Origin of the sequence: Streptomyces sp. NPDC058470 (genome assembly GCF_042721055.1) — a bacterium.
Lineage (GTDB): Bacteria > Actinomycetota > Actinomycetes > Streptomycetales > Streptomycetaceae > Streptomyces.
Genome location: NZ_JBHXMF010000063.1, coordinates 1 through 53,206, shown reverse-complemented (window position 1 = coordinate 53,206; position 53,206 = coordinate 1). Strand labels below are relative to the sequence as shown.

General features: G+C 69.5%; 51 protein-coding genes, 1 tRNA gene and 1 pseudogene. 19 read left to right on the top strand and 34 right to left on the bottom strand.

Annotated elements, in window-relative coordinates; all coding sequences use genetic code 11:
- Nucleotides 1–49 precede the first annotated feature (49 nt).
- A complete protein-coding gene (locus ACFWP7_RS34900) occupies nucleotides 50–658 on the bottom strand; it encodes a DUF1349 domain-containing protein (protein ID WP_384390030.1) in 609 nt (202 codons plus the stop codon).
- 48 nt (nucleotides 659–706) lie between these two features.
- Nucleotides 707–2,236, bottom strand: a complete 1,530-nt coding sequence (locus ACFWP7_RS34895) for an aldehyde dehydrogenase (NADP(+)) (RefSeq protein ID WP_384390021.1) — start codon at nucleotides 2,234–2,236, stop codon at nucleotides 707–709.
- Nucleotides 2,237–2,368: 132 nt separating this feature from the next.
- Here ACFWP7_RS34895 and ACFWP7_RS34890 point away from each other — a divergent pair, with 132 nt between their 5' ends.
- Together ACFWP7_RS34890 and ACFWP7_RS34885 are read left to right on the top strand one after the other, a co-directional pair.
- Entirely contained in the window at nucleotides 2,369–3,142 is a 774-nt protein-coding gene (locus ACFWP7_RS34890) for an IclR family transcriptional regulator (protein WP_365428249.1), read from the top strand.
- 110 nt (nucleotides 3,143–3,252) lie between these two features.
- A complete protein-coding gene (locus ACFWP7_RS34885; RefSeq protein WP_384390017.1) occupies nucleotides 3,253–4,704 on the top strand; it encodes a peptidoglycan D,D-transpeptidase FtsI family protein in 1,452 nt (483 codons plus the stop codon).
- 78 nt (nucleotides 4,705–4,782) lie between these two features.
- Here ACFWP7_RS34885 and ACFWP7_RS34880 read toward each other — a convergent pair whose 3' ends face one another.
- From ACFWP7_RS34880 to ACFWP7_RS34865, 4 genes are all read right to left on the bottom strand, one after another.
- Nucleotides 4,783–6,234: an NCS2 family permease gene (locus ACFWP7_RS34880; protein WP_384390014.1), complete on the bottom strand. Its 1,452-nt coding sequence runs from the start codon at nucleotides 6,232–6,234 to the stop codon at nucleotides 4,783–4,785.
- 369 nt (nucleotides 6,235–6,603) lie between these two features.
- Nucleotides 6,604–7,398, bottom strand: coding sequence for an HAD family acid phosphatase (locus ACFWP7_RS34875; RefSeq protein WP_384390012.1), 795 nt, complete (start codon nucleotides 7,396–7,398; stop codon nucleotides 6,604–6,606).
- Nucleotides 7,399–7,516: 118 nt separating this feature from the next.
- On the bottom strand, nucleotides 7,517–8,269 hold the full coding sequence (locus ACFWP7_RS34870; RefSeq protein WP_384390009.1) for an MBL fold metallo-hydrolase: 753 nt from the start codon (nucleotides 8,267–8,269) through the stop codon (nucleotides 7,517–7,519).
- Between the two features lie 126 nt (nucleotides 8,270–8,395).
- Nucleotides 8,396–8,980: a TIGR03086 family metal-binding protein gene (locus ACFWP7_RS34865; RefSeq protein WP_384390007.1), complete on the bottom strand. Its 585-nt coding sequence runs from the start codon at nucleotides 8,978–8,980 to the stop codon at nucleotides 8,396–8,398.
- A 254-nt stretch (nucleotides 8,981–9,234) separates the two neighbouring features.
- Between ACFWP7_RS34865 and ACFWP7_RS34860 the strand changes: the two genes are divergently transcribed.
- Nucleotides 9,235–10,431, top strand: a complete 1,197-nt coding sequence (locus ACFWP7_RS34860; protein ID WP_384390005.1) for an MFS transporter — start codon at nucleotides 9,235–9,237, stop codon at nucleotides 10,429–10,431.
- Nucleotides 10,432–10,476: 45 nt separating this feature from the next.
- Here ACFWP7_RS34860 and ACFWP7_RS34855 read toward each other — a convergent pair whose 3' ends face one another.
- A complete protein-coding gene (locus ACFWP7_RS34855; RefSeq protein ID WP_384390002.1) occupies nucleotides 10,477–11,643 on the bottom strand; it encodes a hypothetical protein in 1,167 nt (388 codons plus the stop codon).
- A 31-nt stretch (nucleotides 11,644–11,674) separates the two neighbouring features.
- Nucleotides 11,675–12,619 carry a 5-dehydro-4-deoxyglucarate dehydratase gene (locus tag ACFWP7_RS34850; RefSeq protein WP_384390000.1) on the bottom strand — a complete coding sequence of 315 codons (945 nt, stop codon included), beginning with the start codon at nucleotides 12,617–12,619 and terminating at the stop codon, nucleotides 11,675–11,677.
- Nucleotides 12,620–12,880: 261 nt separating this feature from the next.
- On the opposite strand from ACFWP7_RS34850, the gene ACFWP7_RS34845 reads away from it, so the two are divergent.
- The 7 genes from ACFWP7_RS34845 to ACFWP7_RS34815 all read left to right on the top strand — a co-directional run bounded on the left by ACFWP7_RS34845 (nucleotide 12,881) and on the right by ACFWP7_RS34815 (nucleotide 20,319).
- Nucleotides 12,881–13,690 (top strand): NAD-dependent epimerase/dehydratase family protein, encoded by an 810-nt coding sequence (locus tag ACFWP7_RS34845; RefSeq protein ID WP_384389997.1) that lies wholly within the window; start codon nucleotides 12,881–12,883, stop codon nucleotides 13,688–13,690.
- A 273-nt stretch (nucleotides 13,691–13,963) separates the two neighbouring features.
- The gene (locus ACFWP7_RS34840; protein WP_384389994.1) at nucleotides 13,964–14,725 is read left to right on the top strand and encodes a DeoR/GlpR family DNA-binding transcription regulator; all 762 of its coding nucleotides are present in this window, start codon (nucleotides 13,964–13,966) and stop codon (nucleotides 14,723–14,725) included.
- Nucleotides 14,726–14,858: 133 nt separating this feature from the next.
- Nucleotides 14,859–16,229 (top strand): ABC transporter substrate-binding protein, encoded by a 1,371-nt coding sequence (locus tag ACFWP7_RS34835; protein WP_384389992.1) that lies wholly within the window; start codon nucleotides 14,859–14,861, stop codon nucleotides 16,227–16,229.
- A complete protein-coding gene (locus ACFWP7_RS34830) occupies nucleotides 16,226–17,176 on the top strand; it encodes a carbohydrate ABC transporter permease (protein ID WP_384389989.1) in 951 nt (316 codons plus the stop codon). The genes ACFWP7_RS34835 and ACFWP7_RS34830 overlap by 4 nt, the downstream gene beginning before the upstream one ends.
- Complete coding sequence (locus ACFWP7_RS34825; RefSeq protein WP_384389986.1) at nucleotides 17,173–18,051, top strand: carbohydrate ABC transporter permease; 879 nt, start codon at nucleotides 17,173–17,175, stop codon at nucleotides 18,049–18,051. Before ACFWP7_RS34830 ends, ACFWP7_RS34825 begins: the two co-directional genes overlap by 4 nt.
- Complete coding sequence (locus ACFWP7_RS34820) at nucleotides 18,048–19,037, top strand: zinc-dependent alcohol dehydrogenase family protein (RefSeq protein WP_384389984.1); 990 nt, start codon at nucleotides 18,048–18,050, stop codon at nucleotides 19,035–19,037. Before ACFWP7_RS34825 ends, ACFWP7_RS34820 begins: the two co-directional genes overlap by 4 nt.
- 85 nt (nucleotides 19,038–19,122) lie before the next feature.
- On the top strand, nucleotides 19,123–20,319 hold the full coding sequence (locus ACFWP7_RS34815; protein ID WP_384390027.1) for a TerD family protein: 1,197 nt from the start codon (nucleotides 19,123–19,125) through the stop codon (nucleotides 20,317–20,319).
- 324 nt (nucleotides 20,320–20,643) lie between these two features.
- On the opposite strand, the gene ACFWP7_RS34810 is transcribed toward ACFWP7_RS34815, so the two are convergent.
- On the bottom strand, nucleotides 20,644–21,210 hold the full coding sequence (locus ACFWP7_RS34810; protein WP_384389981.1) for a TetR/AcrR family transcriptional regulator: 567 nt from the start codon (nucleotides 21,208–21,210) through the stop codon (nucleotides 20,644–20,646).
- 133 nt (nucleotides 21,211–21,343) lie between these two features.
- On the opposite strand from ACFWP7_RS34810, the gene ACFWP7_RS34805 reads away from it, so the two are divergent.
- Nucleotides 21,344–22,807 carry an MFS transporter gene (locus ACFWP7_RS34805; protein ID WP_384389979.1) on the top strand — a complete coding sequence of 488 codons (1,464 nt, stop codon included), beginning with the start codon at nucleotides 21,344–21,346 and terminating at the stop codon, nucleotides 22,805–22,807.
- A gap of 41 nt (nucleotides 22,808–22,848) precedes the next feature.
- On the opposite strand, the pseudogene ACFWP7_RS34800 reads toward ACFWP7_RS34805, so the two are convergent.
- The 6 genes and pseudogenes from ACFWP7_RS34800 to ACFWP7_RS34775 all read right to left on the bottom strand — a co-directional run.
- Nucleotides 22,849–23,637: pseudogene (locus tag ACFWP7_RS34800) on the bottom strand (1-aminocyclopropane-1-carboxylate deaminase); the annotation flags it as partial.
- A gap of 9 nt (nucleotides 23,638–23,646) precedes the next feature.
- Entirely contained in the window at nucleotides 23,647–24,303 is a 657-nt protein-coding gene (locus ACFWP7_RS34795) for a GntR family transcriptional regulator (protein ID WP_384389976.1), read from the bottom strand.
- Nucleotides 24,304–24,383: 80 nt separating this feature from the next.
- Nucleotides 24,384–25,967 (bottom strand): TROVE domain-containing protein, encoded by a 1,584-nt coding sequence (locus ACFWP7_RS34790; protein ID WP_384389973.1) that lies wholly within the window; start codon nucleotides 25,965–25,967, stop codon nucleotides 24,384–24,386.
- Between the two features lie 365 nt (nucleotides 25,968–26,332).
- A tRNA-Ile gene (locus tag ACFWP7_RS34785) sits at nucleotides 26,333–26,402 on the bottom strand.
- A 45-nt stretch (nucleotides 26,403–26,447) separates the two neighbouring features.
- Entirely contained in the window at nucleotides 26,448–27,893 is a 1,446-nt protein-coding gene (locus ACFWP7_RS34780; RefSeq protein ID WP_384389971.1) for an alkaline phosphatase PhoX, read from the bottom strand.
- A gap of 177 nt (nucleotides 27,894–28,070) precedes the next feature.
- Nucleotides 28,071–29,507 (bottom strand): hypothetical protein, encoded by a 1,437-nt coding sequence (locus ACFWP7_RS34775; protein WP_384389969.1) that lies wholly within the window; start codon nucleotides 29,505–29,507, stop codon nucleotides 28,071–28,073.
- A 348-nt stretch (nucleotides 29,508–29,855) separates the two neighbouring features.
- On the opposite strand from ACFWP7_RS34775, the gene ACFWP7_RS34770 reads away from it, so the two are divergent.
- A complete protein-coding gene (locus tag ACFWP7_RS34770) occupies nucleotides 29,856–31,679 on the top strand; it encodes an endonuclease/exonuclease/phosphatase family protein (protein WP_384389967.1) in 1,824 nt (607 codons plus the stop codon).
- Between the two features lie 62 nt (nucleotides 31,680–31,741).
- On the opposite strand, the gene ACFWP7_RS34765 is transcribed toward ACFWP7_RS34770, so the two are convergent.
- The 4 genes from ACFWP7_RS34765 to ACFWP7_RS34750 form a co-directional block, all read right to left on the bottom strand.
- Nucleotides 31,742–32,479 carry an SRPBCC domain-containing protein gene (locus ACFWP7_RS34765; protein ID WP_384389965.1) on the bottom strand — a complete coding sequence of 246 codons (738 nt, stop codon included), beginning with the start codon at nucleotides 32,477–32,479 and terminating at the stop codon, nucleotides 31,742–31,744.
- Between the two features lie 5 nt (nucleotides 32,480–32,484).
- A complete protein-coding gene (locus ACFWP7_RS34760; RefSeq protein ID WP_384389962.1) occupies nucleotides 32,485–33,108 on the bottom strand; it encodes an ArsR/SmtB family transcription factor in 624 nt (207 codons plus the stop codon).
- Nucleotides 33,109–33,240: 132 nt separating this feature from the next.
- Nucleotides 33,241–33,948 (bottom strand): hypothetical protein, encoded by a 708-nt coding sequence (locus ACFWP7_RS34755; protein WP_384389960.1) that lies wholly within the window; start codon nucleotides 33,946–33,948, stop codon nucleotides 33,241–33,243.
- The gene (locus tag ACFWP7_RS34750; protein WP_384389957.1) at nucleotides 33,945–34,079 is read right to left on the bottom strand and encodes a hypothetical protein; all 135 of its coding nucleotides are present in this window, start codon (nucleotides 34,077–34,079) and stop codon (nucleotides 33,945–33,947) included. The genes ACFWP7_RS34755 and ACFWP7_RS34750 overlap by 4 nt, the downstream gene beginning before the upstream one ends.
- 172 nt (nucleotides 34,080–34,251) lie before the next feature.
- Between ACFWP7_RS34750 and dapA the strand changes: the two genes are divergently transcribed.
- Both dapA and ACFWP7_RS34740 read left to right on the top strand, forming a co-directional pair.
- Nucleotides 34,252–35,157 carry a 4-hydroxy-tetrahydrodipicolinate synthase gene (gene dapA / locus ACFWP7_RS34745; RefSeq protein WP_384389954.1) on the top strand — a complete coding sequence of 302 codons (906 nt, stop codon included), beginning with the start codon at nucleotides 34,252–34,254 and terminating at the stop codon, nucleotides 35,155–35,157.
- A 49-nt stretch (nucleotides 35,158–35,206) separates the two neighbouring features.
- On the top strand, nucleotides 35,207–35,710 hold the full coding sequence (locus tag ACFWP7_RS34740) for a hypothetical protein (protein ID WP_384389952.1): 504 nt from the start codon (nucleotides 35,207–35,209) through the stop codon (nucleotides 35,708–35,710).
- A 59-nt stretch (nucleotides 35,711–35,769) separates the two neighbouring features.
- On the opposite strand, the gene dapD is transcribed toward ACFWP7_RS34740, so the two are convergent.
- The 4 genes from dapD to ACFWP7_RS34720 form a co-directional block, all read right to left on the bottom strand.
- Nucleotides 35,770–36,759, bottom strand: coding sequence for a 2,3,4,5-tetrahydropyridine-2,6-dicarboxylate N-succinyltransferase (gene dapD, locus ACFWP7_RS34735; protein WP_384389950.1), 990 nt, complete (start codon nucleotides 36,757–36,759; stop codon nucleotides 35,770–35,772).
- Between the two features lie 104 nt (nucleotides 36,760–36,863).
- Nucleotides 36,864–37,400 (bottom strand): TetR/AcrR family transcriptional regulator, encoded by a 537-nt coding sequence (locus tag ACFWP7_RS34730; RefSeq protein ID WP_384389947.1) that lies wholly within the window; start codon nucleotides 37,398–37,400, stop codon nucleotides 36,864–36,866.
- Entirely contained in the window at nucleotides 37,400–37,720 is a 321-nt protein-coding gene (locus ACFWP7_RS34725; RefSeq protein ID WP_384389945.1) for a DMT family transporter, read from the bottom strand. The genes ACFWP7_RS34730 and ACFWP7_RS34725 overlap by 1 nt, the downstream gene beginning before the upstream one ends.
- A gap of 103 nt (nucleotides 37,721–37,823) precedes the next feature.
- Nucleotides 37,824–38,810 (bottom strand): sulfotransferase family protein, encoded by a 987-nt coding sequence (locus ACFWP7_RS34720; RefSeq protein WP_384389942.1) that lies wholly within the window; start codon nucleotides 38,808–38,810, stop codon nucleotides 37,824–37,826.
- Nucleotides 38,811–39,118: 308 nt separating this feature from the next.
- Between ACFWP7_RS34720 and ACFWP7_RS34715 the strand changes: the two genes are divergently transcribed.
- On the top strand, nucleotides 39,119–40,075 hold the full coding sequence (locus ACFWP7_RS34715; RefSeq protein ID WP_384389939.1) for an AbfB domain-containing protein: 957 nt from the start codon (nucleotides 39,119–39,121) through the stop codon (nucleotides 40,073–40,075).
- A gap of 135 nt (nucleotides 40,076–40,210) precedes the next feature.
- Here ACFWP7_RS34715 and ACFWP7_RS34710 read toward each other — a convergent pair whose 3' ends face one another.
- The 8 genes from ACFWP7_RS34710 to ACFWP7_RS34675 are packed head-to-tail and all read right to left on the bottom strand — an operon-like array spanning nucleotide 40,211 to nucleotide 46,814.
- On the bottom strand, nucleotides 40,211–40,543 hold the full coding sequence (locus ACFWP7_RS34710) for a metal-sulfur cluster assembly factor (protein ID WP_055610947.1): 333 nt from the start codon (nucleotides 40,541–40,543) through the stop codon (nucleotides 40,211–40,213).
- Nucleotides 40,540–41,007, bottom strand: a complete 468-nt coding sequence (gene sufU / locus ACFWP7_RS34705; RefSeq protein WP_384389936.1) for a Fe-S cluster assembly sulfur transfer protein SufU — start codon at nucleotides 41,005–41,007, stop codon at nucleotides 40,540–40,542. The genes ACFWP7_RS34710 and sufU overlap by 4 nt, the downstream gene beginning before the upstream one ends.
- A 15-nt stretch (nucleotides 41,008–41,022) precedes the next feature.
- Nucleotides 41,023–42,291: a cysteine desulfurase gene (locus ACFWP7_RS34700; RefSeq protein ID WP_384389934.1), complete on the bottom strand. Its 1,269-nt coding sequence runs from the start codon at nucleotides 42,289–42,291 to the stop codon at nucleotides 41,023–41,025.
- The gene (sufC, locus tag ACFWP7_RS34695; protein ID WP_384389931.1) at nucleotides 42,288–43,073 is read right to left on the bottom strand and encodes a Fe-S cluster assembly ATPase SufC; all 786 of its coding nucleotides are present in this window, start codon (nucleotides 43,071–43,073) and stop codon (nucleotides 42,288–42,290) included. The genes ACFWP7_RS34700 and sufC overlap by 4 nt, the downstream gene beginning before the upstream one ends.
- Nucleotides 43,074–43,080: 7 nt before the next feature.
- Complete coding sequence (locus ACFWP7_RS34690) at nucleotides 43,081–43,422, bottom strand: bifunctional 3-phenylpropionate/cinnamic acid dioxygenase ferredoxin subunit (RefSeq protein ID WP_384389928.1); 342 nt, start codon at nucleotides 43,420–43,422, stop codon at nucleotides 43,081–43,083.
- Nucleotides 43,422–44,603: a Fe-S cluster assembly protein SufD gene (gene sufD / locus ACFWP7_RS34685; protein ID WP_384389925.1), complete on the bottom strand. Its 1,182-nt coding sequence runs from the start codon at nucleotides 44,601–44,603 to the stop codon at nucleotides 43,422–43,424. Before sufD ends, ACFWP7_RS34690 begins: the two co-directional genes overlap by 1 nt.
- A 58-nt stretch (nucleotides 44,604–44,661) precedes the next feature.
- Nucleotides 44,662–46,086 carry a Fe-S cluster assembly protein SufB gene (gene sufB / locus ACFWP7_RS34680; protein WP_384389922.1) on the bottom strand — a complete coding sequence of 475 codons (1,425 nt, stop codon included), beginning with the start codon at nucleotides 46,084–46,086 and terminating at the stop codon, nucleotides 44,662–44,664.
- Nucleotides 46,083–46,814 (bottom strand): helix-turn-helix transcriptional regulator, encoded by a 732-nt coding sequence (locus tag ACFWP7_RS34675; RefSeq protein ID WP_384389919.1) that lies wholly within the window; start codon nucleotides 46,812–46,814, stop codon nucleotides 46,083–46,085. Before ACFWP7_RS34675 ends, sufB begins: the two co-directional genes overlap by 4 nt.
- A 160-nt stretch (nucleotides 46,815–46,974) precedes the next feature.
- Here ACFWP7_RS34675 and ACFWP7_RS34670 point away from each other — a divergent pair, with 160 nt between their 5' ends.
- From ACFWP7_RS34670 to ACFWP7_RS34655, 4 genes are all read left to right on the top strand, one after another.
- Nucleotides 46,975–47,811 carry an aminoglycoside N(3)-acetyltransferase gene (locus ACFWP7_RS34670; RefSeq protein WP_384389916.1) on the top strand — a complete coding sequence of 279 codons (837 nt, stop codon included), beginning with the start codon at nucleotides 46,975–46,977 and terminating at the stop codon, nucleotides 47,809–47,811.
- Between the two features lie 11 nt (nucleotides 47,812–47,822).
- Nucleotides 47,823–48,746: an ABC transporter ATP-binding protein gene (locus ACFWP7_RS34665; protein ID WP_384389914.1), complete on the top strand. Its 924-nt coding sequence runs from the start codon at nucleotides 47,823–47,825 to the stop codon at nucleotides 48,744–48,746.
- Nucleotides 48,747–48,918: 172 nt separating this feature from the next.
- Nucleotides 48,919–49,635, top strand: coding sequence for an ABC transporter permease (locus tag ACFWP7_RS34660; RefSeq protein WP_384390024.1), 717 nt, complete (start codon nucleotides 48,919–48,921; stop codon nucleotides 49,633–49,635).
- Nucleotides 49,636–49,677: 42 nt separating this feature from the next.
- On the top strand, nucleotides 49,678–50,685 hold the full coding sequence (locus tag ACFWP7_RS34655; protein ID WP_384389911.1) for a heme A synthase: 1,008 nt from the start codon (nucleotides 49,678–49,680) through the stop codon (nucleotides 50,683–50,685).
- Here ACFWP7_RS34655 and ACFWP7_RS34650 read toward each other — a convergent pair.
- The 3 genes from ACFWP7_RS34650 to ACFWP7_RS34640 form a co-directional block, all read right to left on the bottom strand.
- Complete coding sequence (locus ACFWP7_RS34650; RefSeq protein WP_384389908.1) at nucleotides 50,672–51,442, bottom strand: nucleotidyltransferase domain-containing protein; 771 nt, start codon at nucleotides 51,440–51,442, stop codon at nucleotides 50,672–50,674. The genes ACFWP7_RS34655 and ACFWP7_RS34650 overlap by 14 nt on opposite strands.
- A gap of 20 nt (nucleotides 51,443–51,462) precedes the next feature.
- Nucleotides 51,463–52,569 carry an amidohydrolase family protein gene (locus tag ACFWP7_RS34645; protein ID WP_365428112.1) on the bottom strand — a complete coding sequence of 369 codons (1,107 nt, stop codon included), beginning with the start codon at nucleotides 52,567–52,569 and terminating at the stop codon, nucleotides 51,463–51,465.
- Between the two features lie 214 nt (nucleotides 52,570–52,783).
- Nucleotides 52,784–53,140 (bottom strand): hypothetical protein, encoded by a 357-nt coding sequence (locus ACFWP7_RS34640; protein WP_384389905.1) that lies wholly within the window; start codon nucleotides 53,138–53,140, stop codon nucleotides 52,784–52,786.
- Nucleotides 53,141–53,206: the final 66 nt, after the last annotated feature.

The following is a 53,206-nucleotide window of genomic DNA, read 5'->3' as shown; positions in this document are numbered from 1 at the left end:
GGGCGGCAGCCCCCAGGTACGGGACGGGTAGGGGCGGAGGGGGCGAAAATCAGCTTCCGTCTCTCAAGTCCCGCGGCCAGCTGGGCCGGAACTCGATCCCGTCGTACGTCACCACGCACCCCTCCCCCAAAGGGGATTGGGTCATGAAGCCGACCAGCGCCGCCGAGGTCTCCTTCTCGTCACCGAGGGTGAAGAGACGGACGAAAGTCCAGCGGACCCCGTCACGGGAGGCGTGGAAGGCGAAGGCCCGGTCGGTGCGGCTGACCCGGAGCCAGACCGAACTGCCGTCGACGGTGAAGGCGTTGGCGTCGTCGGAGTGCCCCCGGGTGACCACCGTGCAGACGGTGGCGACATCCGGGGAGTACTCCAGGCAGAGCTTCGCCCAGGCCCGCTCCCCCACGTGGACATAGAGGACACCCGCGTCGAAGGAGCCCGCGAAGCCGACGGTGACCCTGGCGATCAACTGGAAGTCGCCCTCCGGCTCACCGAGCAGCCGGGGCGCGTCGGAGGCGGCGTCCAGGCCCTCCCCGGTGGGCGGCACGAAGCGATCCTGCCGGGCGCCCGCCCAGCCGGCGAGCACCCCGTCCTCGTACGACCAGTGACCATCAGGCCCGTACGTGCGAAGCCGGAACGGGAGTTCGGGGAGTTCGACGTCCATCCGCCGAGTCTTCCAGGTCACGCCCGGCATGTCCCGGGCGGCTCCCACTCAGCGTTCCAGTCGGCCGTCGTAACGACGCGGCAGCCCCAGCGGGTTGTCGTCCCGGAGTTCGGGCGGCAGCAGCGCTTCAGGCGTGTTCTGGTACGCCACAGGACGCAGCCAGCGCTCAATGGCCGTACCGCCGACGGAGGTTGAGGTGGAGGTCGTCGCGGGGTAGGGCCCGCCGTGGTGCTGGGCGGGGGCGACCGCGACGCCGGTCGGCCAGCCGTTGACCAGGACGCGGCCCGCGAGCGGAGTCAGCTCGGCGAGGATCTCGGCGCCGCGCCCCTCGCCCGCCGCCTCCTCGGCGGAGAGCTGCACGGTGGCGGTGAGGTTGCCGGGGAGGCGGGAGAGGACCGCGCTGGCCTCGGCGTCGTCCTCGTAGCGGGCGATCACGGTGAGCGGGCCGAAGCACTCCTCCAGGAGCAGGTCGTGCTCGCCCTCGGTGGTGAGCCTGCTCGCGGGCACGGTCAGGAAGCCGGGACTCACCGTGTGCTCGCTGCCCGCGCCCGGGGTCACCGGGGCCTCCACGTCGGGGAGTTCGGCGCGCTCGGCGACCCCGGCGATGAACTTGTCGCGCATGCGGTGGTCGAGCAGGACGCCCGCGTCGGTGTCGCTGACGGCGTCCGTGAGCGACTTGACGAAGCGGTCGCCGGCCGCGCCCGCCGGGGCGAGGACCAGGCCCGGCTTCACACAGAACTGGCCGACGCCCAGCGTCATCGAGCCCGCGAGCCCGGCGCCGATCGCCTCGGCGCGCTCGGCCGCCGCGGCCTCGGTGACGACGACGGGGTTCAGGGAGCCCAGCTCGCCGTGGAAGGGGATCGGCACGGGGCGTGCGGCCGCCGCGTCGAAGAGGGCACGTCCGCCGCGTACCGAGCCGGTGAAGCCGGCCGCCGAGACCAGCGGGTGCCTGACCAGCTCGACGCCCGCCTCGAAGCCGTGGACCAGGCCCACCACTCCGGCGGGGATGTCGTGCTGGGCGGCGGCCCGGCGCAGATTGGCCGCGACCAGTTCGGAGAGCCCCGGGTGGTCCGGGTGGGCCTTGACGACGACCGGGCAGCCCGCCGCCAGCGCGCTCGCGGTGTCGCCGCCGGCGACCGAGAAGGCGAAGGGGAAGTTCGAGGCGGAGTAGACGGCGACGACGCCCAGCGGCACCTTGTAGCGGCGCAGGTCCGGGATCGGCGGGGTCGCGGTGTCGTCGGGGTGGTTGATCACCACGTCGAGGAAGGCGCCCTCGTCGACGATTGTCGCGAAGGACCGCAACTGGTAGCAGGTGCGGGCGAGTTCGCCGGTGAGCCGGACGGGGCCGAGCGCGCTCTCCGCGTCCGCGGCCTCGACGAGGTGCTCCTTGGAGCCTTCGAGCAGGTCGGCCGCGGTGCGCAGGAAGGCCGCGCGCACCGTCCGGTCGGCGAGGGCCGGGCGCGCGGCGTGCGCGGCGCGGACGGCTTCGTCCACCTCCTGGGCTGTGGCCTCCACCGCAACCTGTTCCCGCTGCTTCCCGGTTCGGGGGTCGACACTCCAGACTGGTGCTGCTGCCACCGCGGGTCCCTCCAAGATGTGATGCCGCAGTTCTGTGTCACTCACCAGGGGCGTTCGATATGCTGAACGCTGTCTCTGGTGGTGAATATGCTGTTGGAGACTATTTCCCGTCGAACGAAGGGGTCAAGGGCGATGTCGGCAGTCGAGACAGGCGGCGGGGCGCAGGTGAAGTCCGCGGTACGGACCGTGGAATTGCTCGAGTACTTCGCCGGCCGGCCCGGTATGCACTCGCTCGCCTCCGTGCAGGAAGCCGTCGGCTATCCGAAGTCCAGCCTGTACATGCTGCTGCGCACGCTCGTGGAGCTCGGCTGGGTCGAGACGGACGCGACGGGCACGCGGTACGGCATCGGCGTACGGGCCCTGCTGGTCGGCACCTCGTACATCGACGGCGACGAGGTGGTCGCCGCGGCCCGCCCGACCCTGGACCGCCTCTCCGACGACACGACGGAGACCATCCACCTGGCCCGCCTGGACGGCACGAACGTCGTGTACCTGGCCACCCGCCAGTCGCAGCACTACCTCCGCCCCTTCACCCGGGTCGGCCGCCGCCTCCCCGCGCACTCGACCTCGCTCGGCAAGGCGCTGCTCGCCACCCACACCGACGAGCAGGTCCGCAAGCTGCTCCCCGAGACTCTGCCGGCGCTGACCGAGCACACGATCACCGACCGGGAGAAGCTCATCGAGGAGCTGCACCAGGTCCGTGAGCAGGGCTTCGCCGTGGACCGCGAGGAGAACACGCTGGGCCTGCGCTGCTTCGGCGTAGCCATCCCCTACCGGACGCCCGCCCGCGACGCGATCAGCTGCTCGGTGCCCGTGGCGCGCCTGACCCCGGCGCACGAGCAGCTGGTCAAGGACGCGCTGTTCGACGCCCGCGACCGCCTGACGCTGGCGACGCGCAGGCTGTGATCTGGAGACCCATCTGGGCTTCATGAGGGGCCTGTGACTTCATGAACGGTGTATGAGAAATGCGGGCGGAAGGGAACGTTTCCCTCCCGCCCGCTCGTCTTTTCAGCGGGATGAACAAGACGATCAGGCGCTCCGCCGTCTTCACGCTGCTGCTCGTGCTCGCTCTGCTGGTGAGGGCGACCTGGGTGCAGTTCTACGAAGGCCAGGCGCTCGCGGACGACAAGGACAACCGGCGCAACGCGATAGAGCAGTACGCGAACCCGCTCGGGAACATCATCGTGGCCGGAGACGCGATCACCGGTTCCGCGCAGACGGAGGGCAGCGACCTCAAGTACAAGCGCACGTACACGGACGGCAGTCTGTACGCGGCGGTCACCGGCTACAGCTCGCAGGTGTACGGGGCGACACAGCTGGAGGGCATCTACCAGGACCTGCTCGACGGCACGGACAACCAGCTCAAGACCCCGCTGGACACGCTCACCGACAAGCGCGCCGACCCGGGTGACGTGATCACGACGATCGACCCGGATGTGCAGAAGGCGGCGTACGAAGCCCTCGGCGACAAGAAGGGCGCCGCCGTCGCGATCGACCCGACGACCGGCAGGATCCTCGCGGTGGTCTCCACCCCGTCGTACGACCCCTCGCAGCTCAGCGCCGGCGACTCGGACGCCTGGACGACGCTGACCCAGGACCCCGACAAGCCGATGACGAACCGGGCGCTGCGCCAGCCACTGCCACCGGGCTCGACCTTCAAGCTGGTGGTCGCGGCGGCCGCGCTGGAGGACGGGCTGTACCCGGACGTCGACGCGAAGACGGACAGCCCGAACCCGTACAGGCTGCCGAACACGAACACCGACCTGGCGAACGAGAACGCGTCCGCGCCCTGCGAGAACGCCTCGATCCGGGTGGCGCTGCAGTACTCCTGCAACAACGTGTTCGCGAAGATGGCCGTCGACCTGGGCCAGGACAAGCTCAAGGCGCAGGCCGAGAAGTTCGGCTTCAACGACAAGTCGCAGGATGTACCGGTGCGGGCGTACACCAGCGTGTATCCGTCCGACATGGACGAATCGTCCACCGCGCTCACGGGCATCGGCCAGTTCGATGTGACCGCGACACCGCTCCAGATGGCCATGGTGTCGGCCGCCATAGCCAATGACGGAAAGCTGGTCTCGCCGCACATGGTGTCGCAGACCAGTGACTCCGACGGCAATGTGCTGAAGGACTACGACGACAGCACGGAGACCAAGGAGGTCGTCAGCTCCTCCACGGCTCAGCAGCTCCAGTCCGCGATGCAGACGGTCGTCGAGGACGGCACGGGCACGAACGCGCAGATCTCCGGCGCGACGGTCGGCGGCAAGACCGGTACGGCCCAGCACGGCGAGAACAACAGCCAGACGCCGTACGCATGGTTCACCTCGTACGCGAAGTCCGACTCCAGCGACAAGGAGGTCGCCGTCGCGGTCCTCGTCGAGCAGTCGGACGCGGCTCGCTCCGAGGTCAGCGGCAACGGCCTTGCGGCGCCGGTGGCGAAGGCGATGATGCAGGCGGCGCTGAAGGACTGAGCACCGCCGACACGACGGAAGGGCCGCCCTCACCCCTGGAGGACGGCCCTTCGCCCTACTTCACGCCGACCGTGCGCGTCACTTCACGCCGAACAGCTGCTCGATCGGGTCGATCGCGAAGTACACCAGGAACAGCGCGGACGCGCCCCACAGCAGCCAGTGCACCTCCTTCGCCCTGCCGAGGACCGTCTTGATCAACACGTAGGCGAGGAAGCCCGCCCCGATGCCGTTGGTGATCGAGTACGTGAACGGCATCACGGCGATGGTCAGGAACGCGGGGATCGCGATCTCGTACTTGTCCCAGTCGATGTGCTTGACCTGGGTCATCATCAGGAACCCGACCGCGACGAGCGCGGGCGCCGCGGCCTGCAGCGGCACGATGGTGAGCAGCGGGGTCAGGAAGAGCGCGACCGCGAAGAGTCCGCCGGTGATCAGGTTCGAGAAGCCGGTACGAGAGCCCTCGCCGACGCCCGCCGCGGACTCGATGTAGGAGGTCGCGGACGACGCCGAGGCCGCACCGCCGGCGACCGCGGCCGCGCCGTCGATGAGCAGCACGCGCCCGAGGCCCGGCACCTTGCCCTCCTCGTCCAGCAGCCCCGCCTCGGCGCTGATGCCGACGACCGTGCCCATGGTGTCGAAGAAGTCGGAAAGGATCAGCGTGAAGACAAGGAGCACGACGGTGACAGCTCCGGTCTCCCCGAAGGCGCCGAACAGGCTGAAGTGACCGAGCAGTCCGAAGTCCGGTGAGGCCACGATGTCGTTGGGGACCTTCGGTGTGGTCAGGCCCCAACTCTTGATGTCCGCGACGGAGTTGATGATGATCGCCACGATCGTCATGGTCACGATGCTGATGAGGATCGCGCCCTTGACCTTGCGCGCGAGCAGCCCGATGGTCAGCAGCACGCCGAGACAGAAGACGAGAACGGGCCAGCCGGCGAGCGCGCCCGTGGCGCCGAGCTGCACCGGCACGGTGGTCTGGGCGATGTCGGGGATGCGGGTGGCGAATCCGGCGTCGATGAAGCCGATGAAGGCGATGAACAGGCCGATGCCGACGCTGATCGCCTGCTTCATCGGCTGCGGAATGGCCTGCATGACGGCTTCCCGCAGCCCTGTCACCACCAACACGCAGATCAGCAGGCCTTCGAGGACGATCAGGCCCATCGCGTCGTCCCAGCTCATCAGCGGGGCGATCTGGAAGGCGACGACGGCGTTGAGGCCGAGGCCCGCGGCGAGTGCGAGCGGGAGGTTGCCGCCGATACCCATGATGATCGTCATGACCGCGGCCACCAGGGCGGTGGCGGTGGTCAGTTGGACGGCGTCGAGCTGGTGGCCGAACTTGTCCTTGGCGCTGCCCAGGATGATCGGGTTCAGGACAAGGATGTAGGCCATCGTGAAGAACGTGGCGAAGCCACCGCGTATCTCCCGGCCGAAGGTGGAGCCCCTGGCGGAGATCTTGAAGAACTGGTCGACACTGTTCGCCGGGGGCGGCGGGGCACTTGGCCGGTCGGCCACCTTCTGCTGATCGGACATGGCGAGACTCCTCGTTGCCTGCGTGCCGGGGTGTGCGGATGATGGCTGGATTGTTCCCGTGTTGAACCGCTTTCAGGTTTTCCCCGTGTTACGGAATCAGGTTCGGCCCGCCATACGCCGTTCGAAATCCTGTACGAGTGACGGGTAAGCTCACGCGACTCGCCCATCGGGCACACCACTTCAGCCTGGGGGACCCAAGTGGCCGTATACGCACGCGACTTCATCGGTCGGCGCACAACCAGATCCTCGCTCCGTACGTCTCTACCAGTGACCACATTGATCTGCTGGCCTGAGCCCCCCTCGGCCAGTCAGAGGAGCCCCCGCCGATGACGATCGGCGGGGGCTCACCCCTTCAAGGCTCCTGCGGACCTAGCTCACGTAGTACGTCGGGTTAGGGAGCTTGTACGTCTTGTCGGCGTAGCCCCCTTCGAGGTCGGAGTACTGGTCGCCGAAGTTGGCGACGACGTCGTATCCGAGGGACTCGATGTGCTTGCGCGTGCCGGACTTGTACTGCACGGTCGTGCAGGTCCAGGCAGCGGCGGTGGCGCAGGCGCTCAGGTAGGACGGCGGGTTGGCCGCGTCCTTGAGGAACATGTGGTCGGCATCGAGGTTGATGTCGACGCCGACCTTCTTCAGGTTCGCGACCGCGGCGGCCCGCTGCGACTCCTTCAGGCCCGAGTTGTAGAAGACCTCGACACCCTTGGACTCGGCGTACGCAACGAGTTCGGGGATGCCGAAGACGGCCGGACGATCGGCCTTGGCCACGTAGTCGGCCCACGTGGCCGAGTTGTACGTGTAGTTGGTCTTCTTCTCGTAGTCGAGGGAGAGCAGCAGCGTGTCGTCGATGTCGAAGACGACCGCGGGCTTCTCGCCTTTGTGTCCGGTCTTGTCGGCGACCTTGTTGATGTACTTCTTCGCGTCGGACTCGATGTGCGCCAGGTCCTTGGCGTACGGACTGCTCTTGGACGCCTGGTACACGCCGTTGCTGTCGAGGGTGGTGCCGTAGTAGGTGTCGATCTCCCCCACCAGCAGCCCGATGTTGTGGGGCTCCTTGGTGCTGTTCGCCGTCGACTGGTCGGCGGTGGCGACACCCGTGCCGTACAGGGCGGCACCGGCGACGGCACAGGTGGCGGCGACGGCCGCTATACGCAGTGGCTTATGCATGACAGGTTTCTACGCGCGTAACCCGCCCGAACGCGAGGCTCGTTGCCCGATGCTTACGAAGTCCATAGACAATCTTTAAGCCACGCGCCCCCTGGCCGGTTTCAGTCGGCCTGGATGCTCAGACGACCTTGACGTCGCCTTCGCGGGCCTGGACGGTACGACCGCCGAAGGTACTGGCCGCGCGGGCCGTCGCGTCCTCCGGCGTGAGCGTGGGCCCGACGTGGGTGACGAGCAGTTCCCGCACTCCCGCCGCACGCGCGACCGCGCCCGCGTCCTCCGGAGTCAGATGGACGCGCTCGCCTTCGTGATGCCGGTCGATGTCGGCCTCGCAGAGAAACAGGTCGGCCCCCTGGGCGAGTTCGGTGAGCTGAGCGCAGGGCCCACTGTCCCCGGAGTACGCCAACACACTCCCCGCGCACTCGGCCCGCAGCCCGTACGCCTCGGTGTCGTGCACGACGGCACGACTGAGGAGCCGCAGCTCTCCCACCCGCGCCTCGTGGCCGTCGTACAGGGTCCGGAAGTCGAAGATCCCGCTCAGGAACCCGGAATCGCCCTGCCCGAAGAACCCGGCGAGCCGCTGCCCGAGGTCACGCGGCGCGTACACGGGAAGGGGCGCGGCGGGGGTCAGTCCGCCGTACGCGAGCCCGTAAAAGGCGGAGAGCAGATCGGCGCAGTGGTCGGCGTGCAGATGCGAGATCCAGATCGCCGACAGCCCTGCCGGGTCCGTATGCCTCTGCAACTCGGCGAAGGTCCCGGGCCCGGCGTCGACCCACACCTCGGCCTCCCCTCCGCGCAGCAGATAGCCGGAACAGGGGCGGCCGGGGCCCGGGTGCGGGGAGGCCGTGCCGAGGACGGTGAGGGTGAGGGACATGCGTGGAGCGTACGAAACCGCCGTCCCGCGGGCGTCTCTTTATTGGGGCGCAACGGCTTCGTCGGAGCTCTATGGGTTCAGCGGAGCGTTACGGCTTCATCGGACCGTTACGGCTTCATCGGACCGTTACGGCTTCCAGCCCGGATCCCGCCCGCTCAGCCCGATCGCCCGGTCGAGCAGCGGAGCGTCGTCGGGCACCGGCACCACGGGGCCGAAGATGGCGCCGTGGTTCGGGCCCTCGGCCGAGGCGACGAGGAGTTCGTACGACACCTGCAGGGCTGCGGGGTCGGGCTCGTACACCTGGCCGGTGGCGCGGGCGAGGTCCCAGCCGTGCACGACCAGTTCGTTGGTGGCGACCATGCCCCCGACCGCGCCCGGCAGGGACACGCCACCCGCCCTGGTCTCCCCGGTCCAGGCGGCCGGGTCGCGCCAGGCCTCGGCGAGTTCGTCCATCACCTTGGGCAGCGCCTCGCGCCAGCCGGGCTCGATGTCCGGCACGGCAGCGTTCGGGTTGGTGTCCGTGATGGCCCCCAGGTCCTTGCGCGCGGCGTCCCGGAAGGCGGCGGCAAGCCCGGCCAGGTGCCCCAGCATGTTGTGCACCGCGTGTTCCGGACATGGGGTCACGCCCGCCAACTGCTCGTCCGTCACACCCGCCGCGAGGTGCGCCACGATCCGGGCCTGCGGCCCGAGGTCAAGAATCCCGCCAGTCATCCGCTTCTCCTCAGAGTTCGTCCGCGTCTCCACTCCTGGGGTAGACCGACGAACGTACGAAAACTCATCGGTCCCGCCTCCATGACCGCCCTCCGGAGGCTGGTCACACGTTCGAGCCGCCGGGATGCTCGATGCCAGAGGTCCGCGAGAAGGAGAGCCACCGTGAGAGCAAGCTCGTCGTCATCATCTGACGGCGCCTCATAAGGCATCTGCCTGATCCCTGAAGCAGGTCCTTAGGGCCACGCTGACGAGCCATGGAGACATGGAGAGTCACGCGCGTCCTGCGGGACCACAACGCGGGTTTGTATCTGAGCGCGGTCGTGGTCTCCGGCTTCGGCTCGTCGGCGCTGTGGCTGGTGTCCGGCATCTGGGTCAAGGACCTGACCGGTTCGGACGGCCTGGCGGCCCTCTGCGTCTTCGCCCTCTGGGCCCCCACACTCATCGGCCCCGCGCTGGGCACCCTCGCGGACCGCACCCGCCGCCGGCCGCTTCTCATCGGCATGAACCTGCTGCTCGCCGCGCTGCTGCCGACCCTCTTCGCCGTGGACGCGCCGGCCCGCCTGTGGATCCTCTTCGGGGTGCTCCTGGTCTACGGCGCCACGGGCGTCGTCCATGACGCGGCTGAGTCGGCCCTGATCGCCTCGGCCGTCGACAAATCCCTCCTCGGCGACTTCAACGGCCTGCGCATGACGGCGACCGAGGGGATGAAACTACTGGCCCCACTGGCCGGCGCGGCACTGTACGCGGTGTACGGCGGGGCGCGGGTCGCACTCCTGGACGCGCTCACGTTCGTACTGGCCGCAGGCCTGTGCGCACTCCTGCGCGTAAGCGAGACGAAGCCGCCCCCGGCCCCGACCGGCTGGCGTACGCAGACGGCCGAAGGTGCCCGCTTCCTGTGGTCCCACGCCCGGCTACGACCCCTCGTCCTGACGGCCGGCACGACCATGCTCTTCGCGGGCCTCAACGGCGCGACGGTCTACGCGGTCGCCGAGGGCCTCGGCCACCCGCCCACGTACGTAGGTGTGTTGTACGCCGTCCAGGGCGCCGGGTCGGTGGCGATCGGCCTGGCCGCGGGCCCCCTCCTGCGCCGCCTGGGCGAGCGCCGGTTCGCGGGGTACGGCATCGCGCTCAGCGCCCTGGCCGTGACGGCTCGCGCGCTCCCGTACGACGCGGTGGCGCTCGCCTCGGCCGCGACGGTCGGTATCGGCCTCCCCTGCGTGCTGATCGCGGCGCTCACCACAGTCCAGCGTGAGACCCCGGCCGCCCTTCTGGGCCGCACGACGGCGACCGCCAACACCCTGATGTTCGCCCCGAACGCGGTGGGCCTCGCGGTGGGCGCGGGCCTGGTCGAACTCGTCGACCACCGGGTGTTGTTGGCGGTCGTCGGCCTCGCGCGACTGGTGACGGTGTTGCCCCTGCTGCGGCCTCAGCCGAGCCGCGCGAGCGTCTGAGTCACGAGCCTCAGCGGAGCCGCGCGAGCGTCTGAGTCACGAGCCTCAGCCGAGCCGCGTCAGCGCCTGAGTCACGAGCGACAGGTCCTCGTCGGACGCCAACCCCGCGTGATACAGCCGTACTTCGGTGGCCCCCAGTTCGATCGCACGCGCCACGTCCGCACCGAGCTCCGCCGGGCGACCGCCCATCCCGCTCACCACGGTGAAGTTGGCCGCCAGCACGCTCCCCTCAACACCCCTGTCGGCAAAGTGAGTCAGCAGCCCGGGCCCTCCGGCGCAGGGCACGACCACACCGTCGGCGACGGACAGAATGTGCCCGGGATCGACCCCGGCATTCGCGCCGCAGTGGTAGGAGACCGGGTCCGCGTGCAGCAGGATCCGGAACCCCTCGGGGGCGGCCGCGCGCACCGCGGTGACGGCCTCCGTCTGCAGCGAACGGGCGACGGAGTCCCGCCACGCGCGCGTGGCCGTCGCGAGTTCGCTCCCGAGCAGCTTCTCCACGGCCTCCCAGCCCCCGGCGGGAGCCTCGCCCCGCCACACGGGCTCCAGAGCACGCCGTACCGAGACAGCCAACTCCTGCGGATCCAGCCCCTGTTGGGCGTAGCCGTCACGACAGGAGGGGCAGAAGCACAACGACATCAGGTACTGCCCGGCGTCCCCGAGTGCCACCCCTGCCGTCTTGTCGTGGGCGTGCAGATGCGCGAGCCCGTACCAGCCGAGGGACTCCAGCTCCGTACCGCCGGCCCCGGGCCGCACCGCCGCCTCGGCGGCCAGCGTGACCAGGTATGCGCGCGTCTCGGGCTGCGCGATGCACGGAGCCCACGGATAGCGGTCCCCGTAGGCGTTGACCACGGAGGTCTCCGGAAACTCCTCCCCCATACGGGAGTTGTGCGCGAGCACCACCCAGGTGTGCACGTCGAGTCCGGCCCCGGCGAGCGCGTCGGCGGCCGCCCCGTACGCGTCACCCGGCGCCCAGTCCCCTGCCGTGTACGGCCAGAGCCTGCGCCCCTCCCACCGCTCGTCGACGGGGTAGAGCACGGCGGCGTGCGAGGCGGTGACGATCCGGTGCCGGGGGTGGCGTGGGGTCAGCGCGCGCGTGGAGTGGTATGCGGAGGCGAGCGTGACCTGCTGCACGCCGAGCCCGGCGATCCGGCCCGCGGCCTCCGGGTCTCCGTTGACATCCCAGGGATAGACGAACGCGGACGACTTCATTTGTTCTCCCCAGGAATCCGTACCGGCACGGTCACACACCCTCCTCGATCAGCCCGTACCCGCGCTCGATCAGCTGGGCGAGCTGCTTCACATGGTCCTCGTTCGGCTCGTGCAACGGCGGCCGCACCTCGCCCACGTCAAGGCCCCGCAGCCGTACTCCGGCCTTGACGAGCGAGACGGCGTATCCGCGTCCCTGCGCGCGCAGGTCGACGAACGGCCGGTAGAAGCCGTCGATCAGCCGGTTCACGGCCTCGTCGTCACCGGTGTTGAGCGCTTTGTGGAAGGCCAGGGCGACCTCGGGAGCGAAGCAGAACACGGCGGACGAGTACAGGGTGATACCCACGCCCCGGTAGGCGAGCCCGGTCAGCTCGGCCGTGGGCAGCCCGTTGAAGTAGAGGAACTCCTCGCCCGGGACCTCGCTGCGCACCGCACTGACGATCCGCTGGATCAGGTCCAGGTCCCCGAGCCCGTCCTTGAACCCGATGATGCCCTCCGTGCGGGCCAGCTCCACCACGGTTTCCGGCGTGAACACGGCGTTGTCCCGCTGGTAGACGATCACCGGTAGCGAGGTCGCCGCCGTCAGCTCCTGGTAGTGCCGCAGCAGTCCCTCCTGGCCGGCCACCACGAGATAGGGCGGCATGGCGAGCAGCCCGTCGGCCCCGGCCGCTTCCGCGAGCCGCGCGAACCGCACGGCGAGCGCCGGCCCGTACCCGGCGCCCGCGACGACCGGCACTCGTCCGTCCGCCGCCTCGACAGCCGCCGCCACGCACGCCTCGAACTCCTCGGGCGAGAGTGCGTGGAACTCCCCGGTGCCGCAGCAGGCGAACACGGCGGCGGCACCGGCCTCGACTCCGCGCCGCACATGCTCCCGGTAGACGTCGAGGTCGACGCCGCCGTCAGCGCCGTACGCGGTGACAGGGAAGAACAGCGGCCCGCTGGGGATGCTGAGCCGAGCGGCAAGGGGGGCTGACGTCACGGACTCTCCCTAAGCGGTGCACGTTCGCCGTGCCCGTCTCTCGGTGCATGTTTCTGATCCACGTCCATATTTCTGAACGCGTCCACGCTAAGCCGCGACCTTAGGGCCGGTCAAGCGCGCAAACTCGCAACACAGAGGCGGATTCCCCGCCTCCGCGCAACACTTGACGTGAGCCGTCAACAATCCTTAGCGTGTCCACGGATGTGAATGCCGTACACACATACGCATGACCTACGGCTGCCGATTCAAGGAGACCCGAGGATGCCCGCTCCCCGCACCGTTCTGCTCACCGGCGCCGCCGGCGGCCTCGGCACCCTGATGCGAGGGCTGCTCCCGAAGTACGGCTACGAGCTGCGCCTCTTCGACCTGCTCCCCATCGAGGGCGAACCGGACGCGATCACCGCCGACCTCTCCGACCGGGCGGCTCTGCGCGAGGCGGTACGAGGTGTCGACGCGATCATCCACCTCGCGGGCATCTCCCTGGAAGCCTCCTTCGACAAGATCCTCAAGGCGAACATCGAGGGAACGTACAACCTGTACGAGGCGGCCCGCGAGGAAGGCGTACCCCGCATCGTCTTCGCCTCCTCCAACCATGCGGTGGGCTACACCCCGCGCCCCCAGGGCGACGACCCGCTCATCCCCATCGACACACCGCGCCGCCCGGACACCTTCTACGGCCTGTCGAAGTCCTTCGGCGAGGACCTGGCCCAGTTCTACTGGGACAAGCACGGCCAGGAGACGGTCTCGGTCCGCATCGGCTCCTGCTTCGCGGAGCCGGTGAACGTGCGCATGCTCTCGGTCTGGATGAGCCCCGAGGACGGCGCCCGCCTCTTCCACGCGGCCCTGACCGCCGAGGACGTACGACACACCGTCGTCTACGGCTCCTCCGCCAACACCCGCCTGTGGTGGGACCTCTCGACCGCCCGCGCCCTGGGTTACGAGCCGCAGGACGACTCGGAGCCGTACGCCGCGAAGCTCATCGCCGAGCTGGGCGAACTCGACCCGGACAACCCGGACCACGCCCACCTGGGCGGCCACTTCGTGACCGACCCGCCCATCTGGCCCTACTGACCGGCGTCCAAAAACGGCGACACCACACCGGCACTCCTGAGGCGGACGGGCACCGAACGGGCCCGTCCGCTTCGCATTCGGGCACACTCGGTGCCCGATCCCACGCGGGCCCCAGGTCCGCGGCGGGCCACCCGACACCAATGCGGGCACAAACGGGCTCCATCGGGCAGGTAACAAGCCTGGTCAGCCAGGAAATCTGACTGTAAAACTTCCCTAAGGACCACACGGGGCCCGAACGGGCACCACCAGGGAAGCGGAAGGCAGGTGTCGGCCATGACCGCGGAAGAGCGCCACCGCCAGATCGTCGAGGCCGCCCGCCGCTCGGGTTCGGTCGACGTCACAGAGCTCGCCGTCGCGCTGGGCGTCGCCAAGGAGACCGTGCGACGCGATCTGCGCGCCTTGGAGGACCACGGTCTGATCCGCCGCACGCACGGCGGTGCCTATCCCGTGGAGAGCGCCGGCTTCGAGACGACACTCTCCTTCCGCGCCACCAGCCACGTGCCCGAGAAGCGCCGGATCGCCGCCGCCGCGGCCGAGCTGCTCGGGGACGCCGAGACGGTCTTCGTCGACGAGGGGTTCACCCCCCAGCTCGTCGCCGAGGCCCTGCCCGTCGACCGGCCGCTGACCGTGGTCACCGCCTCCCTGCCCACCGCAGGCCTACTCGCCGAGAACAGCAGCACCACCGTGTTGCTGCTCGGCGGCCGGGTGCGCCCCGGCACGCTCGGCACGGTCGACCACTGGACGACGAAGATGCTGGCAGGCTTTGTCGTCGACCTGGCGTACATCGGCGCCAACGGCATCTCCCGCGACCACGGCCTCACCACCCCCGACCCGGCCGTCAGCGACGTCAAAGCCCAGGCGATCCGCGCCTCCAGACGCACGGTCTTCGTTGGTGTACACACCAAGTTCGGGGCGGCCAGCTTCTGCCGGTTCGCCGACATCGGCGTTCTGGAAACGATCGTCACCAGCACCCAGCTCCCCTCCTCCGAGGCCCACCGCTACTCCCTGCTGGGACCTCAGGTCATCCGCGTCTGATACCCCCGTCCAGCGCTCCGACCCGACCGCCCCAGCCCGGCCCGCCCTTCGATCCGCCCCCCTTAAGGGCTTTTTTCGCCAGATATCACCCTGGAGTACTCGACCAACTCCCTCAATCGACCAGGAGCACCTCATGAGAACCCAGAGCCGATCGAAGTCACGCAGAGTACTCGCAGCCACTGCCGCAGGAACGCTGATCACCTCCCTGCTCGCCGCCTGTTCCGGAGCCGGCGGCTCCAGCAGCTCCGACGGCGAATCCATCAACGTGCTGATGGTCAACAACCCGCAGATGGTGGATCTGCAGAAGCTCACCGCCGATCACTTCACCAAGGACACCGGGATCAAGGTGAACTTCACCGTCCTCCCCGAGAACGACGTCCGTGACAAGATCAGCCAGGACTTCTCCAACCAGGCCGGCCAGTACGACGTCGCGACCCTGAGCAACTACGAGATCCCGATCTACGCCAAGAACGACTGGCTGCACGATCTCGACTCCTACGTCGCCGACGACAAGGCCTTCGACCAGGGCGACATCCTCAAGCCCATGCAGGAAGCCCTCACAGCGGCGGACGGCAAGCTCTACGGCGAGCCCTTCTACGGCGAGTCCTCGTTCCTGATGTACCGCAAGGACGTGCTCACGACGCACGGCCTGACGATGCCCGCCAACCCCACCTGGGAGCAGGTGGCGGACCTCGCGAGCAAGGTGGACGCCGCCGAGTCCGACATGAAGGGCATCTGCCTGCGCGGCCTGCCGGGCTGGGGTGAGGTGATCGCCCCGCTGACCACCGTCGTCAACACCTTCGGCGGCACCTGGTTCGACAAGGACTGGCAGGCACAGCTGGACTCCCCGGAGTTCAAGAAGGCCACCCAGTTCTACGTCGACCTGGTGCGCAAGCACGGCGAGGCGGGCGCCGCCCAGTCCGGCTACGCGGAATGCCTCAACAACATGACGCAGGGCAAGACCGCAATGTGGTACGACGCCACCGCAGGCGCCGGTTCGCTGGAGGCCGCCGACTCCCCGGTCAAGGGCAAGATCGGCTATGTCCCGGCACCGGTCGAGGAAACGAAGAGCTCCGGCTGGCTCTACACCTGGGCCTGGGGCATCCAGAAGGCCTCGAAGAACGCCGACAACGCCTGGAAGTTCATCTCCTGGGCCTCCAGCAAGGACTACGAGAAGCTCGTCGGCGAGAACATCGGCTGGTCCAGCGTCCCGGCCGGCAAGCGGTCCTCCACGTACGACATCCCGGAGTACCGCAAGGACGCAGCAGCCTTCGCGGACGTCACCCGCGACGCCATCTCGTCAGCCCAGCCGGAGAACCCGGGCGTGCAGCCGCGCCCCGCGCCCGGCATCCAGTTCGTCGACATCCCCGAGTTCACCGACCTGGGGACCAAGGTCTCGCAGGAGATCAGTTCGGCCATCGCCGGAAAGCAGTCCGTGGACAGCGCACTGCAGAAGTCCCAGACGCTGGCCGAGGAAGTCTCCAAGCAGTACGAGGGATCATGACCATCACCGCCACCCCCCGGGTCTCCGCGGCGCAGCAGCCGCCGCGGAGGGCCCGGCCGTCCAACCGAATGCGCGCCTGGGCCACGCGCGCCCCACTGCTGCCCGCCCTGATCTTCATGATCGTCGTGACCCAGCTGCCGTTCGTGGCCACCCTGGTGATCTCGTTCCTCGACTGGAACTCGCTGTATCCGAACGACCGCCACTTCACCGGGTTCAGCAACTTCTCCGATGTCCTCACCACGCCGGAGATCCGCCAGTCGGTGTGGACGACCATCCTGCTCACCGCCTCCGTAGTGCTGGTCAGCCTGCTCCTGGGGCTGCTGCTCGCCCTGCTGCTCGACCGCAGGTTCTTCGGCCGCGGCGTGGTCCGCACCATGCTCATCGCACCGTTCCTGGTGGTCCCCGTGGCCGCCGCGCTGCTGTGGAAGCACGTGCTCTACAACCCCGAGTACGGCCTCTTCAACGGCGTACTGCACTGGATCGGTGGCGACAGCGCCCCGCAGCCGGACTGGATCTCGAACACCCCGCTGCTGGCGATCGAGGCCTCGCTGATCTGGCAGTGGACTCCGTTCATGATGCTGATCCTTCTCGCCGGGCTGCAGAGCCGCGACACCGAACTGGTCGAGGCGGCGCGCATTGACGGCGCGAACGACTGGCAGGTGTTCGTCCACCTCACCCTGCCGCATCTGCGCCGCTATCTGGAACTGGGCGTGCTCCTGGGGTCGATCTACATCGTGCAGAACTTCGACGCGGTGTTCACGATCACCTCCGGCGGCCTCGACACCGCCAACCTGCCGTACACGATCTACCAGACCTTCTACCAGGCGCACGAGTACGGTCTGGCCTCGGCGGCCGGTGTGCTCGTCGTCATCGGCTCGATCGTGCTTGCGACCTTCGCGCTGCGCGTCGTGTCGTCGCTCTTCCGGGAGGAGGCGTCCCGCTCATGACCACCACACTGACCGGCGCCATCGGTTCAAAGCCCGCGCGCGCCCGACGGGACGGTACCCGCAAGGGGACCCTGTTGGGTGTGGCCGCCTGGCTGGCGGGCATCCTGTTCGTCCTGCCCATCCTCTGGATGGTCCTGACCTCCTTCCACTCCGAGGCGGACGCGGCCACCAATCCGCCGTCGGTGGCAGCGCCACTCACCCTGGACAGCTACCGGCAGTTCTTCGGCCTGGACGGCGGCGCCAGCCCCTGGCCCTCGCTGATCAACTCGGCCATGGCCTCGGTCATCTCGACCCTGCTCGTGCTGCTCCTGGCGCTCCCCGCGGCCTATGCCCTTTCGATCCGTCCGGTACGGAAGTGGACCGACGTCCTGTTCTTCTTCCTGTCGACGAAAATGCTGCCCGTCGTGGCGGGTCTGCTGCCGATCTACCTGTTCGCCAAGGACGCGGGCATGCTCGACAACATTTGGACGCTGATCATCCTCTACACCGCGATGAACCTGCCGATCGCCGTGTGGATGATGCAGTCCTTCCTCTCCGAGGTACCGGTCGCGATCATCGAGGCCGCGCAGATCGACGGCGCCCGGCTGCATACCGTGCTCACCCGCGTGGTGGCCCCGATCGCGCTGCCCGGCATCGCGGCGACAGCCCTGATCTGCTTCATCTTCAGCTGGAACGAGCTGCTGTTCGCCAGGGTCCTCACCGGCGTGGTGGCCGAAACCGCCCCCGTCTTCCTGACCGGCTTCATCACCAGCCAGGGCCTGTTCCTGGCCAAGGTGTGCGCCGCGTCGCTCGTTGTCTCCCTGCCGGTGCTCGCCGCGGGGTTCGCCGCTCAGGACAAGCTGGTCCAGGGCCTGTCGTTGGGAGCCGTGAAATGAAGGCCGCAGTCATCGAATCCGTCGGCCGCGCCGTGGTGGCAGAGGTCCCGGACCCGACGCCGGGCCCCCGCGAGGTCGTCGTCGAGGTCGCCGCCTGCGGCCTCTGCGGCACCGATCTGCACATCCTCCAGGGCGAGTTCGCCCCCAAGCTGCCGATCGTGCCGGGCCACGAGTTCGCGGGCGAGGTGGTAGGCGTAGGCACCCAGGTCACGGAACTCTCGATCGGCGACCAGGTGGCCGTCGACCCCTCCCTCTACTGCTACGAGTGCCGCTACTGCCGTACGGGCCACAACAACCTCTGCGAACGCTGGGCCGCGCTCGGCGTCACCACGGCCGGTGGAGCCGCCCAGTTCGCCGTGGCCCCCGTGGCCAACTGCGTCAAGCTCCCCGAGCACGTCCGCACCCAGGACGCGGCCCTCGTCGAACCCCTGTCCTGCGCGGTACGCGGCTACGACGTCCTGCAGTCCCGCCTCGGCGCCCACGTCCTGATCTACGGCTCCGGGACGATGGGCCTGATGATGCTGGAGCTGGCGAAGCGCACGGGCGCGGCAAGCGTGGACGTGGTGGACCTCAACCAGCAGCGCCTGGCGACGGCCCAGCAACTGGGCGTCTCCTCCTCGGCCACGAACGCCGACGAGCTGGACCGCCCGCAGGGCTGGGACCTGGTCATCGACGCGACCGGCAACGCCGCGGCGATCCAGGACGGCCTGGACCGCGTAGCGAAGGCCGGCACCTTCCTCCAGTTCGGGGTGGCCGACTACTCGACGAGGGTCACGATCGACCCGTACCGCATCTACAACCAGGAGATCACCATCACCGGCTCCATGGCGGTGCTCCACAGCTACGAACGAGCGGCGGAACTCTTCGCGACCGGCGTCCTGGACCCCGACGTCTTCATCAGCGACCGCCTGCCTCTCGACCAGTACCCCCAGGCGCTGGAGCAGTTCGCATCGGGCGTGGGAAGGAAGATCGTGGTAGTGCCGTAGGGACGAATGGGGGCGCCCCGACCAAAACCTCGCTTGGTAAGGGAACGGTAAAGCGCCCCCGCTCGTTACCCCAGTCATGACAGCTATGACCCCCGGCTCGAACATCCCTCTCCCCGTCGCCCGCGTGACGGTGGACGTCGCCGCCCCGGTGCGGCTCGACGTGTCGAGCCTGCTGCTCACCGCCGACGGCAAGGTGCGCTCCGACGACGACTTCATCTTCTTCAACCAGCCCACGGGCCCGGGAGTGACCTACCGCTCGGGCGGCGGCACGGCTCCCGACACGATCACGGTCGACACGACTGCGGTCCCCCCGGGCATCGAGAAGATCGTCGTCACGGCGAGCCCGGACGCGGCGGGCCAGACCTTCCAGGGCATCGAACCCACGGCCACCATCCGCAACGCGGACGACAACTCCGTACTGGCGTCGTTCACCCCGCCCCAGCTCGGCACGGAAACGGCCCTGGTGATCGTGGAGGTCTACCTCCGCAACGGCGCGTGGAAGGCCCGAGCGGTAGGCCAGGGCTACGCGAACGGCCTGGCAGGCATCGCCACGGACTTCGGCGTCTCGGTGGAAGAACCGGCCCCGGCCGCGGCCGCCCCCCAGCCGACGCCCCCCGCCCCCGCCGCACAACCCCAGGTCACCCTCCCGCCGCCCCCGCCCGCTCCTCCTGCCGCAGCCGCGACCCCCGCCCCTCCCGCGTCCGGCAAGATCAACCTGGACAAGGGCCGGGTGAGCCTCCAGAAGAACCAGACCGTCTCCCTGGTCAAGGGCGGCCGCCCGCTCCTCTCGCAGGTCAAGATGGGCCTCGGCTGGGAGCCCGCGTTCCGCGGCAAGGACATCGACCTGGACGCCTCGGTCATCGCCTACGGCCCGCAGCGCAACCACATCGACAGCTGCTACTTCGGCAAGCTCTCCATCGTGAACGGCGCGATCAAGCACTCCGGCGACAACCTCACGGGCGAGGGCGGCGGAGACGACGAGGTGATCGTCGTGGACCTCGGCCGTCTCCCGCAGGAGGTCACGGGCCTGGTCTTCACGGTCAACTCCTTCTCCGGCCAGAAGTTCACCGAGGTCGCCAAGGCCTACTGCCGCCTCCTCGACGCCGCCAGCGGCGAAGAGCTGGTCCGCTTCGACCTCACGAGCGCGGAAGCCCAGACCGGCGTCATCATGGCCAAGCTCATCAAGCAGTTCTCCGGCGAGTGGGAAATGACCGCCATCGGCGACTTCGTCAAGTCCCGCACAGTCCGCGGCATGGTCAAGCCGGCAGCGCAGTCCCTCTGACACCGACGACCAACCGCGACCCCCGGACGCACCCGTAGCCGCAGCCGACCGGGGGGACGGCCCGCCCTACACAGCCGGGGCCGCCCACGCACCGAAGGGGGCGTGCCGGTACATCAAATGCCCGCATCCGAACGGATCGAGAGCACACGCCCACCGATCAACCCCAGTTGATCCGTTCGGATGCGGGCGGATGTACCGGCGCGCACCCGACCCACTCACCCCCGTGGGCGAGCCGCGCTACGGCCGCAGGACCCCACCCACCCCGCCCATGGGCGGGACGCACTTACGGCCGCACAACCCACCCCACCCGTGGGGCGAGACGCGCTACGCCCGCAGCCCTTCCGTGAGCAGCGCCAGATACCGCCGAATGTGCGTCCCCTCGCCGTTCGCCAGCTCCGACGCGGTGGCCACCCCATGGGCCAGCCGCAGCACCTCGATCGGCAACACGTCCGCCCGCAGAGTCCCTTCCCGCTGGGCCCCCTCGACCAGCCGCGTGGCCGCCCCTTTCACCGAGACCCCGCACGCCGCGAGCACGGCGGAACTCCCGTCCGCGACAGCCGCGCCGAGCAACGCCTTGAGCCCGCGGACCTCGATCATGGACACGCCCAGCTCGTTCAGCCACTCCACCAGCGCCTCGCCGGGCGGCAGCCGCGACGCGATCTCGTCCGCGCGAGCCGCGATCGCGTCGATCCTGTCGACGTAGACGGCCTCCAACAGCGCCTGCCGCGTCGGAAAGTGCCGGTACAGCGTCCCGGACCCGACCCCGGCCTTCTTGGCGATGTCGTCGAGCGACGCACCCTCCCCGTGCTCGCCGAAGGCGACCGCCGCCTCTTCGAGCAGCCGCTCGTAGTTCCGCCGCGCATCCGCCCGCATCGGCTTGACCTGCGTCATTCAGATACTCCTTGCCAACCGGGGGCTCTCTCCGTATCTTACCGAGTGTTAAACGGAGATAGTCCCCGCTTACTCCGCGGGCAGTCCGTGCTGCCCAGAGACATACCCGGGGACACCAGACAGGGAGCATCCCATGTCCACCCCGTCCACCCCGCCCACCAGCGCAGACCCACCCGGAACCGCACCCGAAGCCGCACCCGAAGCCACGCCACGCCGGCCGCCCAGGCCCAGGCTCGGCGCCACCCTCCTGGTCATAGTCACCGCCTACCTGATGGTCGGTGTCGACTCCACGGTCGTCAACGTAGCTCTGCCCGACGTCCAACAGGATCTCGACTTCACCCCCACGGGCCTCTCCTGGGTCCTCAACGCCTACACGCTCACCTTCGGCGGCCTCCTGCTTCTCGGCGGCCGGGTCGGCGACATCGCCGGCCGCCGCCGCACCCTCACCTCCGGCGTCCTGCTCTTCGCGTTCGCCTCGCTGCTGGGCGGACTCGCCACCGAGAGCGGCTGGTTACTGGCGGCCCGCGCACTGCAAGGAGTGGGCGCCGCACTCACCGCCCCCAGCACCCTCGCCCTGATCACCACGAACTTCCCGGAGGGCCCCCGCCGCCACCACGCGCTCGGCATCTACACCTCGATGGCAAGCATCGGCGCCTCCATCGGCCTGGTCCTCGGCGGCATGCTCACCTCCTGGGCGTCCTGGCGCTGGGCCCTGCTGATCAACGTACCCATCGGCGTCGCGGTGGCCCTCGCCCTGCCCCGCTTCGTGGCCGAAACCCCGCGCCACGCGGGGAAGTTCGACGCGGCAGGCGCGCTCACCGGCACCGCGGGATCGGCCTCTCTCGTCTACGCGTTCATCCGCGTCTCGGAGGACGGCTGGACCGACACGCAGGCTCTGCTCGGCTTCACGACGGCAACCGCACTGCTCATGGGCTTCGCGCTCGTCGAGTCCCGGGCGGGCCAGCCGATCATGCCGCTGCGCCTCTTCCGCAACCGTAACCGGGCGGGCGGCTACGCGGCCGTACTACTGCTGCCCGCGGGGATGTTCGGCGCGTTCTACTTCCTCACGCTGTTCACCCAACAAGTCCTGGGATACGGCCCGTTGCGCGCCGGGATCTCCTTCCTGCCGCTCTCCCTGGGCGTCTTCGGGATTCTGCGCTTCGTCCCGCGACTCCTCCAGCGCTACGGCGCCAAGCCCCTGCTGATCACCGGCATGGCGCTGCTCGTCGCCTCGGGCGGCTGGCTCTGGCGCATCGACCCCGGCGACGGCTATGTCACCGGCCTGCTCGGCCCGCTCATCCTGATGGGCATAGGCGTCGGCATGAGCTTCATGCCGCTCAACGCGACGATCCTCGCGCACATCGAACCGCGCGACGCGGGGGCCGCATCCGGTCTGCTGCAGACCCTCCAGTGGCTCGGCGGCACCCTCGGGCTCTCCGTGCTGGTCACGGTCTTCGGCACGGCGACCCGGCACGCGACCGGCTCCCCGTCCGCGATTCTCACCGAAGGCGCGGCTCGGGCGTTCGGCGTCGGCTCGCTGATCGCGGTGGCGGCACTGCTGGTCACGGCGCTGGCCATCACCGGAACCAAGCGATAGCGCACTGAGGACGTCCTCAGAACAACGCACCGTGGACGCTCTCAGAACAACGCACTGTAGGCATTCAAGGCAGGCTGCCCGCCCAGGTGGGCATAGAGCACGGTCGAGTCCCGTCCGATCTCCCCCCGAGTCACCAGATCCACCATCCCGGCCATCGACTTCCCCTCGTACACGGGATCGGTGACCATCCCCTCCGTACGCGCCGCCAGCCGCATCGCGTCCAGCGTGGCCTCGTCCGGAATCCCGTACGTGCCGGCGTGACACCGCTCGTCCAGCTCGACGTCCGCCTCGGTCAACTCCCTCTCCGCCCCGATGAGTTGCCCCGTCCCGTGGGCGATCCGGGCGATCTGCTCACGGGTACGGGCGGGCGCCGCCGACGCGTCGATCCCGATGACGCGCCGCGGCCGCCCGCCCGCCTCCTCCAGCGCGGCGTACCCGGCGACCATCCCCGCCTGGGTGGACCCGGTCACCGAACACACCACGACGGTGTCGAAGAAGACGCCCAACTCCCGTTCCTGCTCGGCAACTTCGTAGGCCCACCCGGCGAACCCGAGCCCGCCCAGCGGGTGATCGGAGGCCCCCGCCGGAATGGCGTACGGCTTACCACCCGCCTCCACCACCTCGGCCAGCGCCTGCTCCCAGCTCTCCTTGAACCCGATCCCGAACCCGGCCCGCACGAGCCGTACGTCGGCGCCGACCAGCCGGCTGATGAGGATGTTCCCGACCTTGTCGTACACGGAGTCGGGCCACTCCACCCAACTCTCCTGCACCAGAACACACTTGAGCCCGGCCCGCGCGGCACAGGCCGCGACCTGACGGGTGTGGTTGGACACCAGGCATCAAGACCGGGTATCAGGGCCGACCATGCCATCGAGACCACGCCAGATCTCCGCGGTGACGCGGACGGCCTCGTCCACATCGCCGACGGCACACGCGTCGATCAACTCGTCATGCAGCCCGGCCGAACGGCAGTTGCCGCCCTCGCCGAAGCGGCGCCGCTCCAGGCGCCGGATCAGCGGGCTGTACCGGGCGATGGTGGCGGCGGCGGCACGGTTGCCGCTCACCCGGACCAGCACGTCGTGCAGCTCGTCGTCGGCACGCAGGGCGCCGTCCACGTCACCGCCCCGCACGGCGTCCGCGAACCGCACGTTGGAGTCCCGCATGGCGTCGATGTGCTCCGCGAGAAGCCGGGGTACGGCCGCCCGCGTGGCCAGCTCGTGCATGGCGCCGACGACGACGGCGGCGTCCCGTACCTCGGCGGCCACCACAGGGGTCACCCGTGTGTAGCTCTGCGGCTTGGACTCCAGCAGGCCCTCGTCGACCAGCCGGGAGAAGGCGTCGCGCACCGGCGCCCGCGAGAGACCGAGCAGTTCGGCAAGCTCGGCGTCCCGCACCACCGCGCCCGGTGCGAGGTCACCGGCCACGATGGCGTCCCGTATCGCCTCGTACGCACGGTCCCTGAGCAGGGTCCGACGTACGGGTTGTATTGCCTCCATGAACTGAAATGTTAGATGTCAGATGCCTCCCCACACAAGAGTGCGACCCGCACCGAAGTACGGGCCGCACCCCATCGCACTCAGGACACCCAGGGCCAGTCGGCATCACGTGCCGACTCCAGCAACGGCACCATCCGAAACGCCGCGTCCGAGAGCCCTCCGAACGTGTGCCGATTCCCCTGCCCGGACGGACCGTGTCCCGCCCGGTAGCCGGCCAGGTTCCACGTATAGACCGGTACCTGCGCCGGGACCTGCTCGGTCGCGTCGCCGTAGTAGCTCGCCGCGGCCTGCTCGTCGGTGACGATCAGCACCCGGTCGTGCTTCTTGTAGTGCTGCCTGACCGCCTCGGTCGTGTTGGTGCCGCCGAGGTCGCCGAACCGCTCCAGCACCTTGAGTACCGACTCGCCCCGGCGGAACTTCACCCTCTTGCTGCTCGTACCGAACTCGACGAGATCCGCGTCCGCCGCCCGCAGCGCGAGCGCCGTACCGAAGATCGCCGCGGCGTCGGCCCGGTTGAGCTCCGAGCGGTCCGACAGCCGCGAGTAGAACATCGAGCCGGACCGGTCGACGAGGACGAGCGTCCGCCCCGGCAGCGCGGGCACATTGGCCAGCGAGTGACCGAGCGCCTGCTCCAGCGGGTACGACCAGCGCAGCGAGGGCGCGTGCTGGTACGCGGCGAGATACCGGAAGGGGAACTGCCGCGAGCGCGCCACCTCCGACGGGTCACTGATCGTGGCGGCGACCTGAGCCGCCACCTCGTCACTGACACCCGCCTCGTCGAAGTTCCGCAGGTTCCGCACCAGCGCCATCGCGGCCATGGACGGAATGACGGCCTCCCAGGCCGCCTTGTCCATCGGCCCCTGCAGCCAGCCGGCCAGCACCTCCCAGGTCATGCCTGCCGCCGCGAGCCGCTCGGCACCGTCGGACGCGGTCACGACCGCGCGCCGCTCGGCGACGGGCAGTGTCATCAGCTCACGGTGCGCGATGAGCACACGGTTGGACGCGGGCGGCACGGCAGTGTCCGGGTTGTGCCGCCGGTCCAGCGCGTACTGGAACAGCTCGCCCTGCCACGCCTTGCCGGGGTCCGGCGCCGCGTGCACCAGGTTGAGGATGTCGCCGAAGCGGTAACCCTTGGACGCGGTGTCGTACTTCAGCAGCGACTTGCCGTTGTAGAGACGTCGTACGGCGTCGGCGATGCCCCGCTTGACGGGCTTGGGCACGTTGCGGCCGTACCGCGCGGTCCAGTAGGCGAGCAGCTCGCCGGGCTCGTCGGGGCGCCGCAGCACGGAGGCGATGACCTGGCGGTTTGCCGGGCCGTCCGTCTCGCCCGCGTCGAGGCGCGCCTTCACGTACTCGGCGGCGCCCACGATGGAGGCCGTACGCAGGTTGCCCTCGCCGCGCAGCCAGCCGAGCAGGGCGGCCGTCCACGACGGGTCCGCGACGGCGAGCTCACGCACCAGCGCGGCGAACCGGTCGTCGCGGTCCGCGCCGGTCTCGTAAAAGGTCTGCTGCGAAACGAAGTTGGCCACGGCGAGCAGAAAAAGCTCGGAGCGCTGGTCACGCTCGTGACCTCGGCCGCCCTCGTAGGTACGAAGTACACGCCCCGTCGACGTCACACGCGAAGTGGACTGTGCCTTCGCGGACTTGGTGTTGAATCGCGCCATGGTGAATTCCCCCCGAATTCATTGGTGTACCGGAGGGAGGCACAGCAAATGGAGCGTGCCCGAGTTCAGAGGTCGGCGACGGACTTATTCAGACGCTCTACCAAATTGAGCTACACCGACCCGAGGTCGATGACGGGATTTGAACCCGCAACCTTCCGATCCCAGAAGTAACCGTTGCCTGCGCACCGGGCACACACCATTGGCTGCGCCTCCCGAGATCAAGTCGGCGGCGGCCTGGATTCTGTTCGAAAGAAGTAGCCGCAGCCTGCGCACCGGGAGGTGCATGAAGTTGTGGTGTCCAGAGTTCAAGGCCGGCGGAACCGACGTAGGTGCTCTAACCCCTGAGCTACACCGGCGAGTTGTACCGATGGCGGGATTCGAACCCGCGGCCGCCCCATTATCAGTGGAAGTAGGTCCTGCCTTCGCACCTGGACAAGCACCACTCTAAGAGGCGTACCGCGGGGCGGGCGAGCGAATTAACTATCCGCGCTTCTGGCGCTTCCAGGGCCCCTTGATGGCCAGCATGATTCCCGGCACCTGAATGTTGGCGAAGAGGGTCCTGCCGTCGGGCGAGAACGTGACGCCGGTGAACTCGCTGTACTCCGGGGCCGCTTCGGTGCCGATGTTGAGTTCGTTGCGTGCGATCGGGTACGTACGGCCGCTGTCGGTGGCGCCGAAGAGGTGCTGGATGCCCGAGCCGTCCTCGGCGATGACGAGGCCGCCGTACGGGGAGACGGTGATGTTGTCGGGGCCGTCCAGGGCGCCGTCGACGGAGGGGTCGGGGTTCACGCCGATCAGGACCTTCAGCGTCAGGGTGCGGCGCTTGGGGTCGTAGAACCAGACGGCGCCGTCGTGCGCCTGACCGGGGCTCTCGATGCGGGCGTAGGAGGAGACGATGTACACGCCGCCGTCGCCCCACCACATGCCTTCGAGCTTGCGGGCGCGGGTGACCTGACTGCCGGTGAACTGCTTGCGGACGGAGACGGTCCGGGCGTCACGGTCGGGAACGTCGACCCAGTCGACGCCGTACACCGTGCCGATCTTCGTGGCGCGCGAGAGGTCGTCGACGAACTGCCCACCGGAGTCGAAGCACTTGAAGGCCTGCAGAGCGCCCGCGTCGTCGGCGAGGGTGCGGAGCTGTCCGTGGCCGTGCTCGAAACCCTGCGGCGGGGTCCAGCGGTACAGCAGCCCGTTGGGGCCCGAAGCGTCCTCAGTGAGGTAGAGGCGGCCGCGCTTGGGGTCGACGACGACGGCCTCGTGGGCGTAGCGGCCGAGCGCCTTGATGGGCTTGGGGTTCTTGTTGCGGCGGCGGTCCTTCGGATCGACCTCGAAGACGTAGCCGTGGTCCTTGGTGAAGCCGTTGGTGCCGGCCTTGTCCTCGGTCTCCTCGCAGGTGAGCCAGGTGTCCCAAGGGGTGTTGCCGCCCGCGCAGTTGGTGGCCGTGCCCGCGATGCCGACCCATTCGGCCACCTTGTCGCCGCGCACCTCCACGACCGTGCAGCCGCCGGCCGCGGCCGGGTCGTAGACCAGGCCCTCGGTGAGCGGCACCGGGTGGGGCCACTGGGCGCGGGGGCCGGCCAGCTCGTGGTTGTTGACGAGGAGGGTGGCGCCGCTCGGGCCGTCGAAGGTGGACGTGCCGTCATGGTTGGACGGCGTGAACTCGCCCGACTCCAGCTTGGTCCTGCCGCTGTGGGTGATGACGCGGTAGGAGAATCCGGCGGGCAGCGCGAGCAGGCCCTCCGGGTCGGGGATCAGCGGTCCGTAGCCGACTCCGGAATGGTCCGCCGACCCCTCGGCCTCGCTCTCGGTCTCCGTGGACGCGAGGGCGTTCGGCGCGGTGGCAAGGGCGCCGACGCTGCCGGCCAGTGCGACACCGGCGCCGGTGATCGCGGTCTGTCTGGCGAAGTCCCTGCGGGTGAGCGACATGGTGTCTCCTGTGACGGTCGGATGGGGACTGTCGTGGGGGTGTCGGACCTCGTATCGGCCACACGGTCCCGCCCGCGCCTGAACAGGAGTTGAACGGGCGCCGACTTCGGGGGACCCCCTTCCGTGAATCCGCCCGACCGCGCCTCCTCTTCCTGCCACCTCATCCCCCTCCCTCCCCTAACCCCCTTGCTGCGACCGTGCCTTGAACGCCGCCTTACGAGCCTCCTTGGCCACCTTCTTGTCCGGGTGCAGCCTGCCCATCGCCTCCAGCACGTCCGGCGTGGCCGGGTGTTCGACGCGCCAGGCGGCGGCGAAGAAGCTGCTGTGCTGCTGGGCGAGGCCCTCCACAAGGGCCTGCAGCTCGGCCGAGTTGCCTTCGGCCGCGAGCTGCGCGGCCAGTGTGTCGATGGTGAGCCAGAAGACCATCGCCTCGGACGGAACGGGCACGTCGGCGGCCCCGTGCTCGCTCAGCCAGACCCGGGCGAGCCCGCCCAGCTCGGCGTCGTCGAGGACTTCGCGGAGGGCGGGCTCCGCGTCCGTGCCGACGAGGGAGAGCGCCTGCTGACAGCGCAGGCGGCGCAGCGGGGCTCCGGCGTCGGCTCCGCGGGCCGCGGCGAGCAACTCCCGTGCGGCGGGCAGGGGTTCACGCCGGGCGAGCCACTGTTCGGTCTCGGCCTGTGCGGCGGCGGGCGGGAAGGCGGAGGTGCCGTCGAGGAGCTCGTCGGCCCCCTTGTCGGCGAGTTCCCCGACCGCGGGAGCGGCGAGCCCCGCTTCGAGGAGTCGTGCCCGGATTCCGTACAGCCCGAGCGGTGTCAGCTTCACCATCCCGTACCGCGTGACATCGGTGTCGTCGAAGACCGCCGCGGGGTCCGCCGACTCCTCGTCGGGCTCCGCCATCAGCGCCTCGTCGACCGGCTGGAAGTCGACGATCCCGATGGGTTCGAGGAGCCGGAACTGGTCGTCGAGCCGCATCATCGCGTCCGACACCTGTTCCAGGACGTCGTTGGTCGGCTCCCCCATGTCGTCGGGGACGATCATCGACGCGGCGAGGGCGGGCAGCGGCACCGGACCGTCGCCGGGGCCCTCCTCGCCCACGGTGAGCAGGTACAGGTTGCCGAGCACCCCGTCGAGGAACTCGGCCTCCGCCTCCGGGTCCCAGTCCAGGGAGGAGAGGTCGATCTCCCCGCCCTCGTCCATGGCGCCGACGAGATCGTCGAGGTCGGGCACGCTCGCGTCGGCCAGCACTGTTTCCAGCGCGCCGAGCCAGACCGCGAGGACGTCCTGTGGTGCCCCGGAGGTGAGCAGGGCGAGGTCCTCGCCCGCGGTGACCGTGCCCTTCTCCTCGTCCACGATCTCGACGAGACCGGTGTCCACGGCGACCCGCCAGGCCTCGCTTGCGAACGCGGCCGCCTCGTCGCCGGTGAGCCCGAGTTCGGCGGCGGCCTCCGGAAGCTGTTCCTCGGCGAGTTCGCCGCCCGCACCGACCCGGGTGTCCGGACCGGCCCAGCGGGCGAGCCCGGCGGCGCGGGAGAGCAGTGGTGCGGCGAGCGCGTCGCGCGCCAGTGCGGCTTCGGAGTGCAGCCGCACCGGCGGCAGGGGGGAGCTGTCTGACATCGGCTGGATTCTCCTCCGGGCAAGCAGGACATACGGTGCGAACGGGCAGGGCGAGCCGGCTACGCGGGCAGCGCTTGCGACACGACCGACACCGACAGTACAAGCGCCGCACCGACCGCTCAGCCTAGACGGATTTCGACCCAAGCCGCCCGGTTCATGTCCCCGTCGGGCGCCGTACACCACGGAAACCTTGACAACTCCCCCGCTCACGCACGAGATTGACGCGCGTAGAAGTACGAGGGCCGCCGGCCCACCTGCCTCTACGCGCGTCACCACCTCACACGGGCCGCGCTCCCCCACCGCTTCACCCTCGTCCCGGCGCTCACGTACGTCCCCGGAGGGATTCCCTTGCCGAGCAGGAGAACCGCGCGCATAGGCGCGCTGACCGTCGCCGCGGTCTGTTCCACCGTTTCCGCCGTGGTGCTCACGACACCCGCCCACGCGGACACGATCCACATTCACGACATCCAGGGCACCACCCGGCTGTCCCCGTACGCGGGCCAGGCCGTCACGGACGTGGCGGGCATCGTCACGGGCGTGCGCACCTACGGTTCGTCGCGGGGTTTCTGGATCCAGGACCCGAACGCGGACGACAACCCGGCCACCAGCGAGGGCGTCTTCGTCTTCACCAGCTCCGTCCCGAAGGTCGCCGTCGGCGACTCGGTCACGGTGTCGGGCACGATCTCGGAGTACGTCCCCGGCGGCGCCGCGTCCGGCAACCAGTCGATCACGGAGATCACCAAGCCGGTGGTGACCGTGCTCTCCGGCGGGAACCCCGTCCCGGCCGCCACGGTCGTGAGCGCGAAGTCGGTCCCGGCCCTCTACAGCGCCGACGGCGACACCGCCTCGGGCGGCTCGGTCAACGGCCTGACCCTGAAGCCGAAGAAGTACGCCCTGGACTACTACGAGTCCCTTGAGGGCATGAACATCCGGGTCTCCGACGCCCGTGTGGTCACCGCGACCGACCCGTACGCCGAGCTGTGGGTCACGGTGAAGCCCAACGAGAACGACAACCGCCGCGGCGGCTCGGTGTACGGCTCGTACACCTCGCAGAACACCGGACGCCTGCAGATCCAGTCGCTCGGCGCGACCGCCGACTTCCCGACCGCGAACGTGGGCGACGAGCTCACAGGCACCACCGCGGGCCCGCTCGACTACAACTCCTTCGGCGGTTACACCCTCGTCGCCAACCAGATCGGCACCCTGGAGCAGGGCGGCCTGGAGCGCGAGACGACGCAGAAGCAGTCGCGCAGCGAGCTGGCCGTGGCGACGTACAACGTCGAGAACCTGGACCCGGGCGACGCGTCCTTCGCGGCCCACGCGTCCGCGATCGTGAACAACCTGCGCTCGCCCGACATCCTGTCCCTGGAGGAGATCCAGGACAACAACGGCGCGACGAACGACGGCACGGTCGCCGCCAACCAGACCGTGCAGAAGCTGATCGACGCGATCGTCGCGGCGGGCGGCCCGGCGTACGACTGGCGCTCCATCGACCCGGAGAACAACAAGGACGGCGGCGAGCCCGGCGGCAACATCCGCCAGGTGTTCCTCTTCAACCCCGAGCGCGTCTCCTTCACGGACCGCGCGGGCGGCGACGCGACGACCGCCGTCGGCGTCACCAAGGTGAACGGCAAAGCGGCCCTGACGGCCTCTCCCGGCCGTGTCGACCCGGCCAACGCGGCCTGGACGGCCAGCCGCAAGCCGCTCGCAGGCGAGTTCGTGTTCCGCGGCAAGACCGTCTTCGTGATCGCCAACCACTTCACCTCCAAGGGCGGCGACCAGGGTCTGACCGCGCAGTACCAGCCGCCGGCGCGCAGCTCGGAGACCCAGCGTCACCTCCAGGCGACCACGGTGAACACCTTCGTCAAGGAGATCCTCGCGGTCCAGAAGAACGCGGACGTCATCACCCTCGGTGACATCAACGACTTCGAGTTCTCCGACACGGCGAAGCTCCTGGAGGACGACGGCGTGCTGTGGTCGGCGATCAAGTCGCTGCCCAAGAGCGAGCGTTACACGTACGACTACCAGGGCAACAGCCAGGTTCTCGACCAGATCCTGATCAGCCCGTCGATCCGCAAGGACGACTTCGCGTACGACAGCGTGCATATCAACTCGGAGTTCAACGACCAGATCAGCGACCACGACCCGCAGGTGCTGCGGTTCGAGCCGTAACCCTGTGTACGGATGAGCCCGGCCCCGTCGTCCGGGGGGCCGGGCTCGTCCCATGTCGCGGGTCAGGCACCGAAGACGCCGTCCAGCCAGCCCTGCCAGGCGGTTTCGTTGCGCTTGCCGTCGGCGTCGGGCGCGAAGTCGTGGATGCTGATACCCACCGGCGCGCCCCAGTGGTTGCGTCCGAAGAAGCGGATGAGGGCGTGGTCCGTGCGCAGCCCGATGAAGTACGCGTCGCGGTAGTCGAGTACGGCGTCCAGGAGCTGCCCCTCGGGCCCACGGGCCTGCACCCGCGCGCCCTCGGCGGTGTCGTCCACGAGACCGAGCGCCTGTCCTACGGCGGTGAAGGCGTCGGACGCCTTGGACGCCTCGGGTCCGTCGAACATGGCGAAGGTGAGCGGGCGTCCGCCGAAGTGCGTCACGTACTCGCGCAGGGTGCGCAGGTAGAAGGCGTTGTGCTTGTTCGCGCCGTCGTACTGGTTGTCCCAGTCGTCGACGAAGATGCCGCTGTGCACATACCGCACCCAGGCCCGGCGGCCGCCCTCGCGCGGCTCGATGGTGTAGTCGAGCTGGTTGAGGGTCTGTTCGGAGATGCCGTCGACGTCCTCGACGCGGTTGATGTAGCGGTGCGGCGGATCCCAGGTCGTGATCGTGGACCCGAAGGGGCCGCTGCCGCCCTCACGCGGCTCGGGCGCCTCCATCGGCCACAGCCAGCCTCCGACGCCCTCGGTGATCGCATCCCACACCTGCTCCGGCGTGGCGTCGATCTCGATCTCGTGGGCGCTCTCGAATTCCTTGGACATGGTGGTCACTCCTCGGTACTGATGGGCAGTTCGGCCGTCCGGGTCTCGGGTTTGACCGTGGGGTGGAGCGCGACGACGATCCGGTGACTCCGGCCCCCCGCGGCGTCGGGGGCGTCGTACTTGCGGATCAGTCCGCTGACTCCCGCCGTCAGCTCCTCGATGAACGCGGCTCGGTCGGCCGCGGAACCGAAGGTCACCTGGCCGTCGAGCGCGTAGGTGGCGAGCCGCTTGCGCGCCTTCGCCGCGCCGGTGATCAGCGAACCGACGTCCCGTACGAGCCGGGCGCCGAGCGCGAGCAGCCAGCGGGCGGACAGCTGGTCGCGGAACCGGTCCGGGTCGGGCTGCACGGCGGCGAGCGCGAGCGGTGAGATCACATACGACGCGGCGGTCGCGCGCATCAGCCGCTCGGTGACATTGCCCTTGCGGCGCTCGCCCGCCAGCTCGACCAGTCCGTGCCGCTCCAGCGTCTTGAGGTGGTAGTTCACCTTCTGCCGGGGCAGCCCGACCTTGCCGGCCAGCATGGCGGCCGAAGCGGGGCCTGCGGCCAGCTCGGCCAGCAGCCTGGCCCTTATCGGGTCGAGCGAGACGGCGGCGGCCTCTGCGTCCTCGATCACGGTCACGTCCAACATGACTCCACCGTCTCACCGAACACTTTATTTGTCCAGACGGTTTGAGTTGTCGGATAGCGCGTGGCGATATACCGAACTCCAGTTCGATACATTGGGCACACGGCAGCTGTCCGTCCCCACCCTGGCGGGCGATCAGCCGGACTGCGTCCCACGCTCGTCAAGTCGGGCCAACTGGCTCTGGAACCAGTCGAGTCGGGCCTGCAACAGGGCCGCCTCGGCAACCAGCTCCGACACACCGAGCCCTGCGGACGCACCGAGCCCGGAGCTCGCACCAAGCCCGCCGACCACGTCCACCGCACCGCCGCCACCGGCGGCCCGGACCCGCAGCCCGTCCCCGGCCAGCCGCGCGAAGGTGGCGAGCGACAGCGACGTACGACCGCGCACGCATCCCGCGCACGCGGCGGACAGGGCGCGCCACCCGGGCCGCCCCCAGCCCGCGTCGGCCAGCGCGCCGGCCACCGCACCGCATACGCAGGGGCCGACGGTCGCGGTCCGTACCCGCTGGCGGGCGTAGCGGAAGCCGCGTTCGAAGCGGATGTAGGCGCCCAGGACGGACACTTCGAGGAGGACGGCCGCTCGATGTTCGGCGGTGCACAACAGCGCCTCGGCCGTGGAGCGTTCGTGCACGCAGTGGAAGCCGCAGTCGCAGCGGCGGTGCGGCGCACGGTGGCGCCGCCCGTAGACGCAGCCCGCCTCGTCCAGCACTCCGTACGGCAGTGCGCCACCCAGGGAGACGCCGGTGAACCCGGCCCGGGTGCCGTCCTGGGACAGCACCGGGTGGGCGATCTTGTATCCGGTCGGCGGCTCCGTCGGTCGTTCCTCGGGGAGCCGCAGCCTCATCGGGCGACCGGAACCTCTTCGGGCGCGGACGCCTCCAACTCCTGCAGTTCCTCAGGGAGTCGGAGTTCCTCGTCCTGCGCGTGAACCTTCTCTTCCGCGACTCCGGTGGCGAGTGCCTTGCCGAGCCTCATGACGCCTCCCGCGATCTGCCGTCGATTTCCGTCCTCGCCATGGTGACCCATGAGGGCCCGGGTTGGCACTAGGGCCTCGCGCGGGCCGCCCCCCAACCACGTAGCATCCCTTGCCCCTACCTCGTAGAAGAATTAAGTGGAGCTTCACGATCGGGTTGCCGACACTACTCCCATGACAACCTCAGCCCACGGCACCGCGCCCTTCGGCCGCGCCCTCTGCGCCATGATCACGCCCTTCACCGAGGAAGGTGCGCTGGACCTCGACGGGGCACAACTGCTCGCCGACCGGCTGGTCGCCGAGGGCTGCGACGGCCTGGTCCTGTCCGGGACCACGGGTGAGTCGCCGACCACGACGGACGCGGAGAAGTCCGCGCTGGTACGGGCGGTCCGCGAGGCGGTGGGGGACCGGGCCTGCGTCGTGGCGGGCGTCGGTACCGCCGACACCCGGCACACCGTGGAGCTGGCCCTGGAGGCCGAAAAGGCGGGCGCGGACGGCCTGTTGGTGGTCACGCCGTACTACAGCAGGCCTCCGCAGGACGCGGTCGAGGCGCACTTCCGGGAGATCGCGGACGCCTCCGGTCTGCCTATCGCGCTGTACGACATCCCGGGCCGCACCGGCACCCGCATCGAGCCGGACACCATGATCCGCCTCGCCGGGCACCCGAGGATCGTGGCGGTCAAGGACTGCGCCTACGACCTCCTGGGCACCCAGAAGGTGCTGTCCCGCACGGAGTTGGCGTACTACACGGGCTGCGACGAGTACGTTCTCGCGATGCGTGCGATCGGCGGCAGCGGATACATCAGTACGGTCGCGAACGTGGCGCCCCGCCCCTTGCGCGCGATCCTGGACGCGTTCGACGCGGGGGACACCGCCGACGCGGCGCGACTCCAGCAACGAGCCGTCCCGCTCATCGAGTTGATGATGTCGGCCGGTCTGCCCGGCACGGTCACGGCGAAGGCGGTCCTGAGCACGCTGGGGCTGCCAGCCGGTCCGGTCCGGCCGCCGCTGCGGCCCGCCGGGCGCGAGGCGGTCGACGGGCTGCTGGCGGCGTACGAGGAGTTCGTCAGCGCCGGCTGAACTCCCGCGCTTCGGCGTCCGTCGTCACCTTCTCGCCTACGGTGGCCCCGTGAGCCGACCCCTGCTTTTCCTCGACGTCGACGGCCCTCTCAACCCGTACGCGGCCCAGCGGGAGCGGCGGCCCGAGGGCTATACGACGATCCGGGTGGCCCTGACTCCCGGCAGGCCTCTGCGCGTCTGGCTGCACCCCGAGCACGGCCGTGTCCTCCTCGGCCTCGGCTACGAACTGTGCTGGGCCACCACGTGGATGGACTCCGCCAACCGCTGGATCGCCCCGGTCATCGGCCTCCCCGAACTCCCGTACGTCGACTTCACCGGTGCCCTGTTCGCCGAGCGGCCCGACGGGGTGCACTGGAAGACCGAGCGGATCGTGGCGTACGCGGACGGCCGCCCCTTCGTCTGGGTGGACGACGAACAGAGCCCGGCCGACGACACGTACGTCGGCGCCCACCATGCCGGGCCCGCGCTGCTGCACCACGTCAATCCCCGACTCGGGCTGCGCGAGGGCGACTTCGCGGCGCTGGCCGAGTTCGCGACGGCGCTGCGCGCATAAGGCAAGTGCCCTCCGGCCGCGCAGGCAGGAGGGCGCTCGACCAGGGCTTCGGGCCCAGGTCAGTTGTGGCTGTGGAGGACCTCGTTGAGGCCACCCCACACCGCGTTGTTCGGGCGTGCCTCGACCGTTCCGCTGACCGAGTTGCGGCGGAAGAGGATGTGGGAAGCGCCGGAGAGTTCGCGGGCCTTGACGATCTGGCCGTCGGGCATGGTCACGCGGGTGCCTGCGGTGACGTACAGCCCGGCCTCGACGACGCACTCGTCGCCGAGCGCGATGCCGACGCCCGCCTCCGCGCCGATCAGGCAGCGCTCGCCGATGGTGATACGGACGTTGCCGCCACCGGACAGGGTGCCCATGGTGGAGGCGCCGCCGCCGATGTCGGAGCCGTCACCGACCACGACGCCGGCCGAGATACGGCCCTCGACCATGGAGGTGCCGAGCGTGCCGGCGTTGAAGTTGACGAAGCCCTCGTGCATGACGGTGGTGCCGTCGGCGAGGTGCGCGCCGAGCCGGACGCGGTCGGCGTCGGCGATGCGGACGCCCTTCGGCGCGACGTAGTCCGTCATGCGCGGGAACTTGTCGACGGACGTCACGGCCAGATGGAGGCCCTCCGCCCGTGCGTTCAGGCGCACCTTCTCCACGTCGTCCACCGCGACCGGGCCGAGCGAGGTCCAGGCGACGTTGGCGAGGTGGCCGAAGATGCCGTCCAGGCTCTGGCCGTGCGGCTGGACGAGGCGGTGCGAGAGCAGGTGCAGGCGCAGGTAGGTGTCGTGCGCGTCGAGCGGCTTCTCGTTCAGCGAGGCGATGACCGTACGGACCGCGACCACCTCGACACCACGGCGGGCGTCGGGCCCGATGGCCTTCGCGGCGCCCTCGCCGAGCAGCTCCACGGCACGCTCGGCGGACAGCCGCTCGGTGCCGGAAGGGCCGGGCTCGACAGCGAGCTCGGGGGCGGGGAACCAGGTGTCCAGGACAGTGCCGTCGGCGGCGACGGTGGCAAGCCCGGCGGCAACGGCGCCGGTGGTACGGGGTGCAGTCGTGTCGGTCATAGGGGAAACCTAACCGGCCGGGGGCCGGGGATGCGAACCAGCGTGCGGGGCGTCTCAGCTACCGGGCGGTCACCGTGAGCCGAGCATGACCGGAGCGCCGGGGCTCACGGAATCATCCGCGCCAGCACCTCCCGCGCATACCCCTCGTCGTACGCCGCCCCCGTCAGCAGCACCTGCAGACAGATCCCGTCCAGCACCGCGACCAACGCCCGCGCGGTCACCGGGTCCGTGCGGCGGGTCAGCCGCTCCGCGAGGTCCTCGGCCCACTCGGCGGCGACCGGGCGCAGGGCAGGACGGCGGAGTGCGGCGAGATACAGCTCGTACTCCAGCTCCACGCCGGTACGGTCGCCGGCCAGCCACTCGCCCATCCAGCCCGCGAGCTCCCCGGCCAGGTCGGTGCACGGATCCTCCAGACCGCCGCGCGCGGCGACCACCTTGGCGAAGCCCTCGTTCGCCTGCCGCAGCGCGGCGACCATCAGCTCGTCGAGGGTCTTGAAGTGGTACGTCGTGGAGCCGAGCGGCACATCTGCCTCGGCGGCGACGGAGCGATGGCTCAGCCCGGCGAGGCCCTTGTCCCCCACGACCCGGATCGCCGCGTCGATGATCCGCTGGCGCCGCTCGGGGTCGTAGCGCCGGGCCATCAGTGCGCCCCGCCGAGGTTCAGCAGGACGACCCCGCCGATGATCAGCGCGATCCCGGTGAGCTTCGCCGCGTTGAGCCCCTCGCCGAGGAACACCATGCCGATCGCGGCGATGGCGGCGGTCCCGACGCCTGCCCAGATCGCATAGGCCGTACCGACCGAGACGGTCTTCAGGGTCTGCGCGAGCAGCGCGAAGGCGATGACGTATCCGAGGAGGGTCACCAGCGACGGCCACAGCCTGCTGAAGCCGTCGCTGTACTTCATCGCGGTGGTGGCGGCCACCTCCGCGGCGATGGCGCCGGCGAGCATCACATATCCCATGTGTACAAGTGTACGCATCGATGTGTACGAGTGTACGCAAAGTCCGTGTTCTCACCGCGGTCCCGATACCTTTGCCGACAGGCCCTGAACTCCGAGGTACTCGTCAACCGACCAACTGACAAGCCACCAGCCCCTGTTCACGCACCCGCGCCAGCCGGTCCAGCATCCGCCGCTTGGCGTGGGCGGCCCGTCGCAGCACCTCCACCCGCCGGTAGCGCAGCAGTTCGGCGGGGTCGGGGCGGACGGCTCCGGCGAGTCCGTAGCCGTAGGAGGTCAGCCGGTCGCCCAACACCTCGTCGCACAAGGTGATCTGAGCCGGTGTCAGCCGGGTGGTCCAGTTTTCCGCCCGCGAGCTGTCCAGGGCACCGCGCGTACGGCGATGCCAGGTCGTCCGGGCGGGCACGGCCGGCTCGGCGACCCGACAGGGCTCGCGCATCTCGGGGGCGTACTCCTCCCCCAAGTACTCACACACGCGCCGGAGTTGGCTCTCCGGATCGGCCACGAGGTCCTCGAAGCGCAGCTCGTGCCAGCTGCCGGGCCCCAGTTTCCGCGCGTGCGTACGCGTGGTGTCCAAGACCTGCGCCCAGGTGGCGACGGCCTCGTGGAAGCCGCGCTGCCACCAGGGCATGCCGAGGAGCGAGGCGGCACAGTCCCGTCCGTCCCGCACGAGATGGACGAACTGCGCGTCGGGGAACAACCGCAGCATCTCCCCCACATGCAGGGCGTACGCGGGCCGCCTGTCACCCCAGCGCACCTTTCCGTGCTCCTCGGCGTACGCCCTGAACGTGATGCCCAGCGCGGACCCGAGCGTCGGCGGCCCTTCGGTGATCCGCTCGGCCACGCGCCCGGCGTCCAGGCCGAGTTGGTGGAACCGCGTCTCCTCGCGTCCGGTGATCCACTGTGCGAGCCCGGCCCGGTTGCTCTGCTTCCGCAGGTCCCCGAAGGCCAGCCGCCTCTCGTAGGCGGGCAGCACGAAACGCGTCTCGGGCGGCAGCGCGATCCGTGGATGGGCGTGCAGCATCAGTTGCAGCAGCGTGGTTCCCGAACCGGGAGAGCCGAGGACGAAGACGGGTCTTTCGGGAGCAGGCACGAGCCCAGGCTGCCGCGCCGCCGTGGGCCCGGACTGGGACCCCGCTGAGAATGTCATGTGAACTCCGGGGCGACGCAGGCCCTTCGGTACCTGGCGGCCGGGCCGCGAATTCCGTTGGACCACTGGGGCAAACGGCTACTCGGGAGTCAGTTGGTCCACTACTGTTTCACCAGTCGCGCACATGGTGTCCATGGCTATCGCCTGTCCATGCGCCTGCGCCTCCCCTTCCTCGTGCCCCCACCAGAAGCTCTTGGCTCAGACCAAAAGACGAATCCGCGTACGCCACGGGCGACGCTGGAGGAACTTGCATGCCAGAAATGAAGCCGGAGCCCGGGCGCGACCAGCCCGCCAGCTCCGCGGAGAGACCCGTCCCCTCATCGGAGATCACCGCCTGGCGCCCCACAGCGCACGGCGCTCCCTACCCGGCGGAAATGCCCCCCTTCGCCGAGGTCCCGATGCCATGGGAGTCCGATGAGACCGTGCCGGAGGGACGACTGCCCGGCACCCGGCGGCTGTGGCTGGCCGGCGGCCTCGCCATAGCGGTCCTCATCGCCACCGCCACCGCGATCGCCGTACTGGACAACGGTTCTGACACCTCGTCACAGGACGAGGCGAACCGACCCGCCGCCGACACGGGCCTCCCGTTCATCCCCGGAGTCGCCGCCGCGGAACCGACCGGCAAGACCGCCCTGTCCTCCCCCGTGCCCTCCGCCTCCGCCCCGCAGGGTGCCGCCTCGCCGATTCCCTCGGGACAGGGATCCGCCGAACCCGTCCCCGCACCGCCGAAGCCCACCGCGACCGGCGAGCCCTCCGCGACCACCGCCGCGCGAACGTCGGTCCAGTCCGTCGACCGCCCCGACCGCTACTGGCACGTGAACGACGGCACCGTCCGCCTCGACCAGGTGAGCGGGAGCAGCCCGGTGGCAACCAGGCGGGACGCGAGCTTCGAGAAGGTCGACGGCCTCGCGGACGCCTCCTGCTACTCCTTCGTCACCGCCGACGGCAGCTACCTCCGCCACCGCGACTTCGTCCTGCGCGCCGAGCCCAACGACGGCTCCGCCCTCTTCAAGCAGGACGCCACCTTCTGCCCCCGGCCAACATCGTCCTCAGGCGCGGTCATGCTGGAGTCGGTCAACCACCCGGGCCACTACCTGCACGACCGCGACTTCCAGCTCCGCCTGGAGCGGTACGACGACGGCCACCGGCGCGACGACCACCGGGACCGCGACGGCTGGGCGTTCCGCCTGGTGAAGGGCTTGGGCTGAGCCCCGGAACCCGAAACCCAACCTGAGGACCGACGAGCGGGCCTGAGCCTCGGAGACAGCTGTGGCCCCCGGCGCACTGCCGGGGGCCACAGCTACAAGCGGGACAGCGGGACTCAGAATTCGTACACGCACAACTCAGACGTTGAACCCGAGCGCCCGAAGCTGATCGCGCCCGTCGTCCGTGATCTTGTCCGGGCCCCACGGCGGCATCCAGACCCAGTTGATGCGCAGTTCGTTGACAAGGCCGTCCGTGGCGGACTTGGCCTGGTCCTCGATGACGTCGGTGAGCGGGCAGGCCGCGGACGTCAGGGTCATGTCGATCGTCGCGATGTTCGCGTCGTCGATGTGGATGCCGTAGATGAGGCCGAGGTTGACGACATCGATGCCCAACTCGGGGTCTACGACGTCGTACAGAGCCTCGCGGACCTCCTCCTCCGAGGCGGGCTTCATCTCGATGGTCTCGCTCATGCCGTCTTCCTTTCAGCGGCGTCCGAGCCCAGTGCCTGGGCCGTCGCGTCCTTCCACGCCATCCAGCTGAGCAGCGCGCACTTCACCCGTGCCGGGTACTTGGAGACACCGGCGAACGCGACCGCGTCCTCCAGCACCTCCTCCATCGCGTCGTCCGGCTCGATCCGGCCCTTGGACTGCATCAGCTCCAGGAAGGTCTCCTGGACCTTCTGCGCATCGGACAGATCCTTGCCGACGAGCAGCTCGTTCAGCACGGACGCCGAGGCCTGGCTGATCGAGCAGCCCTGGCCCTCGTACGAGATGTCCGCGATCCGCTCGCCCTCGTACTTCACGCGCAGCGTGATCTCGTCGCCGCACGTCGGGTTGACGTGGTGCACCTCGGCATCGCCATCCCGCAAGCCCCGCCCGTGCGGGTGCTTGTAGTGGTCCAGGATGACTTCCTGGTACATCGAATCAAGCTTCACGACTCAGCCAGCTCCTCAGCCGAAGAAGTTCCGTACGTGCTCCAGGCCGTCGATCAGTGCGTCGACCTCGGTCGGCGTGGAGTACAGATAGAACGACGCTCGTGTGGTCGCAGGAATTCCGTACCGCAGGCAGACAGGGCGTGCGCAGTGATGTCCCACCCGGACCGCGATGCCCTGCTCGTCGAGAACCTGCCCCACATCGTGCGGGTGGATGTCACCGAGCGTGAACGAGATCGCCGCGCCGCGGTCCTCGGCCGTGGTGGGGCCGATGATCCGCAGGTCGGAGACCTCCAGAAGCCGCTTCACCGCGTACTCGGTGAGCGCGTGCTCATGGGCGAGGACCTTGTCCATGCCGATCGCGGAGAGGTAGTCGATGGCCGCGCCGAGACCGACCGCCTGGGCGATCGGCGGGGTGCCCGCCTCGAACTTGTGCGGTGCCGGGGCGTAGGTCGACGAGTGCATCGACACGGTCTCGATCATCTCGCCGCCGCCCAGGAAGGGCGGCAGGTCCTCAAGGAGTTCCTGGCGGCCCCAGAGGACGCCGATGCCCGTCGGGCCGCACATCTTGTGGCCGGTGAAGGCCACGAAGTCGGCCTGGAGGGCCTGCACGTCCAGCGGCATGTGCGGTGCGGCCTGCGAGGCGTCGATCAGGACCAGGGCCCCGACCTCCTGGGCTCGGCGCACGATCGCCTCGACCGGGTTCACGGTGCCCAGGATGTTCGAGACAAGCACGAAGGAGACGATCTTCGTCTTCTCGGTGATGATCTCGTTGATGTTCGAGAGGTCGAGGCGGCCGTCGTCGGTGAGGCCGAACCACTTCAGCTTCGCGCCCGTGCGCTGCGAGAGCAGCTGCCACGGCACGATGTTGGAGTGGTGCTCCATCTCCGTGATGACGATCTCGGTCTCGTGGTCCACCCGGTAGGGCTCGTCGGCCCAGCCGAGCATGTTGGCCACGAGGTTGAGCGACTCGGAGGCGTTCTTGGTGAAGATGACCTCGTTGCGGCTCGGCGCGTTGATGAACGTGGCGACCTTGTCGCGCGCACCCTCGTACAGCGCCGTGGCCTCCTCGGCGAGCACATGCACACCGCGGTGGACGTTGGCGTTGGAGCGCTCGTAGTACTCGCTCAGGGCGTCCAGCACCTGGCGCGGCTTCTGCGAGGTCGCCGCGTTGTCCAGGTACACGAGCTTCTTACCGTCGTGGACCTGGCGGTCCAGGATGGGGAAGTCCTTGCGGATCGCCTCGGTGTCGAGGAGGCCGGGGAGCCCATTGCGGGAAGGGGTCACGCGGATACGCCACCCTTCGCGTCGGCCGTGTCGTGGATCGCGTAAGCCTCGTAGCCCTCGTTCTCCAGCTTGTCGGCGAGTTCGGCGCCGCCGGACTCGACGATCCGGCCGGCGGAGAAGACGTGGACGAAGTCGGGCTTGATGTAGCGCAGGATGCGCGTGTAGTGGGTGATGAGCAGGGTGCCCACCTCGCCGCTCTCACGGACCCGGTTGACGCCCTCGGAGACGACACGCAGGGCGTCGACGTCCAGGCCGGAGTCGGTCTCGTCCAGGATCGCGATCTTCGGCTTGAGGAGCTCCAGCTGAAGGATCTCGTGGCGCTTCTTCTCACCGCCGGAGAAGCCCTCGTTCACATTGCGCTCGGCGAAGGCCGGGTCCATGTTGAGGCGCTCCATGGCCTCCCGGACCTCCTTCACCCAGGTACGCAGCTTGGGGGCCTCGCCGCGCACGGCCGTGGCCGAGGTGCGCAGGAAGTTGGAGACGGAGACGCCGGGGATCTCGACCGGGTACTGCATCGCCAGGAACAGGCCCGCGCGGGCGCGCTCGTCGACGGACATCTCCAGGACATCCTCGCCGTCGAGGGTGACGGTGCCGCTGGTGATCGTGTACTTGGGGTGGCCCGCGAGCGAGTAGGCGAGGGTCGACTTGCCGGAGCCGTTCGGGCCCATGATGGCGTGGGTCTCGCCCTGCTTCACGGTCAGGTCGACGCCCTTGAGGATCTCCTTCGTGGCGTTGTCGGCCTCGACGGTGACGTGCAGGTCGTGGATTTCAAGCGTTGCCATGGGTTCCTCAGGACTCCTGGTTGAGGGAGGCGTGTACGTCAACGAAGACGCTGCCCCCTTCGATCTGTACGGGGTATACGGGGACGGGGCGCGTCGCGGGAAGGCCGGACGGCTTGCCGGTGCGGAGGTCGAAGCTGGAGCCGTGCAGCCAGCACTCGATCTGACAGTCCTCCACCTCGCCCTCGGAGAGCGAGACGTTCGCGTGCGAGCAGATGTCGTTGATCGCGAACACCTCCCCCTCGGTCTTCACGACCGAGACCGGCGTGCCGTCGAGTTCCACCCGTTTGGGGGTGTCCTCCTCCAGCTCACTCAGCCCGCAGGCGCGCAGGAACGTCGAAGGGGCAGCCATCAGACCGACGCCTCCAGCTCCTCGTCGATCTTCACGAGTAGGCGCTCTTCGATGTCGTCGACACCGATCTGCTGGACCAGCTCGGCGAAAAAGCCGCGGACCACCAGACGGCGGGCGTCGTCGGCCGGGATGCCGCGGGCCATCAGGTAGAAGAGCTGCTCGTCGTCGAAGCGGCCGGTGGCACTCGCGTGCCCGGCGCCGACGATCTCGCCGGTCTCGATCTCCAGGTTCGGCACGGAGTCGACACGGGCGCCGTCGGTCAGAACCAGGTTCCGGTTCATCTCGTACGTGTCCGTGCCCTCGGCCGCGGCCTCGATGAGGACGTCGCCGATCCACACCGCGTGGGCACCCTCGCCCTGGAGCGCGCCCTTGTAGGCGACGTTCGACTTGCAGTGCGGGGTGTTGTGGTCGACCAGGAGGCGGTGCTCCTGGTGCTGGCCCGCGTCGGTGAAGTACAGGCCGAAGAGCTCGGCCTCGCCGCCGGGGCCGGCGTAGGTCACGCGCGGGTGGAGGCGTACGAGGTCGCCGCCGAAGGTGACCACGAAGGACTTGAAGGTGGCGTCCCGGCCGATCAGCGCGTTGTGCTGGCCCACGTGCACGGCCTTGTCGTCCCAGTCCTGGACGGAGACGACGGTGAGCTTGGCGCCGTCGCCCAGGACGTAGTCGACGTTCGCGGCGAGGACCGCGTCGCCGGTGTGGTCGATGACGACGACAGCCTCGGCGAAGGCTCCCAGCTCGACGACCTGGTGGCCGTAGACGACCCCGCCCTCACCGTGCACGGCGATGCGGATCGGCTCGGTGAGCACCGTCTCCTTGGGGACGGTGATGACACTGGCCTTCTCGAACGCCGAGTACGCCTGGGCGGCGACGCGGTCCACCGGGGTGCCGGCCTTGCCGAGCCTGGCGTCGTCACGGCCGACGGTCTCCACCGTGACGCCCGCGGGCGCCTCGATGTCGACCTTCAGGCCGTCGCCGGTGGCGACCGCGGTGCCGTCGTGCAGCCCGCGCAGCCGCCCCAGCGGCGTGAACCGCCATTCCTCCTCGCGGCCGTGGGGGACGGGGAAGTCCGCCACGTCGAAGGACGGGGGCGCGCTCATGCGCGTGGCGACGGTCGACTCGGCGGCCACCGCGATCTGGCCGGCGGTGGTGGACCCCACCGGAATACTCTGAGCCTCAGCCATGGCTGTCGGTCTGCTCGCTTTCTTGCGTAAGTGGCTTGACGGGGGCGGCGGTTGGCGGTTAGCCGACCGAGCCTTCCATCTGGAGCTCGATCAGCCGGTTGAGCTCAAGCGCGTACTCCATGGGCAGTTCCCTGGCGATCGGCTCGACGAAGCCGCGCACGATCATCGCCATCGCCTCGAACTCGGTCATGCCCCGGCTCATCAGGTAGAAGAGCTGGTCGTCGCTGACCTTGGAGACGGTCGCCTCGTGACCCATGGACACGTCGTCCTCGCGGACGTCGACGTACGGGTACGTGTCGGAGCGGGAGATCGTGTCGACGAGCAGCGCGTCGCACAGCACGTTCGACTTGGAGCCGTGGGCGCCCTCACCGATCTCGACGAGCCCGCGGTAGGACGTACGGCCGCCACCACGTGCCACGGACTTCGACACGATGTTGGAGGAGGTGTTCGGCGCCATGTGGACCATCTTGGAGCCGGCGTCCTGGTGCTGGCCCTCGCCCGCGAAGGCGATGGACAGGGTCTCGCCCTTGGCGTGCTCGCCCATCAGGTAGACGGCCGGGTACTTCATGGTGACCTTGGAACCGATGTTGCCGTCGATCCACTCCATGGTCGCGCCCTCGTACGCCACGGCGCGCTTGGTGACCAGGTTGTAGACGTTGTTCGACCAGTTCTGGATGGTCGTGTAGCGGCAGCGGCCGCCCTTCTTCACGATGATCTCGACGACCGCGGAGTGCAGGGAGTCCGAGGAGTAGATCGGCGCCGTACAACCCTCGACGTAGTGGACGTAGGCGTCCTCGTCGACGATGATCAGCGTCCGCTCGAACTGGCCCATGTTCTCCGTGTTGATACGGAAGTAGGCCTGGAGCGGGATCTCGACGTGCACGCCCTTGGGGACGTAGATGAACGAACCGCCGGACCACACCGCGGAGTTCAGCGACGCGAACTTGTTGTCGCCCACCGGGATGACGGTGCCGAAGTACTCCTTGAAGAGCTCCGGGTGCTCCTTCAGCGCGGTGTCGGTGTCCATGAAGATGACACCCTGCGCCTCGAGCTCCTCGTTGATCTGGTGGTAGACGACCTCGGACTCGTACTGCGCGGCGACGCCGGCGACCAGGCGCTGCTTCTCCGCCTCCGGGATGCCGAGCTTGTCGTACGTGTTCTTGATGTCCTCGGGCAGGTCCTCCCAGGACGCCGCCTGCTTCTCCGTGGAGCGCACGAAGTACTTGATGTTGTCGAAGTCGATGCCCGACAGGTCCGAGCCCCAGTTCGGCATGGGCTTCTTCTCGAACAGCCGCAGGCCCTTGAGCCGGAGCTTGGTCATCCACTCCGGCTCGGACTTCTTCTGGGAGATGTCGCGGACGACGTCGTCGTTGATCCCTCGCTTGGCGGAGGAACCGGCCACGTCGGAGTCGGCCCAGCCGTATTCGTACGTACCCAGACCCTCGAGCTCGGGGTGGGCAGTCTCCTCGATGGGGAGCGTCATGCGGGGTTCCTCCCGGCGGTGCTTGCAGATGCGTCAGGCAGTTCGGAAACAGTCTTGGAAATCTTGGGGATGAACGTCGTGCATACGCCGTCGCCGTGGGCGATGGTCGCCAGCCGCTGCACATGGGTGCCGAGCAACTGCGAGAAGATCTCGGTCTCCGCCTCGCACAGCTGCGGGAACTGCTCGGCGACATGGGCGACCGGGCAGTGGTGCTGGCAGAGCTGCTCCCCGACCGGTGCGCTACGCGCCGTAGCAGCGTACCCGTCCACGCTCAGGGCCTTGGCGAGTGCTTCGGTGCGCTTGTCGGGGGCGGCGGACTCTATGGCGGCGCGGTACGCGTCCGCCTGTGCGGCGATCCTGGCGCGGGCGAACGCGACGACCGCGTCGTCCCCGCCCTCGCGCTCGGCGATCCAGCGCAGGGCTTCGGCGGCGAGCTTGTCGTAGGACTGGTCGAAGGCGTCCCGGCCGCAGTCGGTCAGGGCGAACACCTTGGCGGGACGGCCGCGTGTACGCGCTCCGTAGACCCGCTGCTCACGTGCTTCCACGACATCGTCGGCGACAAGGGCGTCGAGATGACGGCGTACGGCGGCCGAGGTCAGTCCCAGCCGTCCGGCCAGATCGGTCACGGTGGAGGGGCCGTGGTCCAGGATGGAGCGCGCGACCCGGTTGCGGGTGGACCGCTCACCGGTCGCGAGTTCCTCCTGCGGAGCCTCGCCAACGTATTTCACAACGCTATTGTTGCGTAATTCCTTAGAGCCTGGCAAGCCGCACCCGAGGCACGGACGGTGCCGTGCATCACTTAGGTATACCTAATCTGACCTGCGGAAACGATCTTTGATCGATCAATTCGGTGGCCACCTACCGGGCTCTCGGGAACACTGCCGAACCATGCCGACACCCCCTCCCACCGGGCCACTCGTCACCCGAGACACAGTTTCCGCACAGCTGCTCCCGCTGGGCGTCCGCCCCGGCGAGACCCTCCTGGCGCACTCCTCGCTCAGCTCCCTCGGCTGGGTCTGCGGCGGCGCCGTGGCGGTCGTCCAGGGACTCCTCGACGCACTCGGTCCCGACGGGACCCTGGTGGTCCCCACCCAGTCCGGCGGCCTCTCCGACCCCGCTCTGTGGAGCAGTCCGCCGGTACCGGAGGAGTGGTGGCCGACCATCCGGGCGCAGATGCCCTCGTACGACCCCCTGATCACCCCCACCCGCGGGGTCGGCGTGATCCCGGAGACCGTACGGACCTGGCCCGGCGCCCGGCGCAGCGCGCACCCGCAGACCTCGTTCGCGGCGATCGGCCCGCGCGCGGCGGAGATCACCGAGGGCCACGCGACGGACTGCCGCCTGGGCGAGCGCAGCCCGCTGGCCCGGCTGGAGACGCTGGACGCACGGGTGCTGCTGCTGGGCGCGGGGTACGACGCGTGCACCGCCTTCCACCTGGCCGAATACCGGATTCCGTCGCCGCTGGTCCAGGTGGGACGGCCCGCCGCGGGCGGCTGGGAGGAGGTGACGGAGGTGTCGATCACCTCGGAGCGCTTCGACGAGCTGGGCTCCGACTTCGAACGCGACCGTCCCGTCGTACGGGGCCGGGTGGGCGCGGCCGACACCCGGCTGTTCCCGGTGGCCGACGCGGTGGCGTACGCGGAACGGTGGCTCGCGCTGCACCGGCCACGGGAGCCGTACGCGGATGCGGCCCCCCGCGCCCGGGAACCCCGGACTCGTCCCTAGACTTGCTCCTCATGCGAAGCGAGCCCGTGGTCCAGGTCCAGGCCTTGGTGAAGAGGTACGGCAGGAAGACCGCGGTGGACGGCCTCGACCTGGTCGCCAAGCCGGGTATCACCGCCGTCCTCGGCCCGAACGGCGCGGGTAAGACCACCACGATCGAGACCTGCGAGGGTTACCGCAGACCGGACTCCGGCACGGTGCGCGTCCTGGGCCTCGACCCGGTCCGCCAGGCCGGGCAACTGCGCCCGCGGATCGGCGTCATGCTCCAGTCCGGCGGCGTCTACTCGGGCGCCCGGGCGGACGAGATGCTCCGCCACGTGGCGAAACTCCACGCACACCCGCTGGACGTGGACGCGCTCATCGAACGGCTCGGCCTCGACAGCTGCGGCCGTACGACCTACCGGCGACTGTCGGGCGGCCAGCAACAGCGCCTCGCGCTGGCGATGGCCGTGGTCGGCCGCCCCGAGCTGGTCTTCCTTGACGAGCCGACGGCGGGGCTCGACCCGCAGGCCCGCCACGCCACCTGGGACCTCGTCCGCGATCTGCGCTCCGACGGCGTCTCGGTCATCCTCACCACGCACCACATGGACGAGGCCGAGCAGCTCGCCGACGACGTCGCGATCATCGACGCGGGCAAGGTCATCGCTCAGGGCTCCCCCGAACAACTGTGCCGCGGCGGCGCGGAGAACACCCTGCGCTTCAGCGGCCGTCCAGGTCTCGACGTGGCGTCCCTGCTGAAGGCCCTCCCGGTGGACAGCACAGCGGCGGAACTGACCCCCGGCGCCTACCGGCTCGGCGGCAGGATCGACCCGCAACTGCTCGCGACGGTCACGTCCTGGTGCGCCCAGCACGGCGTGATGCCGGAGAGGATCTCCGTCGAACGCCACACACTCGAAGACGTTTTTCTGGAGCTCACCGGCAAGGAGCTGCGCTCATGATTCAGGGTCAGCTGCATCACGGCCGGGGGCCCGGCCTGTCGCGCGGCGACAATCGGGCACAGCGTCCGCCGGGAAGACACAGCCTGGAACCGACCGGCAAGGAGCTACGTTTGTGACCACCGCCACCGCCGGTACGTACACCCCGAGGCCCGGGGCCGCCCCGCTCCCCCGGATGATCGCCGCGCAGGCCGTCCTGGAGACGAAGATGCTGCTCCGCAACGGCGAGCAGCTCCTCCTCACGGTCGTCATCCCCACGCTCCTGCTGGTGCTGTTCAGCGCGGTGGACATCGTCGACACAGGTTCCGGCGAGGCCGTCGACTTCCTGACCCCCGGCATCCTCGCGCTCGCCGTGATGTCGACGGCGTTCACGGGCCAGGCGATCGCGACGGGCTTCGAGCGCCGCTACGGCGTCCTGAAGCGGCTCGCCGCCTCCCCGCTTCCCCGCTGGGGCCTGATGACGGCCAAGACGGCCTCGGTCCTGGTCACCGAGATCCTCCAGGTGATCCTGGTGACGGTGATCGCCCTCGCGCTCGGCTGGTCACCCCACGGCAACCCTCTCGCCGTCCTGCTCCTCCTGACCCTCGGCACCGCTGCCTTCTCCGGCCTCGGCCTGCTGATGGCCGGCACCCTGAAGGCGGAGGCCACCCTGGCCGCCGCGAACCTGGTCTTCCTGCTCCTCCTGCTCGGCGGCGGCGTGATCGTCCCGCTCGCCAAGTTCCCCTCGGCCGCCCAGGACGTCCTCGGCCTGCTGCCGATCTCGGCGCTGTCGGACGGGCTGCGGGACGTGCTGCAGCACGGCGCGGGGATGCCGTGGGGGGACCTCGGGATCCTGGCGGTGTGGGCGGTCGTGGGGCTGGCGGCCGCGGGGAAATTCTTCCGCTGGGAGTAGGTATGGGGCCCTCGTGAAGGCGTGCACAAGCGGCCCCCTACGATGGTGCGCGTGCCCAACGTGACCCGAGCCGACGCCCTTCGTGCGGCGCGCAACCCGCTCGCCTTCATCGCCGAACGCTGGACCCCGACCGCCCGGACGGTGCGGCGTGCGGCTCTCGCCGCGCTCGTCATGTCGGTGGTGATCGTGGTCACCGGCGGTGCCGTACGGCTGACCGGCTCCGGCCTTGGCTGCCCGACCTGGCCCAAGTGCACCGACGACTCGCTCACCACGACGAGCGCGATGGGCGTCCACGGCGTCATCGAGTTCACCAACCGCATGCTGACGTACGTGCTGTGTGCGGCGGTCGGCTGGGCGATCATCGCGGGGCGCTCGCAGAAGCCGCACCGACGGGGCCTGACCCGGCTGGGCTGGACGCAGTTCTGGGTCGTCATGAGCAACGCGGTGCTCGGCGGCATCGTCGTACTGGTCGGCCTCAACCCGTATACGGTCGCGGCCCACTTCCTCCTCTCCACCGCACTCATCGCCGTCGCCACCCTGATGTGGCACCGCACCCACGAGGGCGACGGCGCACCGCGCCCCCTGGTGGGCAGGCCGGTGCAGCAGATGGTGTGGGTGCTGGTCGCCGCGACCGTCCTGCTGATCGCCCTCGGCACGGTCGTCACCGGCGCGGGCCCGCACGCCGGCGACTCCAGTGAGGTCGAACGCATCCCGCTGGACTGGGAGAACGTCACCAAGGTGCACTCGGTCCTGGCGTGGATCGTCGTGACGCTGACCTTCGCCCTGTGGTTCGTCCTCAAGGCGGTCGACGCTCCCAAGGGCCCCCTCGACCGCACCCGCGACCTGTTCCTCATCCTCCTCGGACAGGGCGTCATCGGTTACGTCCAGTACTTCACCGACCTCCCCGAAGCCCTGGTCGGCCTCCACATGTTCGGCTCCTGCCTGGTGTGGATCGGCGTCCTGCGGGTCCTGCTGTCGCTGCGTGAACGGCCCGAGAACCTGGCGGAAGTGCCGGGTCCCGCCACGGAATCGACCCTCACGCGCGCGTGAACCCCTCGTACGCGGCGACCAATCCGTCGATCGCGGGGCCCAGGTAACCCCTGGTGAGCTCCGCCCGCCGGGCCGGCCACTCGTCAGTGTGCGGCGCCGGATCCCCGTATCGCCGTCGCCTGATGTCCTCGACCACGTCGAGGGGCGCGCCGAGTTCCGGCAATAGGTCCAGGGCTTCCCTCTTGGAGATCAGCCGGCCCTCCCGCAGGGTGACGGTCGCCCTGGCGAAGGTGACCGACCCGAGATCGACCCACACGTCCTGCGTCCAGAGCCGTGCCTTGTCCACCGCGGGCCGCCAGAACTCCTTCTGGTCCCGTACGACGAAGGCGTTGAGCTCCCGGTCCTGGACTGTCGGCAGCAGGTCCTCGGGCGGCTTGCCGTGCAGGACGAGCCCGAAGGCATGCAGTTCACGGCGGGTGACCGGGGTGACCGGCCGTTTCATCAGCCGGTTCTGTGCCCAGGTGACGTACGACCGCTCGGCGTCGGCCAGGTTGTCGAGGATCAGGTAGCTGCAGTGCAGCTTCACGGCGAGCGGCTCCTCGGCACGCAGCCGCCGGTGCAGCCGGACCACCTCCCACACGGTGCCCGGCGAAACGGGGTCCTCCAGGACGGCGATCAGGTCGAGATCACTGCGCCCCTCCTGGTAGTCGCCCCCGGCGAGCGAGCCGTGCGCCCATACGGCGACGGGGGCGAGGGCGCGCAGCTCGGTGAGGAAGCGGTCCAGCAGGCGGGCCGTGGCGTCGTCGGCGTCAGTCATGAGGTCAGAGTCTGGTGCGCTCACTCCACCCCGTACACCCGGCGTGCGTTGCCCGCCGCGATGAGGCCCGCCACCCGTTGCGCGTCCGCCAGCGACCAGGCGCCCTCGGCGACCCAGGTGCCGAGCACCCGGGCGAGGGCCTCACGGAACAACCGTGCCCCGACCACATGGAGTTCGGGCAGCCCGTGCGCGCCGCTGGAGAAGAGGAGCTTGCCGAAGGGCGCCAGTTCCAGGATCTCCGAGAACACGGCCGCGGCCCGCGCCCCGGTACGCACCAGCGCGGCGCCCAGATCGGCGTACACATGCGGGAAGACCCCGGCGAGGTGCGCCGCGTGCCGGTGATAGGGGTAGCCGTGCAGGAGGACCAGGTCGGTGCCGAGTCCGGCCGTGGCGCGGGCGAAGTCGGTGAGCAGGACGGGGTCGGTGCGGTCGATGCGCAGGCCCGGTTCGCCGAGTCCGGCATGGAGCTGGAGCGGCAGCCCTGACGCGACCGCGATCCACAGCAGGTGCCTGAGCAGCACCGGGTCGCTGAGCGTCCCACCCACCGGGCGCCGCGCGAGCCAGCGCCCCGCCGCACCCCGTACCTCTCCCGGCCCGGGCGGCTCGGGCGCGAGTGCCAGACCGTGCCGTACGCCCGCCACGGAGGTGAAGGCCACGGCGTTCGCGGCGGCGCCGTGGACGGACTCGGCGAGATTGGCGAGAAAGGACTCGACGGTGCCTGAGGTGTCCGCGACCTGTTCGGCCAGCAGTTCGAGGCGGACGATCTCGTGTGCGTCGGCCGCGCCGGTGGAGGCCATCTCGCCCGGCCCGGTCAGGTCGCCCGGCAGCCCGGTGTCCACGAGATACGTCGTGATGCCGCTCCCGCGCAGCAGCCTGCGCCCCGACTCCAGGACGCCGAGTTCGCGGCGCCGGGCGAGATACCGGGCCGGCGGACAGTGCGGCTCCAGACCCAGCAGGGGCGGACACCAGCGGCGTACCGCGAACCCGGTCTGGGTGTCGAAGAAGGTGGTTCCCGGGGCGGGCGGCCCTTCGGTCCTGGCGAGGTGGGCCTCGAAGGTGCCGAGGCCCAGCTCCGTTCTCAGTACGCCATGGCAGTACTGGTCCACCAGGGACGGCGTTTCGATCATCCGGACTCCCCGTGACTGGACCGTGCTTCCTCAGGTCCTAACGGGTCAACCGGGCGTCAGGTGTTGCTTGCACACACCCCGTGCGAAGACGCTCCGCTGTTTCTGCCGTTGGGGAGTGCCTGTGATGTGGAAACCGCGGGCCGCCCGTGGCCGGCCGTGCCCCCGCGGCGGAGCCACACATCCATACAGCCCCGCGCCGTGCCTGAGGCCTGGTTCAACCGTTGCTCGGAGCTCCCAGCTGGATCCCCGCCATCCGCTTCCACTCGTACGGTCCCGTCTTCACCTTGGCCGCGAACTCGCCGTCGAACTCCTCATGAACAGTGATCCCGGCCTGCTTCACGGCCAGCTCGGCGATCGCGTACGTGGGGGCCACGACGTCGCCCCAGCCGCCGTCCGCACCGACCAGCACGATCCGGGCGCCGCGCTGCCCGATGTACTCCACATGGCCCTCGGCCCCGCCGTGCTGCTTGGCGAAGGCGGAGATCTGCTTGGCGAACCTGGCCGCCTTGCGCTCGGCCTTGGCGTCCTGGGCGGCGCCGGTGCTCTCGTCAACCTGCTGGGTGTCTGCCATGGCCAGGATGCTACCGACGGGTAGATCAAACGGCGACGGGCGGGGTGCGTGGCCTTGACCACGCAC

Excerpts from the sequence above, each read along its gene's own strand:
- ACFWP7_RS34835 (WP_384389992.1), top strand. The coding sequence starts at position 14,859 with ATGAGAACCCAGAGCCGATCGAAGTCACGCAGAGTACTCGCAGCCACT.
- ACFWP7_RS34805 (WP_384389979.1), top strand. The coding sequence starts at position 21,344 with ATGTCCACCCCGTCCACCCCGCCCACCAGCGCAGACCCACCCGGAACC.
- ACFWP7_RS34710 (WP_055610947.1), bottom strand. The coding sequence starts at position 40,543 with ATGAGCGAGACCATCGAGATGAAGCCCGCCTCGGAGGAGGAGGTCCGC.
- ACFWP7_RS34670 (WP_384389916.1), top strand. The coding sequence starts at position 46,975 with ATGCCGACACCCCCTCCCACCGGGCCACTCGTCACCCGAGACACAGTT.
- ACFWP7_RS34855 (WP_384390002.1), bottom strand. The coding sequence starts at position 11,643 with ATGAAGTCGTCCGCGTTCGTCTATCCCTGGGATGTCAACGGAGACCCG.
- ACFWP7_RS34715 (WP_384389939.1), top strand. The coding sequence starts at position 39,119 with ATGCCAGAAATGAAGCCGGAGCCCGGGCGCGACCAGCCCGCCAGCTCC.
- ACFWP7_RS34870 (WP_384390009.1), bottom strand. The coding sequence starts at position 8,269 with ATGTCCCTCACCCTCACCGTCCTCGGCACGGCCTCCCCGCACCCGGGC.
- ACFWP7_RS34885 (WP_384390017.1), top strand. The coding sequence starts at position 3,253 with ATGAACAAGACGATCAGGCGCTCCGCCGTCTTCACGCTGCTGCTCGTG.
- ACFWP7_RS34665 (WP_384389914.1), top strand. The coding sequence starts at position 47,823 with ATGCGAAGCGAGCCCGTGGTCCAGGTCCAGGCCTTGGTGAAGAGGTAC.
- ACFWP7_RS34640 (WP_384389905.1), bottom strand. The coding sequence starts at position 53,140 with ATGGCAGACACCCAGCAGGTTGACGAGAGCACCGGCGCCGCCCAGGAC.
- ACFWP7_RS34815 (WP_384390027.1), top strand. The coding sequence starts at position 19,123 with ATGACCCCCGGCTCGAACATCCCTCTCCCCGTCGCCCGCGTGACGGTG.
- ACFWP7_RS34790 (WP_384389973.1), bottom strand. The coding sequence starts at position 25,967 with ATGGCGCGATTCAACACCAAGTCCGCGAAGGCACAGTCCACTTCGCGT.
- sufB (WP_384389922.1), bottom strand. The coding sequence starts at position 46,086 with ATGACGCTCCCCATCGAGGAGACTGCCCACCCCGAGCTCGAGGGTCTG.
- ACFWP7_RS34865 (WP_384390007.1), bottom strand. The coding sequence starts at position 8,980 with ATGACTGGCGGGATTCTTGACCTCGGGCCGCAGGCCCGGATCGTGGCG.
- ACFWP7_RS34755 (WP_384389960.1), bottom strand. The coding sequence starts at position 33,948 with ATGAGGCTGCGGCTCCCCGAGGAACGACCGACGGAGCCGCCGACCGGA.
- ACFWP7_RS34730 (WP_384389947.1), bottom strand. The coding sequence starts at position 37,400 with ATGGCCCGGCGCTACGACCCCGAGCGGCGCCAGCGGATCATCGACGCG.
- sufD (WP_384389925.1), bottom strand. The coding sequence starts at position 44,603 with ATGGCTGAGGCTCAGAGTATTCCGGTGGGGTCCACCACCGCCGGCCAG.
- ACFWP7_RS34725 (WP_384389945.1), bottom strand. The coding sequence starts at position 37,720 with ATGGGATATGTGATGCTCGCCGGCGCCATCGCCGCGGAGGTGGCCGCC.
- ACFWP7_RS34660 (WP_384390024.1), top strand. The coding sequence starts at position 48,919 with ATGATCGCCGCGCAGGCCGTCCTGGAGACGAAGATGCTGCTCCGCAAC.
- ACFWP7_RS34830 (WP_384389989.1), top strand. The coding sequence starts at position 16,226 with ATGACCATCACCGCCACCCCCCGGGTCTCCGCGGCGCAGCAGCCGCCG.
- ACFWP7_RS34760 (WP_384389962.1), bottom strand. The coding sequence starts at position 33,108 with ATGTTGGACGTGACCGTGATCGAGGACGCAGAGGCCGCCGCCGTCTCG.
- ACFWP7_RS34780 (WP_384389971.1), bottom strand. The coding sequence starts at position 27,893 with ATGTCGCTCACCCGCAGGGACTTCGCCAGACAGACCGCGATCACCGGC.
- ACFWP7_RS34765 (WP_384389965.1), bottom strand. The coding sequence starts at position 32,479 with ATGTCCAAGGAATTCGAGAGCGCCCACGAGATCGAGATCGACGCCACG.
- sufC (WP_384389931.1), bottom strand. The coding sequence starts at position 43,073 with ATGGCAACGCTTGAAATCCACGACCTGCACGTCACCGTCGAGGCCGAC.
- ACFWP7_RS34820 (WP_384389984.1), top strand. The coding sequence starts at position 18,048 with ATGAAGGCCGCAGTCATCGAATCCGTCGGCCGCGCCGTGGTGGCAGAG.
- ACFWP7_RS34845 (WP_384389997.1), top strand. The coding sequence starts at position 12,881 with ATGCCCGCTCCCCGCACCGTTCTGCTCACCGGCGCCGCCGGCGGCCTC.
- ACFWP7_RS34690 (WP_384389928.1), bottom strand. The coding sequence starts at position 43,422 with ATGGCTGCCCCTTCGACGTTCCTGCGCGCCTGCGGGCTGAGTGAGCTG.
- dapD (WP_384389950.1), bottom strand. The coding sequence starts at position 36,759 with ATGACCGACACGACTGCACCCCGTACCACCGGCGCCGTTGCCGCCGGG.
- ACFWP7_RS34795 (WP_384389976.1), bottom strand. The coding sequence starts at position 24,303 with ATGGAGGCAATACAACCCGTACGTCGGACCCTGCTCAGGGACCGTGCG.
- ACFWP7_RS34875 (WP_384390012.1), bottom strand. The coding sequence starts at position 7,398 with ATGCATAAGCCACTGCGTATAGCGGCCGTCGCCGCCACCTGTGCCGTC.
- ACFWP7_RS34880 (WP_384390014.1), bottom strand. The coding sequence starts at position 6,234 with ATGTCCGATCAGCAGAAGGTGGCCGACCGGCCAAGTGCCCCGCCGCCC.
- ACFWP7_RS34900 (WP_384390030.1), bottom strand. The coding sequence starts at position 658 with ATGGACGTCGAACTCCCCGAACTCCCGTTCCGGCTTCGCACGTACGGG.
- ACFWP7_RS34750 (WP_384389957.1), bottom strand. The coding sequence starts at position 34,079 with ATGAGGCTCGGCAAGGCACTCGCCACCGGAGTCGCGGAAGAGAAGGTT.
- ACFWP7_RS34810 (WP_384389981.1), bottom strand. The coding sequence starts at position 21,210 with ATGACGCAGGTCAAGCCGATGCGGGCGGATGCGCGGCGGAACTACGAG.
- ACFWP7_RS34645 (WP_365428112.1), bottom strand. The coding sequence starts at position 52,569 with ATGATCGAAACGCCGTCCCTGGTGGACCAGTACTGCCATGGCGTACTG.
- ACFWP7_RS34840 (WP_384389994.1), top strand. The coding sequence starts at position 13,964 with ATGACCGCGGAAGAGCGCCACCGCCAGATCGTCGAGGCCGCCCGCCGC.
- ACFWP7_RS34890 (WP_365428249.1), top strand. The coding sequence starts at position 2,369 with ATGTCGGCAGTCGAGACAGGCGGCGGGGCGCAGGTGAAGTCCGCGGTA.
- ACFWP7_RS34860 (WP_384390005.1), top strand. The coding sequence starts at position 9,235 with ATGGAGACATGGAGAGTCACGCGCGTCCTGCGGGACCACAACGCGGGT.
- ACFWP7_RS34825 (WP_384389986.1), top strand. The coding sequence starts at position 17,173 with ATGACCACCACACTGACCGGCGCCATCGGTTCAAAGCCCGCGCGCGCC.
- dapA (WP_384389954.1), top strand. The coding sequence starts at position 34,252 with ATGACAACCTCAGCCCACGGCACCGCGCCCTTCGGCCGCGCCCTCTGC.
- ACFWP7_RS34650 (WP_384389908.1), bottom strand. The coding sequence starts at position 51,442 with ATGACTGACGCCGACGACGCCACGGCCCGCCTGCTGGACCGCTTCCTC.
- ACFWP7_RS34775 (WP_384389969.1), bottom strand. The coding sequence starts at position 29,507 with ATGTCAGACAGCTCCCCCCTGCCGCCGGTGCGGCTGCACTCCGAAGCC.
- ACFWP7_RS34655 (WP_384389911.1), top strand. The coding sequence starts at position 49,678 with ATGGTGCGCGTGCCCAACGTGACCCGAGCCGACGCCCTTCGTGCGGCG.